The 57,671-nt window shown below is 43.7% G+C and carries 56 protein-coding genes and 1 pseudogene (1 of these 57 cut by a window edge); 16 read left to right on the top strand and 41 right to left on the bottom strand.

Annotation, left to right across the window (positions count from 1 at the left end):
• The first annotated feature begins 139 nt into the window (after window positions 1-139).
• Window positions 140-838, top strand: coding sequence for an ABC transporter ATP-binding protein (locus BLS23_RS04190; RefSeq protein WP_089651284.1), 699 nt, complete (start codon window positions 140-142; stop codon window positions 836-838).
• Window positions 835-2,205: an ABC transporter permease gene (locus BLS23_RS04185; RefSeq protein WP_089651283.1), complete on the top strand. Its 1,371-nt coding sequence runs from the start codon at window positions 835-837 to the stop codon at window positions 2,203-2,205. The genes BLS23_RS04190 and BLS23_RS04185 overlap by 4 nt, the downstream gene beginning before the upstream one ends.
• Window positions 2,206-2,311: 106 nt before the next feature.
• Here the strand turns inward: BLS23_RS04185 and BLS23_RS04180 are convergent, their stop codons facing one another.
• The 4 genes from BLS23_RS04180 to BLS23_RS04165 all read right to left on the bottom strand — a co-directional run bounded on the left by BLS23_RS04180 (window position 2,312) and on the right by BLS23_RS04165 (window position 7,056).
• Entirely contained in the window at window positions 2,312-3,349 is a 1,038-nt protein-coding gene (locus BLS23_RS04180; protein WP_089651282.1) for a LacI family DNA-binding transcriptional regulator, read from the bottom strand.
• A gap of 124 nt (window positions 3,350-3,473) precedes the next feature.
• Window positions 3,474-4,313, bottom strand: a complete 840-nt coding sequence (locus tag BLS23_RS04175; RefSeq protein WP_089651281.1) for a sugar ABC transporter permease — start codon at window positions 4,311-4,313, stop codon at window positions 3,474-3,476.
• 1 nt (window position 4,314) lies between these two features.
• Window positions 4,315-5,664 (bottom strand): carbohydrate ABC transporter permease, encoded by a 1,350-nt coding sequence (locus tag BLS23_RS04170; protein ID WP_089651280.1) that lies wholly within the window; start codon window positions 5,662-5,664, stop codon window positions 4,315-4,317.
• Window positions 5,665-5,754: 90 nt separating this feature from the next.
• Window positions 5,755-7,056, bottom strand: a complete 1,302-nt coding sequence (locus tag BLS23_RS04165) for an extracellular solute-binding protein (protein WP_089651279.1) — start codon at window positions 7,054-7,056, stop codon at window positions 5,755-5,757.
• A gap of 262 nt (window positions 7,057-7,318) precedes the next feature.
• Here BLS23_RS04165 and BLS23_RS04160 point away from each other — a divergent pair, with 262 nt between their 5' ends.
• Together BLS23_RS04160 and BLS23_RS04155 are read left to right on the top strand one after the other, a co-directional pair.
• Entirely contained in the window at window positions 7,319-9,055 is a 1,737-nt protein-coding gene (locus tag BLS23_RS04160; protein ID WP_089651278.1) for a glycoside hydrolase family 13 protein, read from the top strand.
• A 17-nt stretch (window positions 9,056-9,072) separates the two neighbouring features.
• On the top strand, window positions 9,073-10,443 hold the full coding sequence (locus tag BLS23_RS04155) for an MATE family efflux transporter (protein ID WP_089651277.1): 1,371 nt from the start codon (window positions 9,073-9,075) through the stop codon (window positions 10,441-10,443).
• 75 nt (window positions 10,444-10,518) lie between these two features.
• Here the strand turns inward: BLS23_RS04155 and BLS23_RS04150 are convergent, their stop codons facing one another.
• From BLS23_RS04150 to gvpQ, 17 genes and pseudogenes are all read right to left on the bottom strand, one after another.
• Window positions 10,519-11,463, bottom strand: a complete 945-nt coding sequence (locus BLS23_RS04150; protein ID WP_089651276.1) for an ArsA family ATPase — start codon at window positions 11,461-11,463, stop codon at window positions 10,519-10,521.
• 13 nt (window positions 11,464-11,476) lie between these two features.
• The gene (locus BLS23_RS04145) at window positions 11,477-11,740 is read right to left on the bottom strand and encodes a cory-CC-star protein (protein ID WP_089651275.1); all 264 of its coding nucleotides are present in this window, start codon (window positions 11,738-11,740) and stop codon (window positions 11,477-11,479) included.
• Window positions 11,719-12,084, bottom strand: coding sequence for a hypothetical protein (locus BLS23_RS04140; protein ID WP_143015218.1), 366 nt, complete (start codon window positions 12,082-12,084; stop codon window positions 11,719-11,721). Before BLS23_RS04140 ends, BLS23_RS04145 begins: the two co-directional genes overlap by 22 nt.
• Window positions 12,085-12,143: 59 nt before the next feature.
• A complete protein-coding gene (locus BLS23_RS04135) occupies window positions 12,144-13,880 on the bottom strand; it encodes a carbon starvation CstA family protein (protein WP_089651273.1) in 1,737 nt (578 codons plus the stop codon).
• 144 nt (window positions 13,881-14,024) lie between these two features.
• The gene (locus BLS23_RS04130; protein ID WP_244157074.1) at window positions 14,025-15,158 is read right to left on the bottom strand and encodes an acyltransferase; all 1,134 of its coding nucleotides are present in this window, start codon (window positions 15,156-15,158) and stop codon (window positions 14,025-14,027) included.
• A gap of 143 nt (window positions 15,159-15,301) precedes the next feature.
• Complete coding sequence (gene gvpU, locus BLS23_RS04125) at window positions 15,302-15,661, bottom strand: gas vesicle accessory protein GvpU (RefSeq protein ID WP_089651271.1); 360 nt, start codon at window positions 15,659-15,661, stop codon at window positions 15,302-15,304.
• A gap of 27 nt (window positions 15,662-15,688) precedes the next feature.
• A complete protein-coding gene (locus BLS23_RS04120) occupies window positions 15,689-16,354 on the bottom strand; it encodes a YtxH domain-containing protein (RefSeq protein WP_089651270.1) in 666 nt (221 codons plus the stop codon).
• A 15-nt stretch (window positions 16,355-16,369) separates the two neighbouring features.
• The gene (locus tag BLS23_RS04115) at window positions 16,370-16,684 is read right to left on the bottom strand and encodes a gas vesicle protein (RefSeq protein WP_089651269.1); all 315 of its coding nucleotides are present in this window, start codon (window positions 16,682-16,684) and stop codon (window positions 16,370-16,372) included.
• Between the two features lie 17 nt (window positions 16,685-16,701).
• Window positions 16,702-17,001, bottom strand: a complete 300-nt coding sequence (locus tag BLS23_RS04110) for a gas vesicle protein K (RefSeq protein WP_244157073.1) — start codon at window positions 16,999-17,001, stop codon at window positions 16,702-16,704.
• Window positions 16,988-17,236, bottom strand: a complete 249-nt coding sequence (locus tag BLS23_RS04105; RefSeq protein WP_089651267.1) for a gas vesicle protein — start codon at window positions 17,234-17,236, stop codon at window positions 16,988-16,990. The genes BLS23_RS04110 and BLS23_RS04105 overlap by 14 nt, the downstream gene beginning before the upstream one ends.
• Window positions 17,237-18,055, bottom strand: a complete 819-nt coding sequence (locus tag BLS23_RS04100; protein WP_089651266.1) for a GvpL/GvpF family gas vesicle protein — start codon at window positions 18,053-18,055, stop codon at window positions 17,237-17,239.
• Window positions 18,056-18,067: 12 nt separating this feature from the next.
• A complete protein-coding gene (locus tag BLS23_RS04095; RefSeq protein ID WP_089651265.1) occupies window positions 18,068-18,322 on the bottom strand; it encodes a gas vesicle protein GvpG in 255 nt (84 codons plus the stop codon).
• Entirely contained in the window at window positions 18,319-19,080 is a 762-nt protein-coding gene (locus tag BLS23_RS04090; protein WP_089651264.1) for a GvpL/GvpF family gas vesicle protein, read from the bottom strand. Before BLS23_RS04090 ends, BLS23_RS04095 begins: the two co-directional genes overlap by 4 nt.
• 14 nt (window positions 19,081-19,094) lie before the next feature.
• Window positions 19,095-20,000 (bottom strand): gas vesicle protein GvpN, encoded by a 906-nt coding sequence (gene gvpN, locus BLS23_RS04085; RefSeq protein ID WP_089651263.1) that lies wholly within the window; start codon window positions 19,998-20,000, stop codon window positions 19,095-19,097.
• Window positions 20,001-20,011: 11 nt separating this feature from the next.
• Window positions 20,012-20,281 (bottom strand): annotated as a pseudogene (gvpO, locus tag BLS23_RS04080) (gas vesicle protein GvpO); the annotation flags it as partial.
• A gap of 91 nt (window positions 20,282-20,372) precedes the next feature.
• A complete protein-coding gene (gene gvpA / locus BLS23_RS04075; protein WP_089651261.1) occupies window positions 20,373-20,666 on the bottom strand; it encodes a gas vesicle structural protein GvpA in 294 nt (97 codons plus the stop codon).
• Window positions 20,667-20,686: 20 nt separating this feature from the next.
• On the bottom strand, window positions 20,687-21,220 hold the full coding sequence (gvpQ, locus tag BLS23_RS04070) for a gas vesicle protein GvpQ (RefSeq protein ID WP_089651260.1): 534 nt from the start codon (window positions 21,218-21,220) through the stop codon (window positions 20,687-20,689).
• 442 nt (window positions 21,221-21,662) lie between these two features.
• Between gvpQ and BLS23_RS04065 the strand changes: the two genes are divergently transcribed.
• Both BLS23_RS04065 and BLS23_RS04060 read left to right on the top strand, forming a co-directional pair.
• Complete coding sequence (locus tag BLS23_RS04065) at window positions 21,663-22,856, top strand: S8 family peptidase (RefSeq protein WP_089651259.1); 1,194 nt, start codon at window positions 21,663-21,665, stop codon at window positions 22,854-22,856.
• A gap of 826 nt (window positions 22,857-23,682) precedes the next feature.
• Window positions 23,683-24,648 carry a sodium:calcium antiporter gene (locus tag BLS23_RS04060; protein ID WP_089651258.1) on the top strand — a complete coding sequence of 322 codons (966 nt, stop codon included), beginning with the start codon at window positions 23,683-23,685 and terminating at the stop codon, window positions 24,646-24,648.
• A gap of 46 nt (window positions 24,649-24,694) precedes the next feature.
• On the opposite strand, the gene BLS23_RS04055 is transcribed toward BLS23_RS04060, so the two are convergent.
• The 3 genes from BLS23_RS04055 to BLS23_RS04045 form a co-directional block, all read right to left on the bottom strand.
• Complete coding sequence (locus BLS23_RS04055; RefSeq protein WP_089651257.1) at window positions 24,695-25,417, bottom strand: amino acid ABC transporter ATP-binding protein; 723 nt, start codon at window positions 25,415-25,417, stop codon at window positions 24,695-24,697.
• Window positions 25,417-26,073 (bottom strand): amino acid ABC transporter permease, encoded by a 657-nt coding sequence (locus BLS23_RS04050; protein ID WP_089651256.1) that lies wholly within the window; start codon window positions 26,071-26,073, stop codon window positions 25,417-25,419. Before BLS23_RS04050 ends, BLS23_RS04055 begins: the two co-directional genes overlap by 1 nt.
• Before the next feature lie 117 nt (window positions 26,074-26,190).
• The gene (locus BLS23_RS04045) at window positions 26,191-26,997 is read right to left on the bottom strand and encodes a glutamine ABC transporter substrate-binding protein (RefSeq protein ID WP_089651255.1); all 807 of its coding nucleotides are present in this window, start codon (window positions 26,995-26,997) and stop codon (window positions 26,191-26,193) included.
• Between the two features lie 270 nt (window positions 26,998-27,267).
• Between BLS23_RS04045 and BLS23_RS04040 the strand changes: the two genes are divergently transcribed.
• Complete coding sequence (locus BLS23_RS04040; protein WP_089651254.1) at window positions 27,268-28,125, top strand: STAS domain-containing protein; 858 nt, start codon at window positions 27,268-27,270, stop codon at window positions 28,123-28,125.
• A gap of 94 nt (window positions 28,126-28,219) precedes the next feature.
• Here the strand turns inward: BLS23_RS04040 and BLS23_RS04035 are convergent, their stop codons facing one another.
• The 4 genes from BLS23_RS04035 to BLS23_RS04020 all read right to left on the bottom strand — a co-directional run bounded on the left by BLS23_RS04035 (window position 28,220) and on the right by BLS23_RS04020 (window position 31,408).
• Window positions 28,220-28,741 (bottom strand): PepSY domain-containing protein, encoded by a 522-nt coding sequence (locus tag BLS23_RS04035; protein ID WP_167356003.1) that lies wholly within the window; start codon window positions 28,739-28,741, stop codon window positions 28,220-28,222.
• Between the two features lie 88 nt (window positions 28,742-28,829).
• Window positions 28,830-29,348, bottom strand: coding sequence for a PepSY domain-containing protein (locus BLS23_RS04030; RefSeq protein WP_089651252.1), 519 nt, complete (start codon window positions 29,346-29,348; stop codon window positions 28,830-28,832).
• A 21-nt stretch (window positions 29,349-29,369) separates the two neighbouring features.
• Entirely contained in the window at window positions 29,370-30,734 is a 1,365-nt protein-coding gene (locus BLS23_RS04025; RefSeq protein ID WP_089651251.1) for a sensor histidine kinase, read from the bottom strand.
• Window positions 30,731-31,408: a response regulator transcription factor gene (locus BLS23_RS04020; protein ID WP_089651250.1), complete on the bottom strand. Its 678-nt coding sequence runs from the start codon at window positions 31,406-31,408 to the stop codon at window positions 30,731-30,733. Before BLS23_RS04020 ends, BLS23_RS04025 begins: the two co-directional genes overlap by 4 nt.
• 121 nt (window positions 31,409-31,529) lie before the next feature.
• Here BLS23_RS04020 and BLS23_RS04015 point away from each other — a divergent pair, with 121 nt between their 5' ends.
• Window positions 31,530-32,480 (top strand): nuclease-related domain-containing protein, encoded by a 951-nt coding sequence (locus BLS23_RS04015; RefSeq protein ID WP_167356002.1) that lies wholly within the window; start codon window positions 31,530-31,532, stop codon window positions 32,478-32,480.
• 149 nt (window positions 32,481-32,629) lie between these two features.
• Here the strand turns inward: BLS23_RS04015 and BLS23_RS04010 are convergent, their stop codons facing one another.
• The 10 genes from BLS23_RS04010 to BLS23_RS03965 all read right to left on the bottom strand — a co-directional run bounded on the left by BLS23_RS04010 (window position 32,630) and on the right by BLS23_RS03965 (window position 44,459).
• Window positions 32,630-33,907: a (Fe-S)-binding protein gene (locus BLS23_RS04010; protein WP_089651248.1), complete on the bottom strand. Its 1,278-nt coding sequence runs from the start codon at window positions 33,905-33,907 to the stop codon at window positions 32,630-32,632.
• Window positions 33,900-35,303, bottom strand: a complete 1,404-nt coding sequence (locus tag BLS23_RS04005; protein WP_089651247.1) for an FAD-binding oxidoreductase — start codon at window positions 35,301-35,303, stop codon at window positions 33,900-33,902. The genes BLS23_RS04010 and BLS23_RS04005 overlap by 8 nt, the downstream gene beginning before the upstream one ends.
• A gap of 14 nt (window positions 35,304-35,317) precedes the next feature.
• Complete coding sequence (locus BLS23_RS04000) at window positions 35,318-36,196, bottom strand: MurR/RpiR family transcriptional regulator (protein WP_089651420.1); 879 nt, start codon at window positions 36,194-36,196, stop codon at window positions 35,318-35,320.
• Window positions 36,197-36,210: 14 nt separating this feature from the next.
• Complete coding sequence (locus BLS23_RS03995) at window positions 36,211-37,047, bottom strand: carbohydrate ABC transporter permease (RefSeq protein ID WP_089651246.1); 837 nt, start codon at window positions 37,045-37,047, stop codon at window positions 36,211-36,213.
• 19 nt (window positions 37,048-37,066) lie between these two features.
• A complete protein-coding gene (locus BLS23_RS03990; protein WP_089651245.1) occupies window positions 37,067-37,960 on the bottom strand; it encodes a carbohydrate ABC transporter permease in 894 nt (297 codons plus the stop codon).
• A 145-nt stretch (window positions 37,961-38,105) separates the two neighbouring features.
• On the bottom strand, window positions 38,106-39,488 hold the full coding sequence (locus BLS23_RS03985) for an ABC transporter substrate-binding protein (protein ID WP_089651244.1): 1,383 nt from the start codon (window positions 39,486-39,488) through the stop codon (window positions 38,106-38,108).
• A 60-nt stretch (window positions 39,489-39,548) separates the two neighbouring features.
• The gene (gene murQ / locus BLS23_RS03980) at window positions 39,549-40,451 is read right to left on the bottom strand and encodes an N-acetylmuramic acid 6-phosphate etherase (RefSeq protein ID WP_089651243.1); all 903 of its coding nucleotides are present in this window, start codon (window positions 40,449-40,451) and stop codon (window positions 39,549-39,551) included.
• Window positions 40,452-40,469: 18 nt separating this feature from the next.
• Window positions 40,470-41,414: an N-acetylglucosamine kinase gene (locus BLS23_RS03975; RefSeq protein ID WP_089651242.1), complete on the bottom strand. Its 945-nt coding sequence runs from the start codon at window positions 41,412-41,414 to the stop codon at window positions 40,470-40,472.
• 185 nt (window positions 41,415-41,599) lie between these two features.
• A complete protein-coding gene (locus BLS23_RS03970; protein WP_089651241.1) occupies window positions 41,600-43,249 on the bottom strand; it encodes a glycoside hydrolase family 13 protein in 1,650 nt (549 codons plus the stop codon).
• Between the two features lie 133 nt (window positions 43,250-43,382).
• Window positions 43,383-44,459 carry a YkvI family membrane protein gene (locus BLS23_RS03965; RefSeq protein WP_089651240.1) on the bottom strand — a complete coding sequence of 359 codons (1,077 nt, stop codon included), beginning with the start codon at window positions 44,457-44,459 and terminating at the stop codon, window positions 43,383-43,385.
• 234 nt (window positions 44,460-44,693) lie between these two features.
• On the opposite strand from BLS23_RS03965, the gene BLS23_RS03960 reads away from it, so the two are divergent.
• The 5 genes from BLS23_RS03960 to BLS23_RS03940 all read left to right on the top strand — a co-directional run bounded on the left by BLS23_RS03960 (window position 44,694) and on the right by BLS23_RS03940 (window position 51,457).
• Window positions 44,694-45,944: a PucR family transcriptional regulator gene (locus BLS23_RS03960; RefSeq protein WP_089651239.1), complete on the top strand. Its 1,251-nt coding sequence runs from the start codon at window positions 44,694-44,696 to the stop codon at window positions 45,942-45,944.
• 105 nt (window positions 45,945-46,049) lie between these two features.
• Window positions 46,050-47,180: an alanine dehydrogenase gene (gene ald, locus BLS23_RS03955; protein WP_089651238.1), complete on the top strand. Its 1,131-nt coding sequence runs from the start codon at window positions 46,050-46,052 to the stop codon at window positions 47,178-47,180.
• Between the two features lie 304 nt (window positions 47,181-47,484).
• A complete protein-coding gene (locus BLS23_RS03950) occupies window positions 47,485-49,185 on the top strand; it encodes a M4 family metallopeptidase (protein ID WP_089651237.1) in 1,701 nt (566 codons plus the stop codon).
• 13 nt (window positions 49,186-49,198) lie between these two features.
• Complete coding sequence (locus BLS23_RS03945) at window positions 49,199-50,398, top strand: M14 family zinc carboxypeptidase (protein ID WP_089651236.1); 1,200 nt, start codon at window positions 49,199-49,201, stop codon at window positions 50,396-50,398.
• A gap of 114 nt (window positions 50,399-50,512) precedes the next feature.
• Window positions 50,513-51,457, top strand: a complete 945-nt coding sequence (locus BLS23_RS03940; RefSeq protein WP_089651235.1) for a nuclease-related domain-containing protein — start codon at window positions 50,513-50,515, stop codon at window positions 51,455-51,457.
• 90 nt (window positions 51,458-51,547) lie between these two features.
• Here BLS23_RS03940 and BLS23_RS21280 read toward each other — a convergent pair whose 3' ends face one another.
• Complete coding sequence (locus BLS23_RS21280) at window positions 51,548-51,742, bottom strand: hypothetical protein (RefSeq protein WP_143015216.1); 195 nt, start codon at window positions 51,740-51,742, stop codon at window positions 51,548-51,550.
• Between the two features lie 35 nt (window positions 51,743-51,777).
• Between BLS23_RS21280 and BLS23_RS03935 the strand changes: the two genes are divergently transcribed.
• The 3 genes from BLS23_RS03935 to BLS23_RS03925 all read left to right on the top strand — a co-directional run bounded on the left by BLS23_RS03935 (window position 51,778) and on the right by BLS23_RS03925 (window position 55,441).
• Window positions 51,778-52,824 (top strand): CdaR family transcriptional regulator, encoded by a 1,047-nt coding sequence (locus BLS23_RS03935; RefSeq protein WP_089651234.1) that lies wholly within the window; start codon window positions 51,778-51,780, stop codon window positions 52,822-52,824.
• A gap of 119 nt (window positions 52,825-52,943) precedes the next feature.
• Window positions 52,944-54,065, top strand: coding sequence for a glycerate kinase (locus BLS23_RS03930; RefSeq protein WP_089651233.1), 1,122 nt, complete (start codon window positions 52,944-52,946; stop codon window positions 54,063-54,065).
• Between the two features lie 17 nt (window positions 54,066-54,082).
• Window positions 54,083-55,441 (top strand): GntP family permease, encoded by a 1,359-nt coding sequence (locus BLS23_RS03925; protein ID WP_089651232.1) that lies wholly within the window; start codon window positions 54,083-54,085, stop codon window positions 55,439-55,441.
• Between the two features lie 770 nt (window positions 55,442-56,211).
• Here BLS23_RS03925 and BLS23_RS03915 read toward each other — a convergent pair.
• Window positions 56,212-57,114: an AEC family transporter gene (locus tag BLS23_RS03915; protein WP_089651230.1), complete on the bottom strand. Its 903-nt coding sequence runs from the start codon at window positions 57,112-57,114 to the stop codon at window positions 56,212-56,214.
• Between the two features lie 57 nt (window positions 57,115-57,171).
• A protein-coding gene (locus BLS23_RS03910) for an aldehyde dehydrogenase family protein (protein ID WP_089651229.1) crosses the window boundary here: on the bottom strand, window positions 57,172-57,671 show its 3' portion. It continues 934 nt past the right edge of the window; the window shows 500 of its 1,434 coding nt (coding positions 935-1,434); its start codon lies off the right edge, out of view; it ends in the stop codon at window positions 57,172-57,174.

Raw genomic sequence — 57,671 nt, 5'->3', positions numbered from 1 at the left:
CATGTTAAATATTGTTAGACCTGGTCACCAAAACTTGGATGATCAGGTCTTACATTTTTCACCATTAAAAAAGATGAAATGTTTTAGGTGTTTCTTTCGTCTTGTATGTAGAAGGTTTACATGAAGGAGGAAATGACCATTGATTAAAGTGGAGAAGTTGTCTCATTCGTTTTTTGTAGGGAAAAAGAATAATAGACAGGAAGTTTCGGTTTTAAAAGATATCAACCTCGAAGTTGGGAAGGGCGAAATTGTTTCAATCATAGGCCGGAGCGGTTCTGGTAAATCCACGTTGTTAAATTTAATGAGCGGCTATATTAAACCGACCGAAGGGGATATTTTTATAGCTGGTGAAAGAGTGACAGATTATAAGGAATCTGTTTGGGCGGAGTTTCGTTCAGATCACTTAGGGTTCATTTTCCAAAGTTTTCAGTTGATTCCAAGTATGACTGCCTACCAAAACATTGAACTGCCGCTAGTGATGAAAGGGGTCCCTGAAAAAGAGCGGGAGTCACGAGTCAATGCAATGCTTGATAAAGTCGGGCTGAACGAATTTCGCGAACACTATCCCTCGGAACTAAGCGGCGGACAGCAGCAGCGTGTATCCGTTGCCCGAGCACTCATCGTTCAGCCGCCGATCATTCTAGCAGATGAACCTACAGGCAGCCTGGATCAGGAAACAGAAAAGGAACTTCTTGGTTTCATTCAAGAGTTGAATAAAGAAGAAAACATTACCTTCGTCATCATCACTCATGACGAGGAAGTAGCACGTATGGCAGACCGGACCATTCGCCTTGAAGATGGCCGGCTGGCAGCTGATCGAGAGGTGGCAGCTCGATGAAGTGGAAGGATCGGTTCAAGTTTATCAGGCAGAATATGAAGAAAAATAAGTCCCGAGTGTTTATGACGATCCTAGCTACATCGATCGGTTGTGCTTTTCTTATTGTCCTTGCGTCCGTCGGTTTTGGCGCCCAAAGGTTTATCGTCAATGACATCATGCAGGACCGCGCGATTACGGAAGTATCGGTTTATGGGAAGCAGTCGATGGAAGAAGGAGAAAGCCCTGAAATTACCAAGGCCGACATTGAAACGTTTCAATCGATGGAAAACGTCAAAGCTGTTTCTCACAAAATTCAGCTGCGGACGGAAGCGGATATTCTCTACGATAACTATTCAGGCGGATCAACAGTGAGCGTTGTAGATTTTCAGGCAGAAAAACAAGCAGGGTTGAACTTATCATCAGGTCGAATGCCTCAAGAAGAAAATGAGATCTTAATCGGCTACCACCTCCATCAACTTTTATATAAAGAAAAGGACGAAGAAGCAGGGGAGCAAATTTTTGACCAAAATGGTCTGGTAAAAGATGAGTACCAAATGAATGAGGGGTTATTGAATAAAACGATAAAAATTGAAGTGGAGCAGTACAAAAATAAGGAATGGGTAACCGAAACTTTCCCTGTGGAAGTGGTAGGAATTATGGAAGAACCTGCAAGAGACTGGCAGGTGAGTAATGATGTGTTCATTTCAGATGCTGTACTGGCAGAGGTGGAGGCTTTTACAGGAACGGCATATGGCGCTACCATCCACCCGGATATGAAAGAAGATGAGGTTGCAACCTTACAATCTGAGAGTCAGGAACGCGTGTATAACGACGTCCAAGTAATTGCCGGGAACATGGAACAGGTGGAGAACCTTTCCCGGCATTTAAAAGATGAAGGCTACCATATTTATTCCGTGACAGAAGAGCTTGATCAGATCAATATTGTCTTTGCTGTCGTTAAAACAGGATTGATTATCGTTGGGACCATTGCATTATTGATTGCTTCAATTGGCATTTACAATACAATGTCCATGGCGGTCACGGAACGGACTCAGGATATCGGCATCATGAAAGCAATTGGAGGCCATCCTAAGATGATTCGCAGCATCTTCTTAATGGAAAGTGGCTATATCGGATTGATGGGTGCATTTGTCGGAGTGGTCGTTGCTTATCTGGTAAGTGTAGGAATTAATATGCTGCTTCCTATTGTCATTCAGCAAGTCTTTGATCAAACATTAGAGGAAGCCATTCAGTTGTCCTATATCCCACCCTATTTAGCTTTGATTTGTGTAGCACTTAGTATCGGAGTAGCGATGCTTTCAGGACTCAAACCAGCCAAAAAAGCGACACGGATCGATGTACTAAGAGCTTTAAGAAGAGATGTTTAATAACGGATGCAGCATTAAACTACTGCAAGACCAGGTCTTACATTTTATTACAGCACCTTACACCTTTTCACTTTCCCACAAAAGAAATCAAACCACAGCCTGAGGGTTAGCCTTCGAGCTGTGGTTTGATTTCTTTTGTCGAGGAGCGATATTTGATATCGAAGGGGACGATGATCCGTTTCGCTGGTTCCTCTTTGTTTTTCACTTTTTCAATCAGACATTTGGCCGCCTGACTGCCGAGTCCATGAATATGGATATCGACGGTCGTCAAAGGCGGGCGGGTAATTTCTGATAAATATACATTGTTGAAACTGACAATCGAGATATCGTCAGGCACGCGCTTCCCGAATTCTTCAAGCATGTTCACAACACCAATACTCATCAGATCATCGGCAATTACAATGCCTGTCGGTGGTTTAGGAAGGGCAAACAACTCATGAACCGCCTGACGACCTCCAGACTTCAAGAACTCTGTATGAATCCGGTACTCATCCAAGTACGGCAATCCAGCCTCTTCAAGAGCCAGCTCATATCCGCGCATACGATCAATGGTTACAATGCGGTCTTCGGAACCACCGATGAATGCAATACATTCGTGTCCAATATCAATCAGGTGATTGGTAATTTCTTTGCCGGCCCGGATATTATCGTTATCCACATGCGTGATTTCATCCACACGTGTCGCCGGTTTACCAACGATGACAAAAGGGAAATTCTGTTCCAGCAAAAATTCCATAATCGGATCATCCACCTGTGAATAAAGAAGTATGATGCCATCTGTTCGATTACTGAACACCATGCGCTTGACGGCCTCAAGCATTTCTTCATCTGTCTCTCCTGTACATAAGAGCATCGAGTAATCAAGCTCATGAGCGACCGCACTGATTCCACGCAAAACCTCTGGGAAGAACGGGTTTTGGAGTGCTTTGTCTGCACTGGAAGGCATGACGACACCGAGCGATTGCGTCGACCGGTTCGCCAGGTTCCTTGCATTGGCATTCGGATGATACCCCATCTCTTTCATGGCTTTTTTTACTCGTTTTTTCGTGGCTGGGCTGATTCTAGGATGGTCTGCAATGACACGGGACACGGTTGAAGGGGCTACCCCTGCCGCTTTGGCCACTTCTTTAATGGTTACCGCCATAACTTTCACCTTCTATTTGCATACTATGTTCATTATATCATGAGGACGCTTTCATCTTATCTTTATTAAAAAAGGAGAACCGGAGGGCTGCTCCGCTTCTCCTTCCATACATATGTCTTCAAGGTTATCCCTTCGTCCCCCCTGCTGTCAATCCAGAAACGAAATATTTCTGCAGTGACAAGAAAAGCAAAGAGATCGGGACTGCTATTAATACAGAACCCGCAGCGAACAATGTGAACTCATTTCCGAACTGATCGGCAATCATTTCATAAAGTCCTACCGCAAGTGTGAATTTATCTTCCGAACGTAGCAAGATACGAGCCAGGATAAAGTCTGTGAACGGGGTAATAAAAGTAAACAGGCAAATGACCGCAATCATCGGTTTCGCAAGCGGCATAACAATCTGCCAGAAAATACGCAAGTTCCCTGCACCGTCCATACGAGCGGATTCGTCCAACTCTTTCGGAATGGTATCCAAGTAACCTTTCATCAAGTACGTGTTCATCGGAATCGCTCCACCTGTGTAAACAAGGATCAAGGCAAGGTGGGTATCAAGCAATCCTGTTAAGTTCGCCAGCGCATAGATCGCAATCAAAGCAGCGAAGTTTGGAATCATCTGCAGAATCAAAAAGGTCATCAAACCATTTTTACGACCGACAAAACGGAACCTTGAGAAAGAATAGGCGGTCATACACACGAGCGCAACAGAAAGCAGCATCGTCAGAACACAAATTTTAATCGTATTCCAATACCAGATCAGATAGTCGCTCTGTGCTGGATCGAACAACTCTTTATAGTGTTTCAATGTTGCGTCTTTAGGGATGATTGAGGAGCCTGATAAACTGTTCCCCGGGTTAAAAGAAGATCCGACAATCCATAGAATCGGGTATAGGATAATCGCGATCATAGCCAAAATCACAATGTACGAAAACGTCAGCTGTAGTACACGTTGTCTATTTTTCATATTACATCATATCCTCTTCTTGGAATGATTTCGTTCTTCTGAACTGCCACAAGGCCACGGTAATGACGATTAAGGACAGGATCATCGTAATCGCTGCCGCCTTTCCGTATTGGGCAGATGTCATCGTCAAGTTGTAGATCCAGGATATTAAGATATCTGTTCCCCCTGCATTCTGTTCAGGAACAGCCGGACCTCCTCCATTGAAGAGGAAAATAACATTAAAGTTGTTGAAGTTGAACGTATACTGGGTAATCATAATTGGTGCTGTCGCATACAAAACGAGCGGCAGCGTAATGCTTCTGAATTTCTGAAAAATGGAAGCACCATCGACATCTGCTGCTTCATACAGTTCATTCGGAATGGACTGTAAAACACCCGTAACCATGGCAAAAATGAATGGGAATCCAAGCCACGTCTGAATCATGATCAACGCGATTTTCGTGTATGTCGGGTTCGTCAGCCATGGAATATCGCCAAGACCAAAGACAGCCAGGATATCCCGATTAATGGTACCGAATGTTTCATTGAACATGCCTGCAAAAACAAGAATCGATACGAATGCAGGAACGGCCCAAGGCAAAATGAAAATAGTACGGATCGTCTTTTGGAATATGATCCCTTTCTGGTTCATCAATACAGCAAGGAAAATTCCCAAAGCGATCTGTAACGTTGTTGCCCCGAACGTCCAAATAACCGTCCAGGCAAGGACACTGAAGAAGGTTTCTCTCCAAATAGGGATATTAAAGATATCAATGAAGTTTTGGAAACCTACCCAATCCACTAGATTAGCTGGTGGGGAATGGTATAAATCATAGTTTGTAAAAGATAGCAGGATGACAAATAAAATTGGAAAAATAACCACAAACACAAGCAGTAAAAACCCTGGTGTCATCATTAAGTAAGGAAACCCACCGCCTACGAGGTTTTGATACTGCTGTCTGATCGAGTTAGGTTCTTCGTTAAGGTCTCTTTGTTTTCCCACTTTAAAAGCATCTCTTAAATTGAACGCATAAACACCTAATCCTAGTATCGTAACGATCAACGTCAAGATTCCTTCTACAAGCAGAACGATGGAATGATCATAATTGGGATCGGTTCCAAGCGTAACAAGACCCCAAAATCCGAATTGAAGCAAGTCGGAAAAGGCAATGAAAAAAGAGGCCATTAAAATGAGAAAAGCAGAACCTTTAAAAATCTGTTTATTATAGAATTGACCAAATCCAGGTAGGATCGACAGCCCTAAAGCAATCTTTCGGTGGTTCGTCGTTGTTTGCGTCTTTTTCTTCTTTTGATGCTTTGGCTGGCGCTTCTTTTGTTCCTCATCGTTTATCTTCTGTTGACGTTCCCCCATGTTCAATCTCCTTTCTTACTATCCAACACGTAACCCTTTTTTTAAAAAAACAGAGCCGACCCGACAGACGGGTTCGGCTCTGCCCGATAATTAATTGCCTCCGTGATTGGATTCAATTTGTTGTTCAATCGTACTTTGTGCTTCATTTAGTGCATCTTCAGGCTCAGACTTACCAGTTGCGACAACTTGCAAGGCCTGTGCCATCGGCTCCCAAACTTCTCCCATTTCAGGGATGTTCGGCATTGGAACCGCACGCTCAGATTGAACAGCTACTGCACGTGCTTTTTCGTTATCTGCAATAATTGGATCTTCAATCAATGTTTTCACTGGAGGAATTTCATTAGTTTCTTCATAACGGATTTTTGCGTTTTCTTCGTTCGTGATCCACTTGATCAACTCTGTCGCCCACTCTTTATTTTCAGAAGCAGAAGACAAGTGCCAGCCTTTCACACCAACGAATGTTTGTGGATATTCACCATTTGGAAGCTTCGGAAGTGGTGCAACACCATAATCGATTCCTGCTTCGTTCAATGCCTGATATGCCCATGGTCCGTCCATCATTGAAGCAACATTACCTTCTTGGAAAAGGCCGTCTTTCGCTGATCCGCCGCTTTCACCGATGATTCCGGATGGGAATACTTCCTCATACCATTTCTGGATGTACTGGGCACCTTCAACAGCACCTTCATTACTCAAACCAAGGTCTTGTGGATTCAATGCTCCACCTTCTTCACCGAATACATATCCACCGTAACCAGCCATGATGGAGTTTCCGAAGTAGAAGTTATCCCATAGGGCCAAAAAGCCGTATTGATCACCATTATTGAACTCTTTGGTGAACTCAAACAGTTCATCGAAGTTTTCAGGTACTTCTGTCATATGTTCTTTGTTATAAATGAAAACCGGAGTTTCGGTAGACTTTGGAAGTCCGTAAAGGTTTCCATCGTATGTTTGTGCCTGGATGGAAGCTTCTGTATAAAGATCTGTCACAGAGTCGTCTACTTCAATTGGAGAAAGCAGACCTTCAATGGCGAACTGACCGATTTGGTCATGTGGCAGTGTTAAAACGTCAGGGCCTGTCCCAGCCGGTCCGTCCAGACGAAGCTGTTCTCCCATTTTCGTCGCCATATCCAACTCTTTGAATTCTACTTCAATGCCATGTTCCTCTTCGAAACTAGCAATCGCAGGCTCAAGGCCGACACCTTTTTCTTTATCTTCCCAAACGACCAGCTTTTCAGGTTTTTCAGGCATGCCGTCTTCTGAGGATTCAGAAGATGTATCATCACTACTAGAATCTCCTCCACTCGCTTCCTCTTCACGATCCGGTGCACACGCAGCCAGCATCGCAACCGTAAGAAAAGCGATAAACAATAAGCTCAACCACTTTTTCATACTTAACTCCCCCTAATAGTTTCCTAATGGATATGTAACGCAATCTAGTGAAACCGATTGCACACATCTTGATTCTAATTATACAAACTAAAAATAGATTTGCAAGCGTTTTCTTATAAAATATTAAAATTATGTTTCATTATCTATAACCTTACGTTAACGCTTTCACATTATCATTGACTTCCCTTTATATATTCTATAGTTTTATTTAGTAGATACGTATAATAATGTGCAAACGATTGTTCAGAAAGGATGACTATTGATGTTAAGAGAAGCCGTGTATCACAGACCGAAGAATAACTATGCTTACGCGTATGATGAGAAAACGATCCACATTCGTTTACGAACCAAAAAAGAGGATATCGATGCGGTACAGATCGTTCACGGAGATCCTTACAACTGGGCGGATGGACATTGGCAGACGGAACAAAAGCCAATGCGAAAATCCGGCTCTGACGAACTTTTCGACTATTGGTTTGCAACCTTAGAGCCCCCCTTCCGCAGACTGCGATACTCCTTTTTACTGCAGGATGGAGAAGAACAAACGGTTTTCACCGTAAAAGGATTTTATGATGAGGTGCCATTAGATGATACGGCCTACCACTTCTGCTTCCCGTTCCTGAACAGCATCGATGTTTTTCAGGCGCCGGAGTGGGTGAAGGATACGGTATGGTATCAAATTTTCCCTGAACGGTTTGCCAACGGAGATTCCTCTCTGAACCCTGAAGGGACTTTGCCATGGGGAAGCACAGAACCAACACCAACGAACTTTTTTGGAGGGGACTTTCAAGGGGTGATCAACCACCTCGATCACTTAGAAAAGTTGGGGATTAACGGCATCTATTTCACGCCGATTTTCAAGGCTCATTCCAACCATAAATACGACACGATCGACTATATGGAAATCGATCCACAATTCGGTGATAAAGAAACCTTCCGCAAGCTCGTGAAAGAATGTCATAAACGAGGCATTCGGGTCATGTTGGATGCCGTTTTTAATCATAGCGGTTACTACTTCGAACCTTTTCAAGATGTATTGAAAAATGGAATCGATTCCGAATATGCAGACTGGTTCCATTTAAGAGAAGACAAAGTCGTCACAGAGCCTGTCCCGAACTACGATGCTTTCGCTTATGTGTCCAGCATGCCAAAGCTCAATACAGAGAACCCTGAGGTCAAAAATTATCTTCTGGAAGTCGCACGCTACTGGATTGAGGAGTTCGATATTGATGGATGGCGACTGGATGTAGCAAACGAAGTGGACCATGCCTTCTGGAGAGAGTTCCGTCAAACGGTCAAGGAAGCAAAAGCCGACGCCTATATTCTAGGTGAAATTTGGCATGACTCGATGCCATGGCTCCAGGGCGACCAATTCGATGCTGTGATGAATTACCCTTTCACAAATGCGGTCATCGACTTTTTTGCTAAGAAAAATATATCACTGGAACAATTCAAGAATCAGTTGTCCCATGTGCAGCATATGTATCCTGTATCAGTAAATGAAGTCGCGTTCAACCTCCTGGACAGCCACGATACCCCGAGAGTTCTGACCTATGCGGATGGAGATAAACGTGCCGCCAAATTGATGTACCTTTTCCAGCTTTCGTATGAAGGAACTCCTTGCATTTATTACGGAGATGAAATTGGAATGACGGGTGGGGAAGACCCTGGATGCCGAAAATGTATGGTTTGGGAGGAAGAAAAACAAGATCAGGAATTGTTTTCCTTTATACAAAAGCTGATCAGCCTTCGTAAATCAGAGCCAGCGTTTGGAAATCAAGGTCGATTCTCATTCGTCGATTACGGGGAGCAGGTCCTTGCCTATGAGAAAAAGTCAGACGAGCAGTCCCTGCTATTCTTGATCAACCTTACATCCGATTCCATTTCTATTGAAGATGCTTCACCATCGAGAATCGTGGGTGGTGATCAAAACTCTACAGTAAAAGGAAAAAAAGCTACCTTAAGTCCATCAGGATATTTAATTTTGGAGAAAAAGTAATGTAGAGGAGTCTTTCCATGACTCAAGCTAAAAAAATGACGCTGTTCGCCCTCACTTGGCCAATCTTTATTGAAGTTCTGCTTCACATGTTAATGGGTAACGCCGATACACTCATGCTCAGTCAATACTCCGACGATGCCGTGGCGGCCGTCGGAGTTTCCAATCAAATCCTTTCCGTTGTCATCGTCATGTTCGGATTCGTAGCGACGGGGGCAGCGATCTTAGTTGCACAAAACCTTGGTGCCGAACAAAAGAAAGAGGCAGGGAGCATAACCGTCACGTCACTCAGTGTCAACTTGTGGTTTTCACTTCTTCTCAGCTTCGGACTCTTTGTATTCAGCGAACAGATCCTGAATGTGATGGATCTGCCTCCCTCATTGATGGCAGACGCCACAGACTACATGAACATTGTTGGCGGACTTATTTTTGTCCAGGCGATGCTGATGACGATCGGAGCGCTTTTAAGGAGCTATGGTCAAACGAAAGATCCCATGTATGTCACGATCGGCATGAACATCTTGAACGTCATCGGCAACTACTTTGTTATTTTCGGTCCGTTCGGTTTTCCCGTCTTTGGAGTTGAAGGTGTCGCTTATGTGACAGCAATTTCTAGAGCTTTCGGCTTCTTCGTTCTCCTATTATTGCTCATCAAACGTGTGTCCGGGGATCTGCCCTGGCGATCTTTTTACCACTATGAAAAAGAGCACATTAAAAATCTACTTCATATCGGTGTTCCGTCTGCCGGAGAGCAGCTTTCCTACAATGCGAGTCAGATGGCCATCACCTATTTCGTAGCTCAAATGGGAGCAACAGCGATTACGACCAAAGTCTATGCCCAAAACCTGATGATGTTCATTTTTCTATGCTCCATCGCCATTGGGCAAGGTACGCAAATATTGATCGGTCATCATATAGGCGCAAAAGAAACGGAGAAAGCTTACCGGCAATGTATTCGGAGCTTACAGTTAGCCAATGTTATCTCTTTATCCGTTGCCGTTGTTTTCTATTTTTCCAGCGACTTTTTGCTGGGACTCTTTACTGATGATCAAACCATTTTAACCACGGGAGGAACCTTATTACTGTTGACGGTTCTACTGGAGCCGGGACGTGCCTTCAACCTCGTAGTCATCAATTCGCTAAGAGCCGCCGGCGACGTGCGTTTCCCAGTCATTGTCGGAATCCTATCGATGTGGGGAGTTCAGGTGACCATCGCCTGGATATTCGGTCTTCATTTTGCTTATGGACTGATCGGCATCTGGATCGGCTTCATCGTGGATGAATGGCTGCGCGGTGTACTTATGCTGCGAAGATGGAAATCGAGAATATGGCTGAAGAAATCTTTTGTCACTCAAAATGAAAAAGCGCACAGTCAAGCGAATACAAGCTGACTGTGCGCTTTCTTCTATTCTAATGGATATATTTGGTGTACCAGGTCATACATAAAATGGAAATTAAAGTCATCATCATGCCTTTACCCCTTCACTCAAGTTGCTTGAGAAGGTTTTTAGTTTGTTCATATCGGAAACGTCTTCTTCAAATAACGGGATTTGAATTAGCTGCTGTTCTTTGAATTTCCCTCTAATTTCCTCAAGGTACGTTTCTTCTTGTTTTCGTCTTTTTGCAAGAAATTCACCGTCTGCATAATCGGGCAGGACTTTATTAACGATCAGAGTTTTAACTATCAAGTCATGCTGTTTCAATTTCCGAATCGCCTGCTCTGTTTCGAGAATCGGAAGCCGCTCTGGTATTAAAACAAATACAAATCCTGTTTGAGCAGGATCAAGGATTACTTTCCTTACTGCAGCAAACTTCTCTTTCCTTCGCTGCAACACATCGTAAATCGGATCGTCGACAGGATCGCCGTCATTCAACAGCTGTGTGTAATTGTCATTTATTTTCTTCCTACGTTCGAGCATCCCGTCAATCCATACACTCATTAGCTCCGGCAACGTCAGTAGACGAATCGTGTGTCCTGTCGGTGCCGTATCAAACACGATTTTGTCAAAGTGCTCGGATTCTTCCAGAATAATCGAGATGAGACGGTCGAATAAGGCGGCTTCATCCGCTCCGGGAGATGCACTAGCCATATCGATCTGCCTATGAACCTCTTCGACCATTTTCGATTTCACAAGGCCTTCCAAATTATCTTTCACACCTGCAATGTACCGCTTAGATTCATGAAAGGGATCGATTTCAATCCCCCAGAGATTCTCCATCAGTGCCGTCTTCTCATGATTGACTTTTTCATGAAAAATATCTCCAAGGTTATGGGCAGGATCTGTAGATACGACAAGAGTTCGATGCCCCTCTTTCGCAAACGCAACAGCAAGTGCAGCGGAGGATGTTGACTTCCCTACTCCTCCTTTTCCACCCACGAAAATAACTTTATTCTTATGCAAACCTTCCATGCTACTTCCTCCTCTAACAACAACGAATGCCATCGAGTGGAGACTTTTCCATCCCCATCCGCAAGTGCCAATCGTGGAACTTTTCAATGATGTGCGGGTATAACTCTAACGTATAATAAAAAGCCGGATTCGGTATCCCTAACATATCTGAATACACAAGAAGTAAAAAGAGGTCATCTTCATCCCTCAGTTCCCTGGCAATTTCCTGTTTGTGAGGGAGGCTTAACACTTCATCATAAAACTCAAATAACCGTTTTAACGAAAACTTCTTCTCCACGCCTCTCCCTCCTTATTTTCTATCCATCTACCATTAATGAACAAGCTATTGTATCGCATTCGAAAAAAAATCGACCGTAACGCACTCCAAATGGATATATGTCCTGCCTTTACGTGCTTGATAAAATAAACAAGAATGGCAAGTAGATTCCTTGGGTCAACATAATCAACATGAACTCCTTCCCTCTGGTTGTCTCTATACCACTCCCCTAGTTTTTCCCGATCCTGGTCGTGGTGCTTAAACTCTTCTTGCATGTTAATGAAGCCATCGTCATCGCTGCATATTCCTCCACAGCATCCCATTCCTATTTCTTTCTCAGGGCGAATGATCATGATTTCTTTCATGGTGTCGATGCTCCTTTCAAGGAAAAAGAAAGCCGACAAATGACGGCTTCCTTTTATGGTTACGCACTTTTCTCAATAGAATCGTCGCGATTCCCTGCAATCGCAGAAAACGCTGTAATGAGAATCCAGAAAGTAAACACAAGAATGATTGCTCCGAAAGAAAACAGCATCCAGTCGCTTCCATCATTCCATGGCGCCCACTCGGTCACCACCTGATCAATCATGGCCCACAACGTCATAAACATGAGGAAGACCATCGGAATGATCGTCGGCAGATAGTTTCGTCCTTGACGTTTCAACCAAATGGAAACGAGTAACAGACTAATACCTGCCAGGAGCTGGTTCGAGGTTCCAAATAAAGGCCAAAGCAAGTATCCACCAGAACCGAAGCCTTTAGGACCTTGAGGAATTAACGTAAGAGCCGCACTGGATACCACCGCAACCGTTGTTGCCACATGGGTTTTCGTTAATGGCGTCACTTTATATTCCGTTCCTAGTTCTGCAATAATATAACGCATCAAACGGACAGAAGAGTCCAACGTCGTTGCGGCAAAACTGACGACGATGACGGAAACAATCGTTGCTGCAACAGATGCAGGAATACCAAGTCCAGAAGCAAGCTGTCCTGCACCTTGGATAAAGACGCCAAGTCCCGCACCACTCGCCGCTGTAAATCCGCTATACGTCGCTGTAAATTCACCTGCTGTTGGGAAAAAAGTGACAACAGCGATAATCGCAACAAGAGCCAAAGCCCCTTCACCGACAGAGCCTAAATAACCGACAAAACGAGCGTCTGTTTCTTTATTCAACTGTTTCGAAGATGTTCCCGATGATACAAGACCGTGGAAACCAGAAATCGCTCCACAGGCAATCGTAATGAACAATAGCGGGAACCAGGATGTATCCGCAGAAGCGTTTGTCACTGGTGCCGTAATTTCAGGGTTTGTGAAAAGCAGTCCCAAATACAGAAGACCAAGTCCAACAATCAATTGGTGAGAGTTGATATAGTCTCTTGGCTGTAACAGCTTCCAAACCGGCAAGGTGGAGGCGATATACACATACACCATCAACACGACAATCCATACGAAGAAGGCCATGGACGTCGCATTCAAACCAAATATTGTTGAAGCGCCTTCGCCACCGAAATAGCGGACAAGGTCGATTTGCAAAGCAGGTACATAGCTAGCCACAATCGCCGCTATGTACATGACCGCAAGCGCTACAATGGATGGAAGCAGCATGTTCCCCTGCTTTTTATACACACTATAGCCGATCCAAATGGCCAGTGGTATTTGAATGAAAACAGAAAGTACGCTTGCCGGGAATGAAATGAATAGATTCGCAATGACCCAGGCGAAGACAGCGTTTACCATTAGAACAAGCAGTAAAATGATGAATAAAAACAGCACTTTCGCTTTTTGACCGATCAACTTACTGGCTAGCGTACCGATGGATTGTCCTTTATTTCTTACCGACAAAACAAGTGTACCGAAATCATGGACACCGGCAGCAAAGACAGTTCCTAATAATACCCATAGCACAGCGGGCAGCCAGCCCCAATACACGGCAATCGCCGGTCCAACAATCGGCGCCGCCCCTGCAACGGACGTGAAATGGTGACCCCACAAAACGAATTTATTCGTCGGGACAAAATCGACACCATCCTTATACTGATGGGCGGGGGTGACATAGTTCGGATCGAGACGATAGATTTTTTCGGCGATAAACTTCGAATAATACCGATAACCTAGAAAAAAGATGAGACCTCCAACAACAGCTAACCATATCCCACTCACAAAAACCCTCCTCAATCTACAAAAGTATGTATGCGTTTACATTTAAATGTATTATATATTACTTTCCTTTCTTAATTCAATGCGATATACAGATTTTTCTGAAAATATTAGATATAAAATAAGAGAGAAGCTACTGCTTCCCTCTTATTGAGCGGATGTCCTTACCTCTTCATATTTTTTGACAGAACGTGTCATTCCTAAAAAGGCAGGCTTACCATTTGGCAATTTACCGAAAATCAAGCTTGCAAAAGGAAAATAGCGGTGAGCGAGCCATATGATGACGTAACAGAAAAATAAGGTCAGGACGAACCTTGTGGAAATTCCAATATGAAACCAGAAGTTATTAGGTGTTGGAATAACTTGAGCTACTGCTTTTAATACAATAGGATGTAGCAAATAAAATCCAAAAGAATAAACCGCTACGTTTTTAACGTATGGCAGAATGGGCTGCCATTTTCGAGCAATGATTTCCATTAGACGGAACATGGTATAGCTTCCAGCCATCATATAAATCAGATTCAAAACTAAATACGTCCACCCTGGTAAATAAAAGGAAGAAACGGTATAGAGATGGTAGTAGAGCTGGACAGTTGCAATGCCAGCGGCAACCGCAACAAAAACCCATGCAAAGGTAGATTTGTTATAAATTCTTTGTTTTTGTTCTTTAAAGTTAATTCCAATCCAGGCACCTAATAGATACGGCCCCATACTGCTCAAAAAGAAAGTAAAAGGAATAAGTTGATACTCGCGGTTGAAAAAATGGTACCCAACGGCAATCAGCATTCCAAAAAGCCATAGATACTTTCTAAAAAATGTTACTTTCTTTACTACAAATAATATAGCTGGGAAAAATAAATAAAATTGCACAATCAAGAATATGAAATGGAGCTGATAGAAAGATTCCCCTTTTAAAATGCGCATACCAATTTCACTAAGATCAAAAGGTACAGCTCCTATATAAATAGAGTAAGCTTCATAGAATAACGCCCAGACAAGATAAGGAACAACAATATATAAAGCCCTCTTTTTATAGAAAGCCTTTAACTCATCCCAATCCATTCTCTGTCCAATATATTTATAGAAGAACACCATAGCGGTGATCATAATGAAAATTCCTGCTTCTATTCTTATAATTCTATTAAGGAAATGATATTTAGCAAAGGCATCCCCATCTGCTGGTAGTATGGAGGCATACGTTCCTGTAACGTGAACCAGAACCACCATGACCATGGCAAAGAGCCTTAATAGAAAAATCGACTCAATTTTTTCTCTAGCCATTTTTATCATCCTCTTTTGTAATCATGATTTAAACACACGTCATCTTACCATGGTCCAGCTCTATTTTTGGGGTTGTTGCCATTTTATAATCTCTTTTTTAATTAAGGTAATATTTAAGGTAGAATTTGGACATTTGGCAACGATTAATTAGCATCAATTTTTCCAAGGAAGAAACCATCCACTTCATCAAGCTTTCCACGCCAGTAAAAACTTCCTTCAGAAGGCGTGGGCTTGGAGTCCCCATTGTACACTTGCGCTTCTTCTAAATGGATATAGCTGATTTCCTCATGCGCATAGTTGACCTCACTAGCACGCGACAATTTCTCACTCAGTTCCTGAGAAATTTCATTTCCATTTTCAAACGTCCGGCTCAGCGATTGCATATATTTCTTCGCAGATACGGTCGTTCCTGTAACCAAAGCACCATTGACGTTCAATGTAAGATCAAGGGAAAAATCTCCCTGGTTCGCCGCTTTTACGAAGTTTCGTAGAATATTATCCATTTATTTTCTTCCCTTCTATAGTCATTTTTACTTTGTGGTATCATCATTAAAGGTTAATGTCGTCTTCCCTGTCTTCACTGTTTCTTGATTTTCATCTTCTTCATTGTTCATAGGTTCTTCACTATTTTGTTCAACATCATTTTCTTCGTTGTTCACTGGTTCTTGTTCCGCATCATCTTCTTCATTGGCCACTGGTTCTTCATTTTCCTGTTCCCCATCATCATTCTCAGATCTTTCACCTTCCATTTCTTCATGGTTTTCTTCCTCATTGGCTTCATTAACCATTTCTTCATCCTCAACCTGATCGGTTTCCTCCGTAGCAGCCGCTTCATCAGGTGATTCCAGTTGTTTTTGAGAAAGGTCCGCACCATTCAGGGAACGTGTTTCTTCTTTTTCTTCCTCTTCATTAGATCTATTTTTCACTTTGTCTTTCACACGACCGACCATTTCGCTTGTTTTATCTTTCGTTTGGTCTTTCAAATCTTTCAGCTGTCCTCCGGCTTTCCCTGCTTTTTCCTTCATATTCTCTTTATGTTCTTCTGCGCGATTCGGTTTTAAGAAATAGCCTGCCGCTGCACCAAGAACTCCGCCTACAATGGCTTTGGTCACGCGATGACTGCTTTTACTTTCCGTTTCCTGCTGTTTGTTCTCTTCATTCGTCGGGTTGGTCAACTGTGTTTTAGATTCGCTCATGGTTCATCTCTCCTTTTATTTTTGATAGACTTTCTGCATGTTTTTCTCCAATTGTTCAATGCGTTTTTGCAGTTCTTCATTTTCTTTTTCCAATGCTTCCGTGTTCGATTGAGCGGCTTTCGAATTCAAATATGGGTCGGTTTCCCACCAGTCCATGCCGATTTCTTTTGCTTTATCTACAGAGGCGACGATGAGGCGGATTTTGATTGTCAAAAGCTCCACATCTGCAAGTCCCACCCTGATATCACCGGCGATAACCACCCCTTTATCCAGAACGGTTTCTAACACATCCACAATACTGTTTGACTGAGTCGGGTGTTCAATGGACATCTATGATGCCTCCTTTTTTATAACAAATTGCCTAAAGGTCCTAGATCGATATTGAGATCTTCATCATTCAGGTCAAAAATTTCTTTCAGTTCATCCATTTTCACTTCGAGGTTCATGAGGGCCACACCCAGCTGCTCGATCTGCTCTTCGGACAACGTTCCACCATCCACCCGGCGGATCGCTTGTTTTTCCACGAGTTGACGAAGCAGTTCAATGACGGTCAAGACGAGTTGCGCAAGTCCTTGCTCCGCTCCGTCCGGGTCTAAGTTGAGTCGGCCGCTTTTAAACGGTTGCTCTTGTAAATTATTTTGTGACACGTTCCAACGCCTCCTTTTCACTATCCAGCGTTTTAGAGTTGAGGGAGTCATCCAAGCTGGATTGGACCAGAGTTTCTACAGAAGAAATCAATACTTTCAAATCCACATAGACAAGGTCAATCCCGGCAATGGATATGATGATATCCCCCTTGATGGCCACCCCTTTATCCAGAACGGTATCTAAGATATCAATAAGGGCAATATCCTGATTTTCGTAATTTTCTCTGTAGGACACTCAGTCCACCTCACTTTTAGAGAGTGACGAAAAGTGATAAGGAGGCCATGGACCTGTCACTTCAATCACCCAGCCTGCCTTTTCCCCTTGCTCATTCGCGTTTGTTATATTCTTTAAAAAAGTTTCTACTTTATCGACCTCGATCAAGTAGGCACCATTCCAACACATATCCGCATCTTTTCCGGTCACATTTTTATTCCAGACTTTTTTCTCAGCGGTGTCTTCACATAGTGCCTCCCACTCACTATGTAACTGCCTCACGTATTTCTGCTGCTCCTGCAATACTTGCTGCTCAATGGACTGGTCGAGTTTTTTCCTTTGCAAGTACTGCATACCTTTAGACATCTGTGAAATTTCTTCTTTTTTCTTTTGAATCTCAGGATGATGGTCTGCTACTTGCTCCTTTAAGAGGTCCGAATGGTTGAAGACTTTGATGTTCCATTCTTCTTTTCCCTTTAACTTCTCTAAAAGGGTCATCCATTCTTTTTCATGGGCATCCATCTTCTTTTTCAGACTTTCTTCATGCTGAAAAATCGTACAAAATTTCATCGGAATCAAGGTGAGGGCATTCTTCAAGCTCATTAATATTTCATGATGCAGATAAGCCTTTTCCTGCACCCATTCCATTTGCTGTGTGTTCGTTTCCAATGCCTCTTCTCCGAACTCCCCTTCGTCGACAGGGCTGACGATTGCTGAACACCAGCCATAATCCAGCACTTCAAGACCAGCCTTTCCATCGATCCCCTTAAGGTCAGAGATGCTTTGAGAAGCGGCTTCCTCTTTAAGAGTGATTCCATACAAATACAGTAGCCTTTCCATCTTGAAAACTCCTTACTTCCTTTTCGTCATGTTCTCCCATTGCTCCATCTCCAGCTTTTTGGCGACCTCATAGCGTATAAGCAGCTCTTCTTCCTGCTCCTCATAATGCTCTTCTGAAATCTCTTCCAATTCATACATCATTTGCAGCTGGATCAATTTCTTTTGAATGTGCTCGAGATCGTACATTTCCTTATCCACTTCTTCTTTCACATGCTCTCCGACTTTTTTTATTAAATGAATGGGCGAAGTGAATAGTTTTTGAATCATGAGGCTTCTACTTTCAACTTGATGTTGATGAAATTATACGCAGGCCATGGTCCTGTATATTTGAAATCAACATATTCCTTCCACCGCTCATGCAGCTCATTGACTTTTTTATCGAACGCCTCTTCCTTTTCCCGATCGATTAAATATGCTCCATTCAAAAGCATTTTTTCGCCAATCGTATCGTTCACCTGGGAAGCCTCCGCTAATTGATCCAACGGCCCATGGATGGTAGTTTCGATTTCTTTCTGAATCTGTGTAAAAAAGTCACGAGCCATCTCACCAAGTTGAATCCGGTCGAAATAGCCGGCCGCTTCAGATTTGTTCGCTACCGTTTCCTTTTTCTTTTTCACCCGGTCGTTCTGGTTGATCTGCTCTTCCAGCCATTCTCTTTTACCAATGATTTTCAAACCAATTTCGATTTTATTCCGAACTTCGACAAACAACTTCTCCAGTTGAGGATAAAGGTTTTCGATGAGCACTTGAGTATCTTCTTTCGTATTAAAAACATTCCCAAAGCTGATGGGAACGACAGAACTCTCTGTTTCCATGACTCTCGAAATCACTTGCTGGTGAGTCATGAGTGCTTTTTTCTTCGGGTGATAGATTTTAATCGGTGCTTCTACAGCTACCATGGCCGCATCTTTATGATGGACCGTGAAAACTTCCTTTTCTTCGCCTTCAAATTCAACCGTACCGAAACTTTTCTCCTCTGTTGTTTGAATACAACAAAAAACATAGATTCCCATTTGTTCACTCATAAACAGACTACCTCCTAAACCTTTTTGCAATGATCAAGAATGATTTTCCTTGCTTTCTCTTCATCCTTCGTCATCGATAATACGGAAAAATAAGTCATATCCAGACACAGGTTCTGGAATGCTTCATCCTTTCCATCCACACGCACGCTTGTTTTTTCAGCAATATCAGCAATCATGATCGAGGCACGCAAACTTAGAAAATCTTCCTTCTCATCCATCGATTTTTTCACTTCTCTTACAAAGCGGACGATGGCTTCGGCTTTCTTCTGCTTCATTTTCGTCCTCTCCATCACAACTGCCACCTCAGCTTCCAAACTCATGGCATTCAACGGGATGGAAATCATCCGATCCATTAACGCATCCTGCGTGTCGTAAACTCCGATGTATTCAGCCGGATTACTCGTGAAAATGACCCTGAAATCAGGATGAACCCTCACGTGTGAATCCTTACTTTTCGATCCATATAAAGGAAGGATTTTTTCTTCTAGAACAGATAAAAACAAATTGTTCGTTTCCGGACTCGATCTTGTGAACTCGTCATACACCAAGGTATGTCCATGTTTCACCGCTTCATAAAGATGTCCGCTCACCCAATCTTCCGTGACATTTTCTTCAATCTTTTGAACGGTCCTTACAAAATTATCATTCAGCTTTTTACGGCTGTACCCTTTGTAAGCGCCAATCAAGTCGTCATTGGTCAAATCCTTATTCCCTGAAAGGAGCGTTACAGGCTTGTTTCTTTGCTTCGCCACATGGATAGCAAGTGTCGTTTTCCCGATGCCTGATGGACCTGTATAGTGAACAGGATAACCAGCTGATAAATAGTTTGAAGAACGCCGGATTAGGCTTTTAAAGAAGGGTTGATCATAAACGTGTTGGTTTGTAGAAGGATGGTTGCTGCTTTGTTTAAGTACACTCATCATCCCTCCTCCTACTGCTCGACCTGTTCTTCAATGTCGGTGCGATATCTGAGGCTTAAACGTGAAAAGCCTGTTACTTCAATGTTCTCATCAAGAAAAACTTCATATAACCCGACCATTTGATCCCTGGCATACTTTTTCATATATTCCTTTTCTTCAATCACTTCGACCAACACCCGCCACTCCTGGTCTTTCTTTCTAGCAGAAATGATTTTATGTGGCGGTGCAATATTCTCATTGAAAAATTCGGTTACTTCATTCAAGACCTTCATAGCGGTGCATCCCTCTCTTTTCCTATCAAACTGTTTCTTTTATAGATGAGAAACAAGATGGAATTACGAAAATTCCACCCTATTCCTTTCACCAATTCTTTTATATACTAAATTCTCCTCTTTCATTTGAAGAACGGGAGGATGACGACTGTTCCTCTTCACCTAGGCGGCCTCCGAGTCCTTCCTCTTCAACCTCATCCCGCAGTAGGCCGACAGCTTCTGCATATCTGAGCCATGTATCCACACTGGCAATGACTACTCTCGCTTCAACCGTAATCAATTCAATTCCCACAACGGAAACGCGGGCAAACGCATCGATCACAATTCCTTTATCCAAAATACGGTCAACCACTTCTGCAAGACTGGAACTATCTGTTGATTTTTGAATCGCCATTTTAAATCTCCTCTCCTTATTTACGAATGATAAGTTTTGATACTTGATAATCCTTTGATATCTTTTGGACCTTTAATAGAAGCGGAACTCTTTATATGAGAGACCCCTTTAATATCGTTGGCGCCTTTGATCCTTCCGCTCGAAGAACTGTTCTCACTTATAGAATCCTGAATCTGCTCACCTGATTCTTTGACAGAACCGAGCTTTTCTTTGAATTCAAGGAGATGCTCCTGAACCTTCTGCTTTACTTCTTCTGCCTTCGAATGAACATGATCGGCATTCGCTGAAGTTTTCTCCTGAAGCTCTTCTTTCATGTCCTCGATTTTAGACTGCATCTGCCTTTCAAATTGCTCCCGGAAAAAATCTCCCGCTTGGTCACTCATTTCATCCTTGGCATGTTCAGTCGCCTCTTGTGGGTCATCTGCCTTCCGGATAATTTTAGATACCGGATTCGGCATCTTATCCTTAATGACATGCGCGGATTTTTTCAACCCTCCTTCCACTTGATCAACAATTGTATTCTTTTTTTCCTCATCGTTTTGTGAATGTGTCATCAAAACACCACCCTAATATTTTGCATCTATAATTTTTGGCTGGTTTCTACTCTTACTTCCCACGAATGGCTATCTAAAACCCTTCGCTTGATAAAAAGAATTAAAAATGGTAATAATTACATCCTATTTTACGAAGATCCTGAATCTATAAGACTAGGAAACAGTACTCTTAGACATTCCTTTACAAAAATGACATTTCTATTAATGTTCACAGCAAAACCTGAACGGTAAGTTTCCAGCCAATATTATTTCATGATATTTTCTATCATCTTCCATTTCCATGAACCGCAAGACCTTTTTGAACATAAAAACTTGGGAATACCCACCTGCAAAACCCCTTTTAAAGACCTTCCCCCATAACAACTATCCCAACCCGTATTTTGAAGGAAAACGGCGAAATTCTTAGAATTACTAGAGTATAAACTTTTAAGGAGGAATAGTTTTGAAGTTCAAAAAACTAGCAACACTATCACTCGCAGCCACACTGGCCATTCTGCCGACAACCGGGCAGGCGTTCGCTGATTCCGCACCGGAGTCATTGAACAAAGTCAACGTACAGGAAGATAAAGGAGAATTCGTAAAAGGCGAAGTTGTCGTTAAGTTCAAAAACGGCAAATCTTTGAATGATCAACAACTGGAGAAATTCGGAGCAAAAGAAGTGACAGAAGAGCGCTCTTTCGTAGATTCGAAAGTAAAAGTACTTAAAGTCGGAAACGTAGAAGCTGTAGCAAAAGCACTCAGCAATAATCCAAACGTGGAATATGCTGAACCAAACTACGTTTTCGAAGCAACATGGGCGCCAAATGATACTTACTATAGTGGATACCAGTATGGTCCACAGAACACAGACACAGAAGCTGCATGGGATATTACCCGCGGAAGCAGCAGCCAGGAAATTGCCATTGTCGACTCTGGGGTCGACTACAATCATCCGGATCTTGATGGTAAAACAATCAAAGGCTATGATTTCGTAGATAACGATTATGATCCAATGGACTTGAATAATCACGGAACACACGTGGCAGGAACAGCAGCTGCAGAAACGAATAACGGAGCAGGTGTTGCAGGTATGGCTCCAAACACGAAAATTCTTGCCGTACGTGCACTTGATGCAAACGGCAGCGGTTCTTTGTATGACATCGCGGATGCAATCCGTTATTCTGCTGACGTAGGAGCGGAGGTCATCAACCTTTCCCTTGGTTGTAACTGTGACACGCAAACGCTTGAAGATGCAGTCAACTACGCTTGGAATAAAGGTTCAGTCGTCATCGCCGCTGCAGGTAACGATGGAGTATCCACAACATTCGAACCGGCTTCCTATGACAATGCCATCGCCGTTGGTGCAGTCGATAGCAACAACAACAAGGCGTCCTTCTCCAACTATGGCACATGGGTAGATGTGACAGCTCCTGGTGTCGACATCGCTTCTACTGTTCCTAACAGAGGATATGCCTACATGTCCGGGACATCCATGGCTTCCCCTCATGTCGCTGGACTAGCTGGATTGCTTGCGTCTCAAGGACGCTCCAACAGCAACATCCGTGCAGCCATCGAACAAACAGCTGATCCAATCTACGGTACCGGCTACTACTTCGAACACGGGGTCATCAACTCGTATGATGCGGTAAACTATTAATCTAAAAAAGCGGCCACCCGGCCGCTTTTTTATGTTTTACAATAGCTCCCTATTGTGGAAGACTCAGTTTCGAGATAATCGGGGTTCGTTTGCCGTATTTGGAGTCAGGGGTTGTTGGGAAGCCACTCGCTTTCCTGTGGGGGAGCGCCGAGCTTCCTCAGGCTATCGCCTTGCGGGATCTCGCCTGTCTCCTTCTCCCACGGGAGTCTCGCAGCTTCCCAACAACCCCATTCGATGCATGTGAGAAACGAACCCCTTTACCACAATGGGGCGTCTCCCATCCCCACTTAGAAGTAGGCATAAAGCGCTCTATATCAAGCTTTTACATTCGGATTCACACTGGGAGAGTATTATATTATCCACTTCGCTTGAGCATACCAGCAGAGTTTCTGAGAAGTGGTTTCGAGACACTCCCATGGTAAAGGGGCGGAGGGGAATGGCGAGACTCCTGCGGGAAAAGAGTGCTAGATGAGACCCCGCAGGACGGAGTCCGAAGAGGCTCAGGCGCGCTCCCGCGGAAAGCGAGTCATTCCCCGCAGCCCCCATCCACTCAACAAACATCTCGAAACTGAGCCTTACACAATCCTGCCAGATAGTTGAAGATCATCTTGATGGGTAGCAGACTATATTGTTGACCATTTCGTTGGAATTCGCTATATTAATAGTAACAAGGGGAGTAGCGACCGTATAAAGCGGTTGGTGAATCGTCACTTCAGTGTGCAAACACTCGGTTCACCAAACTATGACCATAGTACGCAAGACCTTGGCCTGCACGAAAATAGGGCCAAGGTCTTTTTTTATTGGCTCAACCTGGAGGAGGAAAACGATGAACTTTTTAATTTTCGCCATCTCAGCCGTTGTGGTCGTACTAGCTGCCGTTCAGCTGAACCGCTACGGGGATGTCATCAGTCAAAAATCTAAATTGAGCGGGGCTGTCGTGGGTACATTCCTTATAGCGGGGGCTACATCTTTACCGGAACTTACGACAAGTTTAACAGCTGTGTATATTGACAACCCAGACATTGCTGTAGGAAATATGCTCGGTAGTAACGTATTTAATGTATTGATTTTAGCTGTGGTTGATCTCATTTATCGGAAGCAGAAAATGTTCAACAGGCTCGACCAAAAACAGCACCTGCCTTCCGCCATAGCAGGTATCGTCTTTACGTTAGTTGTGGTCGCATCCCTAGTGATGAGTTCTACCCTTTCTCTATTTAATATCGGAATCGAAATGTTCATTCTTGTCGGGTTGTACATCCTGACCGTCCGCTTTTTTGAAAATGAGGAAGCAGAAGAGATGGATGAAGCGGCAGCTACAGGGAAGGATGTTTCCTTAAAAGCGGCAAGCATTGGCTTTGCAATCAGCGCGATTGTTGTCTTCGCTGCCGGAAGCGCCCTTTCGATATCAGGGGACCAACTGGCCCAGCAAACAGGGATGAGTTCGAGCTTCGTCGGGAGCTTCTTGATCGCCGCTTCCACCTCACTACCAGAACTCGTCACCGTCCTTGTGGCGTTCAAAATGGGGAATTATGATATGGCTGTAGGCTCCATTTTAGGAAGTAACTTGTTTAACTTGCAGCTTCTTGCCATCACCGACCTCTTTTATCAAAACGGGCCGATATTAAGTGCAACATCAGGAGGAAACCTTCCCATTGCTTTATTGTTCATTGGTATGATGGTACTGACGATTTTCATGATGGTAAGGAAAAAAGTTGAGAGCTTCTCTCGCTACGCAGCTCCTTCTCTTTTTATCGTAGTCATGTACTTTGTCTCATCTTATTTCCTTTTCTAATTTAAAAATCCGCAGACATCGCCGTCTGCGGATTTTTTCTATAAATCTATAACACTTTACTTAAGAACTCCTGCGTTCTAGGATTTTGAGGATTTCCGAATAGATTATCTGGTACGTCTTCTTCCATAATAATCCCTTCATCCATAAACAGAACCCGATCACCGACTTCGCGGGCAAAACCCATCTCGTGTGTGACAACCACCATCGTCATTCCTTCCTCTGCCAAGTCCTTCATAACGGCTAACACATCCCCGACAAGTTCTGGGTCAAGCGCTGAGGTCGGTTCGTCAAACAACATGATGCTCGGTTCCATCGCTAAGGAACGGGCGATCGCTACACGTTGTTTCTGCCCGCCGGAAAGACTTTCAGGATAAGCGTCCGATTTGTCACTCAGTCCGACTTTCTCAAGCAGCGGACGGGCGACTTTTTCGGCTTCTGCTTTCTTCATTTTCTTCACTTTGATTGGACCAATCGTAATGTTATCAAGGACCGTCTTGTGCGGGAAAAGGTTAAAGTGCTGAAACACCATTCCGACACGGGAGCGGACATCGTTAATATTGATTTTAGGGTCGGTCAAATTGTCCCCTTGAATGATGACTTCTCCAGAAGTGACTTCCTCAAGCAAGTTCAAGCACCTTAAAAAAGTACTTTTCCCAGAACCTGATGGTCCGATGACACAAACCACTTCTTTTTCTTTAATTTCTGCATTGATTCCTTTTAACACTTCGTTGGAACCGAATGATTTATGCAAATCTTTGACGGTTATCATTACACATCCAGTCTCCTTTCAACTCGTCTCAAGTAAACCGCTGTCGGCACCGTGATGATCAAGTACATCACACAAACCATCGTCAACGCCTGGAAAGCCTGGAACGTCATTCCATAATACTGTTGACCCATGTAAAGCAATTCCCCTACAGCAATGACAGAGAAAAGGGAAGTATCTTTCAAGCTGATGACGAATTGGTTACCTAGCGGTGGAATCATTCTTCTGAAAGCTTGTGGCCAAATGATGTAACGCATTGTCTGGTTACGAGTAAGTCCAATGGAACGCCCAGCTTCTTCCTGTCCTTTATCAATCGAGTAAACCGCTCCCCTTACGATTTCCGCTATGTAAGCACCGGCATTAATGGCAATTGCTATAATGGAGGCCGTAATCTTATCAATGTTGATTCCGGTTAGATCAGACAGACCAAAATAAATGAATAGGATTTGGGCGAGAATAGGTGTCCCACGGACAGCTTCAACATAAACGGTTGCAATCCCGTAAATGATTTTATTTTTCGACAAGCGCGCAAAACCAAAGACCGCTCCGAGAACAAACCCGATAATCAAACCGACGAAAGTGATGAGAAGTGTCCATACCAATCCTTCCAGCAAAAACGGCATGACACGATAATAGTGCGATTCCGTAATGAACTCCATATATGTATTCGCTCCTTGTGTTTTGAATTGTGTAATGGATCATGCCAAGTATTCAATTCATGAAAAAAGCGTAACAAGCCAATCACTTGCTACGCTTCTCTGATCAGCTTCTCTCTATTACTCCGAAGATTCTGTGCCGTATTTACGCTCACCGAACCATTCTTCGTAGATGTCATCGTACGTACCATTATCAATCAATGTTTGCAATGCTTCATTCACATCACTCACAAGTTCAGAATCCTTAGGAAAAGCGATTCCATATTGTTCACCCTGCAAAATGTCTCCAGCTGTTTTCAAGCCTTCAGAGTCATTGGCTACGTAATACTGGACGTTAGGAACGTCATACATTACCGCATCTAGACGACCAGACTCAAGGTCCATATACGCTTCGACGATTCCAGGGAATGTAATCAACTCAGCATCCGGGTGGTTTTCTCTGATGTACGTTTCACTTGTCGTACCAGAGCGGGTTCCCACCTTTTTACCTGCAAGATCATCTTCAGATTGAATTTCATCATTATCTGCGCTGACCGCAAGCATCAAACCAGCATCATAATAAGGATCAGAAAAATCGATGGTTTCTTTACGCTCTTCTGTAATAGTCATACCAGCAATCCCGATATCATAACGACCGGATTGCATACCAGCGACAACACCGTCAAACTTCATGGATTCAATTTCAATATTGAACCCTGCTTCATCAGCAATTGCTTTGATCAAATCAATATCGAAACCTTCCATTTCTCCCGTTTCCTCGTTCATGAACTCGAAAGGGACAAAGTTGTTATCCGTCGCTACTGTGTACGTTTCTCCTCCAGAATCACCAGAGTCTCCTGATGAGCCTGCTTCACTATCACTGCCACACGCAGCAAGAAGCAAACTTAAAGCCATAACCATAATGAATAAGTACCATTTTGCTTTCATCCATTTTTCCCCCTTTTATTATGTGACTTCTATTATCTCAAATTTTACTACTCTTGCAAATTTTCTGAATACTACTTTTGAACGTCTTTTAAGCTGAAATTTGCTATTCTATTAAATTTTTCTATTGATTGCTCATTATTTCTTTATTTTTTATCAATTAACTAACGATTACGACACATTTTTTTAAATTAAGGGATTAAATCTCAGTTTCAAAGGGAAATAGGGTATAATAGGGTATAGCTCCTAATTTTGTGAAAAGGAAGGTTTTTCATGTCGGAAGAACAATTGATGGACTCAGAAGGATATTATTCTTTAAAATCAGCCGCTCAGAAAATATTTGAAGTGGTGACACAAAGATTGGATGTCCAGACCGCTTACGTCACAATGAGAGGTAAGCACGCAATGACCGTCCTGAGTTCTTTAAATAAGAATGAAGAAATTGTCCCTGAGGGTTTTACCATAGATTATGAAGAAAGCCACTGTCGACTAATTATTAATGACCAGGACCATGTACTTAGTACAAGCAACTTAATGGACGACAAACTCACTCGCGAAATGAAAGCTTCAGCCCAACTGCAGGTCAAGGGATACCTCGGTGTCACTTTAAAAGATTTAAAAGGGAATGTGTTCGGAACTCTCTGTGTGATGGACAAAGAAGAAAAACAATTTAACGAAGAAGACATAGAATTCTTACAAACGATTGCAGCCGTCCTTTCTCACATGATTGACCTTGATCAAACCCAATACAACATGGGATTGATGAATGTACCGATCATCCCGATCACAGAAGGTGTTTCTGTTGTCCCTATCCAAGGGATCGTAGATGAAGAACGTGCAGACAAACTTATGAGTGATGTTCTTCGATATGGAAAAGAACAAGATATTGACCATTTCGTCCTTGATCTATCTGGATTGGTTGTCCGCGACCAATTTTTCTCGGAAATGCTTCCAAAGCTCATTCACGCTTTGCAGGTGATGGGAATCGATACAATCTTAACAGGGATTACTCCGGAAGTAGCTCATAAAGAAATCGAAACGAATGTGCTATCGACTCATAAACCGAAAACCGTTTCTAATTTGAAGACAGCTCTTTCAACAATTGGATTTAAATTAGTAGAAAGTCATTAAAGCTCGCCTCGTTGGCGAGTTTTTTTATCGGTCATGCTCTCCCCCTATAGAAAAAGCCCCATCTTTAATCGATGGAGCACAATAATTTCCGGAGCTATTTTTCTAGTTTATCTTTTTCAAACTCAATAACTTCTCCAGTCTGACCGTCAACGGTGACCTCATATTCAATGGCATCATCTTGAAATTTAAACTCATAATGACCATCATCAATTTCCATTTCTTTCATTTCACTGCCTGACGCTTTATCTTTAGCGGTTTTCTCAGCTTCTTCTTTTTTTACTTTCAAATCTTCAGCTGAAGTTTCATCGGAATCGTCTTCGTTATGCTCGACTTGTACGACTTCTCCGGTGTTTGCGTCCACTTCCACTTCCGCTTCTTTGCCATCTTCTGTCTGACCCTCAATCTCATAGATGGAAATACCGTCCTCTTTATCTTTTTCTACCTTTTCAATTTTCAAACCATCGACTTCCTCTTTAGCTGCAGCTTCTGCCTCTTTCTGGGAAAAATCCACTGCACTTTCAGCGAATTGATCATTACCTGAAACAGCACTCACACCGAAAGCGCCTCCCAGCACGACAACACTTACAATACCGCCAATAATCCATTTTTTCTTCATAATACATCCTCCTCTTATTTGTTCTACTCTCACTATATCCACCCATGATGAGAACAAAGAAAGAGGAAAATGAGAATTTGATGAGAAATCAATCGTCCCATGTGACGGACATAATTTCACCTGAGAGGGCATGGATTTGGACTGTTGCTTCTTCTCCACCCGGCCGCTCAATTTCTACAAGGTAAAAGGCTGGATCGCCTTCAGATTCAAAGTCAATATCATCCACTTCCCCTTCAATTTCATTCAGAGCCACAGCCTTTGCCTTTTCTTCTGTAATTGGCTGCGTTTTTGTATTCTCGGACTGGCTACCGGAGGTGGAGTCGTTGTTCTGAAATTTTTTAATCGGCTTGATATCAGAAATACGGCCATCCTTTTTTAAGACCGCCACTTCATAAACACCTTCCTCTAATTCTATGGTTGCCAAGTAATGACCTTCCGTGGAAGTTACATCAGTAATCTCACCATTGTATTGGGTTTGTACTTTTTCGCGAATATCTGACTCCGTTAACGGCTCAGCGCTTAGTCTCTCGTTAACCCACTGCCACCCTAGAACGATCAAAAGAGCGAGCAGACTTATGGAAATCAATAGCTTGAAATGGTTAGCCATAAAACTCCCTCCTCCGTATCATCATACTCCCTGAAGATGAGAATCCTCTGAGCGCGGCAAAAGAATCGTGGCCGTCGTCCCCGACCCTTTCTCACTGGAAAGCTGAAGGTCAGCTCTAAGAGCGTGAGCCAGCTCTTTAGCTAGCGAGAGGCCTAATCCATATCCTTCGGTCCTGGATTCATCCACTTGGTAGAAGCGATCGAACACTTTTTCAAGATCTTTTTGTGACATACCAATCCCTCGGTCCATGACACGGATGGCCACATGATTTTCTTTCCTCTCGACGTTCACCTCAATCGCCTCTTCACTGTACTTTCGGGCATTATCCATGAAAATATAAAGCAATTGCTTTAATTTTTGCTCATCGGTTGTTAAATGAATTTCTTGGGTACAGCGCAGTTCAACTTTTCGTTGGTAAGCTTTTTCAAAAGAAGCGACGGTTGTCTGCAGTAACCGGGACAGTTCGATGGATTCAAATTGAACATCCCAGTGTTCCTCTTTTCTTGCAAGAAGAAGCAGCTGTTCCGTTAGTTCGCGCATTCGTTTCGCTTCCGAATGAATGGCTTCCACAGATTCTTGAAAAAGTTCTTCCTCCTGTTTTCCTCTTCTCTTCAAAAGACTTGCATAGGACTCGATCACGGTTAAAGGGGTTTTCAACTCATGAGAAGCATTTGAAACAAACTGCTCCTGCTTTTGATAGTTATCTTCAAGCTGATCGATCATTGTGTTGAAGGTATCCGCCATCTGAACTAACTCATCTTTGGACTTCCCTTCATAAGAAATCTTTTTAAACTGGCCACTACCCCTGATTTGCTGCATCGTATGGATCAGGGAGTGGATCGGAGTGACAATTAACCGGCTTAATAGTCTTGAAGAAAGGAAAAATGGAATCATCGCTAGAACGGCAACAGTCACCAACACAATTCTAAGAATACTTAAATTCTGTGCAGTCGCCTCCAGACTTCTCGTCAGCTGAAAAGAAACGACCTCACCATTTGTCCACACAATCGGGATGGAAACAAAAGCATAAGGAACACCTTCGAACGACCGCACTTCTGCTTTTTCCCCTGCTTCATATGGATAGGCTTGTTCAATAAGATTCTCCTGATTCCCGCCCGTCAAGCTGACTTCCGAAGTGCCATCTGGAAGGACCAGCCTTATCATGCCATTGGCAGGAACATAAGCCCTCAGGACGTCTGCGGAGAGGGAATCACCAGAACGCTCATTGATACCAGACACAATGCGCTCCACTTCCACTCTTGTTTGATCCACATCACTGTCATAGACAATTTTACTGAAAGAAAAATAAACCGCCGCGCTGATCATCACAAGAAGAATAATGAACAGTCCTGTTGTGTAAACTTGGATTCGATTCCCTAGCTTCATCGTGGATCCTTCAAGACGTAGCCGACGCCTCTGACAGTATGAATCAGCTTTGGATCGTATCCTTTATCCATTTTGTTACGCAAATAACGGATATACACATCGACGATATTCGTATCTCCGTAATAATCAAAGCCCCATACTCCTTCCAGAAGCTGGTCACGGTTCAGTACTTGACGCTTGTTTTTCATTAAATAAACGAGAAGGGAGAACTCCTTCGCCGTCAGTTCTATAGAGTTTTCACCCCGGTACACTTCATGGGTATTTACGTTGACGGTCAGGTCTTCAATCCTCATGACTTGTTGGTCAGACTTTGTCCGTAAAGCTGCTCGTATCCTTGCAAGCAGCTCCTCGATCTCAAAGGGCTTCGTTACATAATCGTTCGCTCCAAGATCGAGCCCTGTTACCTTGTCACTCACTGCATCCTTCGCCGTGAGCATAATGACCGGCGTCTCCTCATCCCCAGAACGTATCCTCTTGAGAAGGTCCGTGCCACTTAAGCCTGGGAGCATGACATCAAGAAGAAGCAAGTCCCATTGTTTTTCGCGATAAAGTCGTAATCCTTCCATGCCATCATAAGCTTTCGTTACTTGATAACCTTCATATTCGAGTTCCAGCTCCAATACGCGAGCTATTTTGGTTTCATCTTCAACGACTAAAATGTTAGGTTTGCTCACTGCTCATCCCTCATTTGTTTTGTTGCATTCATTCTAGCATATGGGGAGGGGGTGGGTTGAAATATTTGATAGGCTTGCTTCCACCTTTTGTCGTATTATAAAAATAGAAAGGACGGATGTCATGATTATTAAAAAGCGAACATTCCCAAGGGACATTGAACAACTGCAAGCGATTGAACGACGGCTTCATGATAACCACCCCCAATTACCAAAGGTGAAAGAACACCTCAAAACCCGCCTCTCCGGCCACAAAGGCGAACTCGCCCTCAACTTCCCACTCTCCTATCTCCCAGAACACTACCGTATTTTCCATCACCTACGTCTCTATGACGGCACCCACTATTTCCAAATCGATTGCCTGATTTTGACCAATCAATGGATATTGATTGTTGAAGCCAAAAATATTGGCGGAGAGTTGTTTTACAATCAAAGGTTTAACTTCCTGTCCAGAACATGGGATGAAGGGCCACAAACGTTTTCTGACCCTGTTCTTCAAGTCCGCCGTCATCGAAGACAGTTACAGCAATGGGTTCATATAAAAAGTTTCCCCGACATTCCTATATACTGCCTCGTTGCCAACAGTCACCCAGGAACTTCTATAAATACAGATGATCCTTCCCTCGACATCGTTATCCGCACGGAAGCTCTACCGGAAAAAGTAGTGGAGATTAGCTCTGAGCACGACGAGTTACAGAAATTAAGCACCTCTTCTCTTCATTTACTATCTAGCGAATTACTATCTGACCATACAGAAAATGAATTTGATTATATAAAATATTTCTCTCTTTCTATAAAAGACTTTAAACGAGGGGTATTTTGCACGAATTGTAACGCTCTCCCTATGAAAAGAAAACGAGGAACTTGGCAGTGCGGTATTTGTCTCCATAAAGACCCAAGAGCGCACATCCCTGCACTGGGGGATTACTCATTACTTGTTGGACACAGAATTAATAACCTTCAAGCAAGAAGTTTTTTGCTCATCAACTCCCCTTCCGCTATGCAAAATATACTAAGAGATATGAATTTAAGATCAAAAGGAGAAAATAAAGGAAGAGTGTACTTTTTATTATAATTTAATTGATATATTGCTATCTCAGCCGATATATCTTGATTTCAATTGATATATTCCATTTTTAATTGATATAATCAAAATTCAGCCGATATCCAACGACCACCACACTCCCCAAACCACAAAAAAGACGACCTCATCAAGAGATCGCCTCACCACTTCGGCCTAGGATCAGCCTCCATCAATAAATCTACCAAATGCACAGCTTCCATCTCCAAGCCTTCCCGCGCCACACCAAGTTTCATCTGCAGCTGACACCCTGGATTAGAAGTCACAACACCACCTGCTCCTGTGCCACACACGTCCTGCATTTTCACGTCCAGAATATCCATCGCATCTTCATAATTCACGATATTATAAACGCCTGCAGACCCGCAGCAAAACTCCGGCCGCTCCAACTCGCGCAGTTCGACCCCGGGAATCATCCGAATCAAGTCCAGCGGTTCACTCGTCACCTTCTGTACATTGCGCAAGTGACAGGAAGGCTGGTAGGTAACCGTCTTCAACAACTCTTTTTCAAAAACAAGTCCGTCCAACTCAGCAAGGACTTCCGAAATATCCTTCACCCGCGACACAAATCGTACTGCACGCTCATGCCACTCTGTGCCTTCATCAAACAAATGGGCATACTCGACTAACCGCGCGCCACAGCCTCCAGCATTGTTCACGATATAATCAAAGCCCTCCTCCTCGAAGGCTTCAATATTCTGCTTTGCAAGTTCCACCGAGTGATCAACTTTCCCCGTATGAGCATGAAGAGCACCACAACACGTCTGCGCTTCAGGAAAAACAACTTCCGCGCCACTCCGAAGCAAAAGCTCCACCGTATTTTGATTCGTTTCAAAAAAGACGCTGTCCATCACGCATCCTTTAAAAAATCCAACCTTTGCTGAAGCCGGACGCTTCCGCACATACCGGTCCGCACGATTACGTCGCGCCTTCGGTCCAGGCATCGCCGGTAAAGCCGTTTCAAATTCATGAATCTGAAGCGGGGCTCTTCTCGTCAACCCAAACCGCTGGGAAACCTTCTGCAATCCACTCTTCTGATAAAGCCAAGTCGCATTCCCTAGCGTGTTCATCCATTTTGAAGAAGGAAAGAACGACTGAAACAAGAAGTCCTCCACAAGCCGGCGCGGTCTTTCCTCATCGATCACGCGCTTCGCTCCCTCAAAGATCTCTCCATACTGGACATTCGTCGGGCAAACGGTCGTACAGGCCATGCAGCCGAGACATTTTTCAATCGGTTCCTTCAAATCTTCAACTGAAGCCTTCCCTTCAGCAACCATCTTCACAAGATTGATCCGCCCTCTCGGTGAATGGGTTTCTTTTTCCATCGTTTCATACGTCGGACAGGCAGGAAGACAGTAGCCGCACTGGACACAGTCGAACGTCTTGTCATAGTTCAAGCGCTCCTTCAGTGAACTAGTCATGGTGCAGCACCAACTTCTGTCCTTTTTCAGGAAAAACTTTGCCCGGGTTCAAGATCCCGTTCGGGTCCCAGCTGTCTTTGATGCGCTTCATCATATCAAGTCCTACTTCTCCGAGTTCAAGCTCCATGAACGGCGCCTTCATCGTACCGATCCCGTGCTCACCGGAAAGCGTTCCACCAAGATCAAGGGCAGCCTGGAACATGTCCTCCACCGCTTTTTCAACAAGCTTCATTTCTTCCACATTTCGCTTATCGCATAAAATGTTCGGGTGCAGATTACCGTCTCCCGCATGACCAAAGGCGACCACTTCCAGACCGTACTTCTCTTTAATGAGCTCTAACCGGTCCATAAAGTCCGGGATTTTGCTTCTCGGAACCGTCGCGTCTTCGGATACCTTCGTAGGCTTAATCTTCGCAATCGCAGGCGACACCTGCTTGCGCGCATGCCAGAGCTTGGCCGCTTCCTCATCACTTTTCGGGATGATGACTTCTTTAGCGCCCATCTCTTCCATAATCCCCTCAATCAACCCCCGCTCCACACGAAGCGTTTCCGGATGTCCATCGAGTTCAATAATAATAACAGCAGCCGCATCAACAGGCAGACCAACCGGCTGGAAGTTTTCGACGGCTATGATACAGGCTTGATCCATAAATTCCATCTTCGCAGGTAAAATTCCTGATGTCAGCGTCTGGGAGATCGCTTCCCCCGCTTTTCGCACTTCGTCAAAAGCAACCATAATCGTCTGTACAGCAGGTGGCTTCGGCATCAGCTTTAATGTTGCTCCAACGATGACTCCCAGTGTTCCTTCCGACCCGACGATCAGTTTCGTCAAGTCAATCCCCGTTACATTCTTGATCGTCTGACCACCCGTCTTAATGACTTCACCTTCAGGGGTCACGACCTCCAACCCTAGCACATGGTCCTTCGTCACTCCATACTTCAGTCCCCGGGGGCCGCCGGAGTTTTCCGCAAGATTGCCGCCAATCGTTGCTACATGCGCACTGCTTGGATCGGGCGCGTACATCAGCCCGTGTTTCTCTGCGGCTTTATTGATGTTTCCAGTCAATACACTCGGTGTCACTTTTACCGTCAAATCGCGTGGACTGAGGTCGATGATCGCTGGGAATTGAGACATATCCAAAACAATCCCGCCGTGCACAGGGAGTGGACCGCCGCTCAGGCAAGTGCCGGAACCGCGCGGATGAACCGGTACTTTGTAACGATTGGCAAGCTTCAAGACATCAGCTACTTCCTGTTTTTCTTTCACCTGCACCACAGCATCCGGCAGGTGTTCCCCAAAAGAAGCATCAAAACTGTAACTGTGACGATCGGCCAAGGATGTTAACACATGCCCTTCCGGAAGCAAAGATTGCAGCTCTTCCAACCACTTTTCCATACGATGATTCCTCCTTATCCTTTCGTTTTCTTCCCTTTCAACAAATCCATAACGTCGGTAATTTCATGAAAGTACTCGGAGGCCTTGTCCCACTGTTCGGTGACGACATTGACAAAAAGAATGTCGATCATATGTAACTGGGCAAGACGGGAAGATGTCGCTCCACTTCGAAATGGTGCAGGGATCTCCCTTGAGGCAGAAATGTACAGCGAAACATCGGTATGTTCTGTAACGGGAGACTGTCCATAACGCGTCAAACTGATCGTCCGAGCTCCTTTTTTCTTCGCAATTTCCATGATTTTTGCTGTTTCATAGGTTTCCCCTGAGAAAGAGATGCCGAAGACGACATCGTTCTCCGTCACGTTGGCAATGTTCATCGCAGCATTATGCATATCTGTAAAGGCCGAGGTCGGCTTGTTCATCCGTAAAAATTTCTGCTGGGCATCCTGAGCGATAATTCCCGACGCTCCTACGCCAAAAAAGTGGATGGATCCCGCTTCATTCAACAGCCTCACCGCTTCCGATAACGTCCGGTAATCCACCATTTCCGTTGTTTCACGGATCGCCTGCAAACTGTTGCTCGTTATTTTTTCTACAATTGAATCGGAAGGCTCGCCCGGCTGAATATCCCGGTACCTGGCCTCCGGTTTCTTTTGCAAATCACCGGATATCCTTAACTTCAATTCCTGGAGACCCTTCAGGCCAAGAGACTTGCACAACCGAATGACGGCCGCGCTGCTCGTCGAGCTTAATTCGCCAAGCTGTGTCGCCGTACAATGGATCGCTTCATGAGGTTGATCCAAAATAAATTCGGCGATCTTTTTTTCAGAAGGCGGCAGCTTATCTTTCATTTCATTCAGAATGACAAGCCCGCCGGTTAGAGAATTCTTCATTTGTTTCACCACACTTATCCTTTAATGGCTCCTTCAGTCATTCCTTTAACAATCCGTCGTTGGAAAATCGCATACAAAACGATGACAGGTACAATGGCAATGACAAGGCTCGCAAACAGCGTCCCCCATGCATTCGTATATTGTGTTTCATTACTAATATAATCAATCGCAAGAGCGAGCGTATAGTTTTCCTCCGTCTGAAGAAAAATGAGCGCCATAAAATATTCATTCCAAAACTGGATCATATTCATTATCGTAACGGTAATGATCCCTGTTGTCGAAAGCGGCGTAATGATTTTCCACAGGATGCCATACGGTGACATCCCATCGATCGCAGCTGCTTCCTCCAGTGATTTTGGAATCGTTGCCATGAAACTCGTCAAAACGAAAATGCTGAACGGCAATTGGCTGACCGCATAAACGATACTGAGTCCGAAAATGTTATCCAGTAGATTCAGCTGCATTAATAGGAAGAACAAAGGAATCCATCCGAGTACCATCGGAATCATCATCGCTGAAATATAAAGCGTGAACAACAATCGGTTTCCGCGGAAACGCATGCGCTCTAACGCATAAGAAGTCGGAATCGCCATCGCAAGGGTCAGGGTCGCGCCAAGACCGGTAACAATGAAACTATTAAACACACTCGCATCGATATTGTAATTGCTCCATGCATCGACGAAATTACTGAAACTGAACGATTCCGGCAGCCCCCATGGATTGGCGTAGATTTCGGCATTGGATTTGAATGCACCCAACACCATCCAGAAAATCGGATATAAGACGGCCAGTGACCAGATGATCAATGGAATACGTACAATCGTTCTTGAAAAAATACTCCCTTTTTGCACTCTATTCCCCTCCTGTCTGTTAATACTCCACTTTCTCTCTTCTCATCAGGAATTGCATAATCAAAACGGTCACGAGAGACAAAACCAGAATCATAACCCCGATCGTCGCGCCGTATCCGAAGTTATATTTAACGAAAGCCTGTTCATATAAATAGGAACCCATCACATGTGTCGAGTTGTTCGGTCCACCTTTGGTCATGACCTGGACGATAATGAAGGATCCGTTCAAGGTCGTAATGATGATGTATAAAATGGAGATCTTGATTTGCGGCCAGATTAGCGGCAATGTCACTTTCCAAAACTGCTGCCACTCCGTAGCCCCGTCGATTTCTGCTGCTTCATAATAACTTTTGGATATGTTGGAAATACCGCCCATAAGCATGAGCATAAACAACCCGATTCCCGCCCAGACAGAAGGTAATACTAGACTTGGCAAAGCCCAATCTTCACTTCCGAGCCAGGGTTGGGTCCAACTCTCAAGACCAATCAATTCCAGACCTGAGTTCACAAGCCCGAGACTGGGATTATAGATGAACATCCACAGAATCCCGATGACGACAACGGACATGATGTTCGGGAAAAAGAAAACGATCCGGTAAAAAGGCGCTTCTTTAATTTTCATTTGTGTTAAAGCGACGGCAAAAAAGGTCGACAGAATCATGATGCCGATAACCTTTGTAATAACAAGAAAATAGTCGTGCCAAATCGTACTTGGGATGATCTCATCACTGAACAATCTGCGATAATTTTCAAAACCTACAAATTCCGCGAGTGAAGAGGCTCCCGACCATTTGAAAAAGGAATAATAAAGACCATTGAATAGGGGATACAACGTGAACACGGCAAACAAAATAAATGTCGGAACAAGACAGAAGGCAAGGAACAAGTTCCGCTGTCGACTGGACTGGACCATTTACAACCACCTCTTTTTCTAGTGTGAATAAGTTTTTGGCTAGCATAAGTCAAGCAACAGCAGGAAAACATTCCCGCCGTTGATTGGCTTATGCCTTTAAGAAAAATGGAATGTGAAGACGTCCGCCTCCACATTCCACTGTCCTTTACTCCAAACTGCTGCGGTATTCCGCTGCCGCTTGTTCAGCTTCCTCAACGAACTCTTCTGCCGTAATGTTACCAAGCATCAAAGATACGAGTGAGTTGCTGATCGGCGTCTCAAGCTCTGAACTCATCGGGTGAGGCTTTTGATAAATCTGGACTTGTTCAGGATCGTTAATCATCTCGTTGGCATCAATCAAGAATGAAGGAACTTCCTCACTGGAAGCAAGGTCGACCCCTTGCAAGTTCATGATCGCTCCCGTATGTTCAGAGAAACTCTTCGCATATTCTTTTGTGAAAACGAACTCGACGAAAGCTTTCGCTGCTTCTGGGTTTTCTGCTTTTTCTGCAATGGCAAGTGGACGTAGATCCGGCACAATTGCAGCTGGTTCGCCTTCATCCTGCATCGGAGAAGGAATGAATCCATATTCGAAGTCTTCCGGCGTATCATTCGCCATTTCATTCGGCAGCCAGAAACCGACCGGAATAAATGCATTGTCATGAAGCAGGAAGTTCATCTGGGACTGCGTATGGTTCAACGCACCAAACCCGGAATCAATCATGCCTTCTTGCTGCATCTGCTCCACTTTTTTCATGACATTAAGGACAGGTTCACTCGTCCAAGCGCCTTCTGCACCTGTAATGACATCATTAAGTAACTCGTCTCCACCCGCTGCACCAAAGGCAGGGTAAAGCATACCACGTAGGAAATAGTATGGATATTGTCCTGTCGTTACGAAAGGCTCAATGCCTTCATCTTCCTTAATTTGACTCATAGTATCCATGAAACTAGGAAAGTCTTTCGGTACATCCCAATTGTTTTCTTCAAACCAGGCATTGTCATACCATGTGCCCCACGTATCGAAGACAAGTGGCAAGCTGTAAATATCTCCATCGTACGTAGCTGGATCAACAATGAAACTTTCACCTAGAGCTGAGCCATCCTCAAGCTCGACGCTGCTCAACCAATCCGTCAAGTTCATCAGCTGGCCATCTTCAACCATCTGCGTTTCACTGGAGCCGGCACCATCAATATAAACGACATCAGGTGGATCATCGGATACCCAGCGTGAACGCATTTCTTCATTAATATTAGGTCCTGCATGTTCCGTTATCGAGACATCCGGATATTCTTCCTGGAAATCGGCAATAACTTCTTTCCACCAAGAATCGCCATAACCACCGACAAAGTACTGAATTTCAAGTTCCCCGGAAACTTCACCGGATTCACCAGACTCCGAAGACCCTTCAGAAGTGGATTCTTCTTCTGTGCCCTCGCTATCTGTTTCTTCTGTCCCGGCTCCTGGTGCACAACCGACCAACAACAAGAAAGCGAACAAAACCGCCAACATCAACCAAGCAGATGTTTTCCGCCACATGCTCAACATAAGCTCCCCCTTTTTGATTGAAAAATTTATTTGAAACCATGCAAAATGGTCTTCAAATCATTAAGATTCATTCATGGCCTTTCGCAAATTGCCCTCATTCTCCTGAAGCATTTTTTTCGCTTGTTCATAAGAAACGCTTCGCTTCAGCATGATAATCGCCGGCTTCACTTGGAGCTTTGCTTTTTTCAACGTTTCCTCAGCTTCCTCATAAGTCGCTGAGGTACACTCCATCAAAATGCTTTTCGCACGTTCTCTCAATTTGTGGTTGCTTGCATGAACATCCACCATCAAATTCTCATAAACCTTCCCGAGTTTGACCATGGCTGTCGTGCTCATCATATTCAACACCATTTTGTGGGCTGTCGCTGCTTTCAAGCGCGTCGAACCTGTCAAAACTTCCGGCCCGACCACAACCTCAATCGGGCACTCAGCATAATCACTGATTTCAGAATGATGGTTGCAAGATAAAGAGATGGTGTAGGCTCCGACCGAATGCGCGTGTTTGAGAGCTCCAATTGGATAAGGCGTCCGACCGCTGGCGGTAATTCCGACCACGACATCGTCTGAAGTTAATTGTTTTGCCTTTAAATCGGTTTCGCCTTGAGCGGCATCATCTTCTGAATTCTCTTTCGCCTTTGTAAAGGCGTTCCCGCCCCCGGCCATGACCGCTTGAACCATATCCGGATCCACGAGAAAGGTCGGCGGACATTCGGAGGCATCCAAAATGCCCAGCCTGCCGCTCGTTCCTGCTCCTACATAAAAGAGTCGGCCTCCCTTTTTCAAAGAAGCGGAAATATGATCGACAGCTTTCGTAATGGCCGGTAAAACCTGTTTGACGGCTTCTGCAACTTTGCGATCTTCTTCATTCATGACTTTCAGGATTTCAGCAGTCGTCATTTCATCCATGTTTTTCGTTCGTTCATTTCGTTGCTCTGTTGTTAGGAACGTCAAGGAATTCGTCACCTTTGGCACCACCTTTGATTAATTTTCCGGGATTGCTAACATCGCTGCTCCAAACTCAGGTGGAGCATAGGGCTCTCGATATACACCTAACCCTTTTGTTTCAATCTGTTGGATGAAATGCTGTTTCAAAACTTTTGAATGCTTGAAAATAGACCCTGCCGCTGTAATAGCTGTATCTCTTTCAAAACCGCGTCGAGCGATACTTTCTACATGTAAAACGAGTTCATACGCCGCTTCTTGCAATATCATTACCGCGACTTCATCCTGTCGTTCCGATGCTTCAATCACGCATGTCGCAAGCTTCGCTATTTCGTGTTTTTCGTGTGTCCTCCCATATATGTAACGGACAAGGTCTTCAGGGTTATAGAGATTTAATTTTTCCAACACAAGCCGAGTAAGAAGTGTTTCTTCCCCACGTCCATCCGCTGCTTTCGCTATACATGATAACGCTTTCAAAGAAAGGTGATAACCACTGCCTTCATCCCCGATCAGATGTCCCCAACCACCACATTTATGAGTGGATCCATCACGATTAACGCCAACAGCATTCGATCCTGTCCCAGAGATGACGAGGATGCCGACCTCCTTTTGGGGAGAAAGCGCTCCTTTCAGTGCGGCTAAACTATCAGACCCAATGAACGAATTGCAATTTTCTGAAAATGATAAACCTAAAAAAATATCCTGCACAATCTTATTCATTTCTTGTTCGTCTTCTGGTCTACCTATACCAGCAAGTCCGAAGCCAACGCCAATGATTTGTGCAGAATCTAAGTTGAATGTTTGTAATCCTTTTTCAATAAGAGCCTTCAAACGCTTACCCGCTTCATCAAAACCGATTTGATGAGGGTTGGTCCCCGGCCCCTGGACAACTTTTGGTTGTTCTGGGTATGTATAGTGATCTGCTTCAAGGAACAGGCACGTCGTTTTCGTCCCGCCTCCGTCTATTCCAATCACGTAGTTCATCGACTTCCTCCAAATCTTTGTTGGCTTTATTATAAATTTTTTGAATTTTTATGTCAACATGTGTTTTAAAAAACTGTAATGTTATTTCAAATGAGGTTTATTCAAATGAAATGACTCAATACCAATTAAAAAAACCACACCAGGTCATCCAATATTTGGATGACCTGGTGTGGTTATTATTTCCATTAAAGTCTATATACTGTTCCTTCAAAAGGAGCCAATCCACGGCGATGTGTTGATTCCGTTTCGTTCGTAATAACAACAGGCTTGCCTTCGATTTCTTTTACAATACCATCATCTAATGTCACTTCTTCTGAAGAAAAGTTACAAACAACCAGAAGACTTCCTTCATCCCCAACACGCTTATAAGCAAAAACGTTCGGATCTTCTCTCATCAACAGCTCAAATCGTCCGTCTGTAATCATATCCATCTCTTTTCTCAAACGGATTAACTGTTGATAGAAATAAAACACAGAGTTTTTATCTTCCAGTGCGCGCTCCGCATTAATCTCTCTATAATTCGGATTCACCTGGAGCCATGGGGTTCCATTCGTAAAACCACCATTCTCCTTATCGTTCCACTGCATCGGTGTCCGGGCATTATCCCGGCCTTTCACATAGATGGCTTTCATGAGATCTTCGTGGGACCACCCTTTTTCCTTCTTCTCTTTATACATGTTCAAAAGCTCGATATCCCGGTACTCTTCGAGCGTTTCAAAGTTAACGTTGGTCATCCCAAGCTCTTCCCCTTGGTAAATGTAAGGAGTCCCCTGCATCATGTGCAGACAAATGGCGAGCATTTTTGCTGATTTCACACGGTACTCCCCGTCATCACCGAAACGTGAAACAATACGCGGCTGGTCATGGTTGTTCCAGTATAAGCTGTTCCAACCAACACCATGTAGCGACGTCTGCCACTTTTCAAAATTCTCCTTCAAGTCTACAAGGTTTAAATCCGTCCAATTCCACTTATCCCCGTTCGAATCCAAGTCCATATGCTCGAATGTAAAAATCATATTCAATTCTTCATTCTCTGGATCTGTGTAACGCTTCGCATCTTCAGGAGAAGCCCCAGGCATTTCGCCGACTGTCATGACATCATAATTTGATAAAACTTCCTGATTCATTTCCTGCAAAAATTCATGGACACGCGGGCCGTTCATAAAATACGGGCTCCCATCCCCGTTCTCTCCATCCTGATATTCCGGATCCTTAGAGATAAAGTTGATGACATCCATACGGAACCCGTCCATTCCTTTATCAAGCCAAAACTTCATCATGTCGTACACATCTTCCCTCAAATTCGGATTTTCCCAATTCAAGTCAGGCTGCTTTTTCGCAAAGATGTGCAAATAATATTGACCTGTCGTTTCATCATATTCCCAGGCCGGACCACCGAAAACAGAGTTCCAGTTTGTCGGTGGCTCCCCGTTCTCTTTCCCATCTTTCCATATGTAGTAGTCACGATACGGGTTGTCCTTGCTTTTCGAAGACTCTACAAACCATGGGTGTTCATCAGACGTGTGATTCACAACGAGGTCCATGACCAACTTCAAATCTCTTTTATGAGCTTCTTCCAAAAGCCGCTCCAAATCTTCCATATTTCCAAAAAGATCATCCACTTGGCGGTAGTTGCGGATATCATAGCCATTATCTTCTTGTGGAGAATCATAGACCGGGGACAGCCAAAGGACGTCCACCCCAAGCTCTTTCAAGTAATCCAGCTTCTCAATAATTCCAGGGATATCACCAATTCCATCCCCATTCGTATCATTAAAACTCTTCGGATAAATTTGATAGACGACACTCTTCTTCCACCACTCTTGATTATTCATATCTACCACTCCCTTATGAGAACCTTCTCATATAACCATAACGCAAAAGCGCAGGTGACTTCCATTATTTGTTGTACCAGGTCATACAGATATTGGAAAAGACCACCTCTTGCGAGGTGGTCTTCTTTTAAATTTATGCAGATAAGCGTTCTGTTTTTTTGTGTTCTTTTTTGAGTCGGAAAGGTGCTGTGACCAGAGCTAGAATTAAGAACAGTCCCATATACCCGATCAATGGGTAGAAGAACGCGACAAGTTCTGTAAACCCTACGAAACTAAGCCCGAAAGCGACGACTCCTGTAATGAGAACGAATTTCTTATGCTGGCTTGTCCCGACTTCTGTATAACGAGCAGCAAAGGAGAAGAACATGCTGACTGCTGTATTGAAGACCATCCCGAACAAAACGATTGAGTAGAACGTTCCTAATACTGGAGAGAGGTTATCAACAAGTGCCAGAAGCGGCATATCATAAGACGCGACAGCATCTATTTTAGAGAAGATGGCCAGGTGACTGATTACAATCATAATCCCGAGCCCTAATCCACCGAACAATCCACCGAGCGCAGACGTTCGTTCATCCTTCTCATTTCCTCCCATCAATAAGGACATCGAAGCCCCTACGGCCACGTTAAAGGATACGTAATTGATGGCTGAAATAAACCAGTTGGATAAAGCGGAGGGTTGCTCCACAGCCACTGCATTCAAATTACTGAAAGGCTGTTCCATGGTAAACAAGCTGTATCCGGATATGATTAAGACCGTGATAATTAAAAACGGTGTAATACTGCCGATGACGTTGACGACTTTGTCCACATTCATCATGATTGTTGCCATAACGATCACACTCATGAAAATGATACCGACGAGCGGCGGCAGCCCGAATTGTTGACTTGGAATCGAACCCGCTCCTGCAATCATGACGACTCCCACTCCAAACAGGGTCAGAATGATGACATAATCAACAATCCGTCCAAGCCACTTGTTTCCACTCACTTTATATACCGCTTCCTTATGAGAAGTAGCCTGCGTCCTTGTTCCAAGTTTCACAAGCATCATACCCATATAAGCGAACAGAGCTGTTGAGATAATCGTACCGATCGTACCTAAATAGCCGAAACTCGTAAAGTATTGAAGTATTTCCTGTCCCGATGCAAATCCCGCACCGACGATGATTCCTATAAAAGCGCTCGCAATTTTGAATATTTTTTTCACGATAAATCCTCCTATATTCATAAATGTCTGGTCGTCGATCGTTTAAGTTAAACGCTTTCATATCAAATGTGTAGAATCAGCTTACCATGAAGGCGCTTTCGGTTATTTGGTGAAATCAACAAATCCCCTCTCCTATATTCGTTCAATTCAACAAATACTTCAATAGGAAAATGGATGTTTCTATACGAGAATCAATGATAATATAAAGGTATTCACACCATAAGGAGTACCGCTATGAAACATTCATCAAACTTGAACTATTCATATAAAGATTACATCGATTCCCCAGAGGGGCTTGCCGACAGCATTGCGGAAACCTTAGGATGTCCGGTCACCATTGAGGATGCCAATCACCGCATCGTCTCTTACAGCAAACATGAGAAAAATGTGGACGAAGCAAGAACCGCAACCATTATGAGACGGAAAGTACCTGAACATGTGATCAATGGTTTATGGAAACAAGGAATCATGGCCAAGCTTTTCGAAAGCGACCAGCCACTCATTGTGAAAAAAATTGATGCGATCGGCCTCGGTCACAGATTAGCGATTTCCGTTCGCAAAAATAACGAAATCCTGGGCTTCATCTGGGCACAAACGAACGACCTCTCCGTAACAGCAGAACATTTGGAAGAGATGAAGGAAGCCGCTCAATGGGTCAGCCACCACCTACTGAGACAACAGGCGAAAAAGAAAAAAACAGAGGAAAATCGAAAAGAATTTTTCTGGCAGCTGCTGACAGGCTCTCTCCAAAACCAGGCGGATATCAAACGCTTGGCCAAGAGATTTCATATGAATTTGCAGGGGCAGCTTTGTGTAGCTGTATTCGAGTTCACAGAAGAAATGAGTCAGGCGGTGGAGCGCCATGCCTATTACTTAACAGAAACCCTCCACCAAACCCGTGTTGTGAACCGGATCTTTGATGATCAACAGCTCATTCTCCTTGTTCGAACAGATAATAAAGAAGATGCGAACGAAATGAACCAGGCTTTTATTCGTGAATTCACACAAAAGATGAAAGAACGCCTTAACTTTGAGGATTTAAAAGGGGCTTTCGGGCTGATTTATGACTCGCCGACATTGATCAGTGACAGTTACAAGCAGGCTTTAAAAGTTCTAGACTTGAAAGAACAGTATTCCACAGGGCTGCAGCATGTCGATAACTACCAGGACCTTGGTGTCTATCAATTCCTTAATGAACTGTCTGCCCTTCAAAAACGGGAAAACTACAAAAACGATGCCTTGACCAATATCAAAGCATACGATGAACGGAACAACTCCATGTTGCTTGAGACATTAAAGGTTTTTCTTGAGAAAAACAGTAATGTCCATCAGGCCGCAGCCCATATGCATATTCATACCAATACATTGAACTACCGGCTGAAGCGGATCAAAGACATCGGCAGCATCGACTTCAAGGATATGAATCAGAAGACAATGCTTTACCTTGATTTACTGATTTATGAGAACGAACAGGAGGATTTGTGATTTTACACAAATCCTCCTGTTTATTTTTTCATTTTCAACTAAACAAAAAGTCAGGCTTGAGAGCTATACTTTGGTTACATTCAATTTGAAAGGTGGACGTTCCCCATGATTATCGGAATTCCAAGAGAAATTAAAAATAATGAAAACCGCGTAGCGATTACGCCTTCAGGTGTCATCAATCTCATGAAAGCCGGACACACGATCCGCATCGAAACCCAGGCCGGAACAGGCAGTAATTTTACAGACCAAGAATATCGTGATGCTGGCGCTGAGATTGTTGAAACCGCTTCCGATATTTGGTCGAATTCAGAAATGGTCATGAAAGTAAAAGAACCGCTTCCATCTGAATATGGATACTTCCGTAAAGGACTTATTTTGTTCACATACCTTCACCTTGCAGCGGAACCTGAACTGACAAAAGCGTTAGTAGAAAACGAAGTGACGGCGATTGCCTATGAAACAGTAGCGGTCGATAACAAACTTCCACTTCTTACTCCAATGAGTGAAGTAGCCGGACGAATGGCGACACAAGTTGGAGCTCAATACCTTGAAAAATCCTTCGGTGGAAAAGGAATCCTGCTTAGTGGAGTTCCTGGAGTGTCCCGCGGAAAAGTCGTCATCATCGGTGGAGGCATCGTTGGTACGAACGCAGCGAAGATTGCTATCGGCCTTGGTGCACACGTAACTGTTTTAGACTTGAATCCAAATCGCCTTCGCGAACTGGATGATCAGTTTGGTTCAGATATCCAAACGATGATGTCCAATCCATTCAACATTGCAGAAGCCGTTAAAGACGCGGACTTGGTCGTTGGAGCTGTTCTTATTCCAGGAGCGAAAGCACCGAAACTTGTGACGGAGGACATGGTTAAAGAAATGAAAGACGGCTCTGTTATCGTGGATGTCGCCATCGACCAGGGCGGAAACTTCGAAACCGTCGATCACATTACAACACATGATGATCCGATTTATGAAAAGCACGGTGTTCTTCATTATGCAGTGGCAAACATCCCTGGAGCGGTGCCGCGCACATCGACGATCGCTCTTACAAACGTAACGATTCCATACGCTTTGCAAATCGCATCAAAAGGCGTAAACAAAGCTGTAGAAGATAACAAAGCGATTGAAGCAGGTGTAAACACAGCGAATGGTCACTTGACTTATGAAGCCGTAGCCCGTGATCTTGGTTATGATTACAAGCCAGTAAAAGAAGCCCTTCAAACTTTAGCTCACGTGTAATACGACAAGCTCCTCCACAATTGTGGAGGAGCTTTTTTATGTAGAAAGACTTCCATATATTTACGTACCAGGTCATACAAATAATTCCATTTAAAAATTCACTTTGATTTAGTTCTATAGTTGGAATTTATTTCGTCACTCGAAATGTTCGTGTGACGGTGATTGTGTCTAAAAACCATGATTAAAGTCTTATACCAAACTTCTATTCGACATTATTTTCAGAAAATACAAACAGTTCAATCTACTCTGTATAATAAAGCCTCTATTACCTATAATTGGATACATTCTTGCTAGGAGGTTGGTTATGAAGAAAAAACACGTGATTCCAATGGCCGTATTGTCATCTGCACTTTTAATGGGAACGGTGGCACCGACACAGTCACATGCGATCAGTGAGAACGCAAGTCCAAAAGCTCACGCACAGATCCAGCAAAAAAGTGTACATAAGGATAAAGACAATCGTCCATTCTTTGTACAGCAAAAACAGAGTGAAAAATACACAAAGGCTAATGAAAACTCCGCGAAAGCACACTTGAAAAAGAATAAAGAGAAATTCAAAATGGCTGATCCTGACCATAGTTTAGGAAACGCCGAGATTACAAAAGATGACCTTGGTATGACCCACGTGAAACTTCAACAGGAAAAGAATGGCGTACCTGTAGAAGGACACCAAGTGGTTGTCCACTATGATAAGGAAAACCATGTCCAGACTGTAAACGGTCAGTTCAACGAAGGGATTGAACAAAGCGATATTTCTACCAACGCTTCCTTAAGCGAAGCAAAAGGGTTAGAAGTCGCCAAAGACGCTGTTGATGCTCCCGAACAATTCGTAGAATCTCCGTCATCCACTCTTGTCATCTATCCGTTTCAAGATGAAAATCATCTCGCTTATAAAGTCAATGTGAACTTCCTTGGGGAAGACCCAGGAAACTGGTTCGTTTATGTAGATGCCAATACTGGTAAAGTCATCGACAAATATAACGCCATCATGCATGCAGATGGCTATCAATCTTCCAAAGGATCAGGCACTGGTGTCCTTGGAGACCATCGCAACCTTCACATTTCCCACAGTAACGAGAAAGGTGTGGAAGCAAACGGAACAGATTTTTACCTTTATGACAAATCCCACGAAAACCTGGATGGTATCTACACCTACGATGGGCAGAACAGTTGGAACTATGCGGGCTTGCAAGATAAATTGTTCTCTTCCCGTGATGCGGCCTTTACAGATGATTATGAAAAACCAGCCGTCGATGCCCACTACAACTCTGAAAAAGTGTACGAGTATTATTTAGAAGAACATGACCGCAACTCCATCGATGGTGAAGGAATGGCCATCAAGTCTACGGTCCACTTTGGTAAAGATTATAACAATGCTTTCTGGAATGGTCAGCAAATGACATACGGAGACGGAGATGGCGAATTCTTCATCCCCCTCTCTGCAGGACTTGACGTAGCAGCCCACGAAATGGCCCATGGTGTCACAACAAATTCTGCCGGTCTCCTTTACCGCTTCCAATCCGGGGCTTTAAACGAAGCCTTCTCTGATATTTTCGGAGCACTCGTCGATGAGGAAGATTGGGAAATCGGTGAAGATATTATGGCAGAAGATGCTATTGCTTCCGGACGAACGTCTTTAAGAAGCTTGAGTAACCCTAGCAAATACCCTGTAGGCGAAGACTATGTTCCATACGGAGATGGTAACGGCATGTACCCTTCCCACATGGATGAATACTATGACCTGCCTATGGAATTGGATAATGGTGGTGTCCATATTAACTCATCCATCATCAACCATGCGGCTTACATCACGGGCGAACAGATCGGAAAAGAAAAACTCGGCCAAATCTATTACCGTGCTTTGACCGTCTACTTGCAGCCGGAATCTGACTTCAGTCATGCACGAGAATCGCTCATCCAATCAGCTGTCGACCTCTATGGTGAAAATAGTGAAGAAGCTCAAGCTACTGAAGATGGATTCAATCAAGTAGGAATTACAGAATAAGGAGGAACGGTCTATGAAAAAACAAGTATTTGCAGTCGCTAGTTCCATCGTATTGGCTTCAAGTGTAGCCATCCCTACGTTTGCGGCCGGTAATCATCCCGGTACCCCCGAGCAGCAAACTTACAACAGCTCGGGTTGGACAGACTATGGCCAATTGACGAAAAAATTAGAGCAGATTGAAAAATCCAGCCAAGGGACGGTGCAAGTCGATGTTGTCGGTCAATCCAATAACGGACTTGATATCTATCAAGCCCGTGTCGGTCACGGCGATAAAGTCATTCTTATCGAAAGTGAAATCCACGGCAATGAAAAAACAGGAACTGAAGCCATTCTGAATCTATTAAGCTATTTAGGTTCAAGTAACTCCCCTCACGCCCAAAAAATCAGAGAAGAGGTAACACTTGTTACCCTTCCAAAAATGAATCCAGATGCTTCGGAGCTCGACAGGCGCGGAAATGACATGTCCTGGTCAGAAGTCGTCGAAGACTTCCCTCAGCTGGCTGAGGCCGGTGGTCCGACATGGAATTACTATACCGCCCCAAACATTCAGGGGGACAATTACGCAGCTAATCCAGGATTTGATGTGAACCGTGACTTTAATCCTGATTTGGATTATGTGCCGGATGCAGAAGATGTGCCGGGTTCTTCTTCAGAGCCAGGCTGGTACATCACCCCGGAAGCGCAAACCGTCCGTGACGTCTATAAAAATCTGCAGGACGAATTCGGTAAAGTGGACGTTTTTGTAGACCTCCACCACCAAGGACTCTATTATGTGGATGGTACGAGTGATCCAGTCACATTGTCTCTATCAGGACAATTCGTACCTGATCCAAACTCAGAAGAAGGAGCGAAGTACTCCGAGTACGCTGACAACTATGATTACGATTATTCCCGACAGTTGAATGTCGCCGCCTATGATGCGCTGCAGGAAATGGGCAACTCGCCATTTGATAACATCACCCTTTACAGTCAGGGACTGGACCTTCCAGGCACAGCATTAGGTTCATTTGCCCTTAACGGCAGTGGCACGGTCCTTTTTGAAGTGACGGGTCAAACGCAGAGTCTCGGTCAGAAGAAAAAGGGTATGCTTGTGAAAGCTGTGGAAACAGGTCTTCAAGGAATTATTGACGGAGTAGCTGAAGACACAGTTGATGATTTGAACCCTGAAGATTACGAAGAGATTCCTGAAACGGCTTACCGTCCAAGTTTATAATTCAAAAGAGCGAGGCGTCTTGTTCAGACGTCTCGCTCTTATTATTTAAAGAATTTTAATAGATTTATCCACTTTATGCTAAACTAAAGACTGTGCAAAGAAAGGTGTGAAGTATTGATTATCAAACATTTGGAAGATCCAGTTGGAATTGAAGTTCTGAAAATGTTGTTGCGCCGATTACATCCACATCATCCCTCTATTCCTGAAATAAAAGAAAGACTGTTCAGGGAGCAGGCAGGCCACAAAGGAGAAAAAGCCCTCATTTATCCTCTTTCGCTACTTTCCGATGATCTCTTCATCTTTTACAACCTCCGTTTAAAGTCAGGGGACCACTTTTTCCAAAATGATGCGTTAATCCTTTCAAAGGAATGGATTCTACTAGTGGAAGCGAAATATATGGCCGGTCAGCTCAACATCGATGATAAACAATTAATTCAAACCACAGAAAAAGGGTTAATGGCTTATGATAGTCCCCTCACTCAGGTCCGCAGGCACAAATACCTCCTTCAAAAATGGGTGGACCAGCATGGTTTACCTCCCCTTCCCATTTATTGCGTTGTAGCAAACAGCCATCCAAAATCTATTATTACATGCGCCGATGCCGGATCAGATTTTGTGATACGATCGAACGCTCTTCACGAACTAATCATAAGTTTAAATAGGCAGAAGCCTGTTTTAAATGATTCCCATTTGCAAAAGTTCATTACGGCCCTTCTTAACTCTAACCACTCACTTTCTTTTAATTATCTATCTCATTTTAATATTTCACCCAAAGATCTCCAACCTGGCATCCATTGTACAGGATGTGAATATTTAGGTATGACCCGTCATCATGGGTCCTGGGTATGTAAGAAGTGTTCCTCTAAAGACAAAAATGCTCATACCCCCGCACTTAAAGATTATTATTTCATTTATGGACCACAAATCACCAACGCAGATTTGAGAGCATTTCTTATGATACGTTCCCCTGCAACAGCGAATCGTTTCCTCCATACACTCAATCTCCCATTCAAAGGAAAGAATCGAGGAAGAGTCTATTATCTTAACTTTTTTGAGTGATATCATCTAACCTTTGAGTGATATCCTTCACTTTGGTTGAAATCTCTTTTACTATGAACGATTTCAAACAGTATTTGATTGATTTCTCTTCTACTTTGAGCGATCCCACACAGACTCTGATCGATATCTTTCACTTTGATCGATTCCATCCAATCCTTGAGCGATTCTTCCTCCTCTTTGATCGATTCCTCTTACACTTTGATCGATTCCTCTTACACTTTGATCGATTCCTCTTACACTTTGATCGATTCCTCTTACACTTTGATCGATTTTATCAACCTTCAATCTGGTAGAATGTTAGAAAAAAGGAGTGGCTCAACATGGAACTTACTGATCAACTAGGACAAGAAATCATCCGTCGACTATCCCGATACATTGATGTCGCCATCAACCTCATGGATGCGACTGGAAAAATTGTAGCCAGCACAAATACCGCTCGTATCAATCAAATCCATGGCGGAGCTCAAAGAGTTATAGAAACGCTGGAAGCACAACAAATAACAAAAGAAATCTCAAACCAATATTCTAATACGAAGCCCGGGGTTAACCTCCCAATTTTTCATAGAGGTGAACTTGCAGGTGTGGTCGGTTTGACAGGAGATCCGGACCAAGTGTTCCAAGCAGCTGGAATGACTCAAGGATCTGTAGAGATAACTCTGGAACAACTCTATATTCAAAAACAGAGCTTTTATCAGGAAAGACAGTGGAATCACTGGTTTCATCAGCTTATTTCAAACAGGGAAACCGAAGACCTGGAAAAAGAAGCACGTTACTCATTACGGGCAGACCTTAAGAAGGCTTGGCAAGTCTTCGTTTTCCAGACACCCTACCCTTATAATTTCGCAGAGCGACTCCGCATACAGGCTGAACAGCTGAAACTAAACCCTCTCTTCATCCTGCCTTTTCAGGAAAATTCAGTGGTCATGCCTCTTCCATTCCAAGAGCATCTACCACCAATAAAAACAGATGGACCTGCCGCTGTTGGTGAACCAGGGTATAGTGCTAAAGGTATTTATACATCTTTCCAACAGGCAACGCAGACGTTAGATATTGCAGGAAAAGCCGGTAAAATTATTTACAGTGGGTCACTTAAGATGGAACGGCTACTTTCAAGCATTCCAAAGGACACGTACACAGAGATCACGGAGCCTTATGCCAATCGGCTGAACCAATTAGAAGCAGCATATTTAGAAACGCTCCATTCTTTCTTCAACAACGCCTTGAAAATGAACCGGACAGCTGATGATTTGCATGTCCATCGAAATACTCTTCATTACCGTCTCGATCAAGTCCATAAAAAAGTAGGATTGGATGCACGGAATTTCAAAGATGCGATTATCTTACAAGCCATTTTAGTTAACCGTTAATTTGTGCACTTGCACAAGAATACGCTTGCATTTTTCTGATATTTTGTATAACTCATCAATTGTTATCGTTTCTTATTTCCTGTTGAATAGAAAGTAACCAAATTAAAGGAGGGTGAATGATGAAGGTCGTTTTTGCCCCTGATTCCTACAAAGGAAGTTTGTCTTCCATTCAGGTCGCTGAAGTCATGAGAAAGGCTTTTCATTCGGTAAATCCAAATATTGAAACCATTATGAAGCCAATGGCTGATGGCGGAGAAGGAACATTAGAAGTATTTTCTACATCTGTAGCCCACGAAAAAGTCCACTTATCATGTAAGGGCCCGTTGGGAGAAAATCACGAGAGCTGGTATGTAAAAATGGACGATCAGCGTGCTGTAATTGAAGGAGCCGCGATTGCCGGCTTACCACTAGTACCAACAGAAGAACGTAATCCCGATCACACAACAAGCTATGGCATTGGGCAGGCAATCACGCATGCTTTAAACGAAGGGTGCACCAACTTAATTGTAGCCATTGGCGGAAGTTCAACAAACGACGGTGGCCTGGGAATGTTACAGGCACTTGGAATGAAAACCTACGATGAAAATGGCCAGGAGACAGGGATGTATGGAAAGGACCTCCATGCCGTAAAAAGAGTGGACTTTTCTGAACTGGACCCACGCCTCAAAGACGTCACGATTCGCGTTGCTTCTGATGTAGACAATCCACTGACTGGACCTCAAGGAGCAAGTCGCATCTATGGCCCACAAAAAGGAGCGACCGAGCAGCAAGTAAATGCTTATGATCATGCTTTAGACCACTATGGAAAAATCATTGAAGAAGTGTTTGATAAAAACATCAAGAACACCCCTGGTGCTGGTGCTGCTGGCGGCCTCGGATTCGCTTTTCTTACCATTGGTGCGCAACTTGAATCGGGCGCAAAGTTAGTTGGCGAAGCGATTCAACTCAAAGACTGCATCCGCGATGCTGATTATGTCATTACCGGAGAAGGACAAAGCGATGACCAGACGCTTTATGGAAAAGCGCCAGGGTATGTAGCTGAACTTGCAAAAGAAAACCATACACCAGTCCTTCTCATTTCAGGGAGCTTAGGAGCTAACTACGGCGCATTAAATGAAATATTCACAAGTTGTTTTTCCATAGCTCCAGGTCCTTCATCGCTAGAGGACTGCCTTAAGAATGCGGAAGAATATTTATTTGAAACAACGAGACAAATCGCAAGGTTAATCACCCAACAATAAAAAGGAGTGAATCGTCTATGGAAGGTTTCGGACTTGTACTTATTATTTTACTTGGTGTTTTATTCGTTATTGTTGCCACAGCGAAATTCAACCTCCACCCTTTCCTTTCCCTTTTGATTTCTGCTTTTGCTATCGGAATTTTAGCCGGTATGCCACTTGGAGACGTCGTAGAGGCCGTCAATGGCGGGTTCGGAGGATTGATGGGAGGCATCGGACTCGTCATCGTATTTGGTACGATCATCGGTGTCATATTAGAAAAATCGGGCGCTGCTTTACGCATGGCGGAAGTCGTTTTAAGAATCGTCGGGGAGAAAAGACCTCAGCTAGCGATGAGCGCAATCGGTAGTATTGTCAGTATCCCGGTGTTCTGTGATTCAGGGTATGTTATTTTATCCTCTTTAAAGAAAGCGCTTGCAAATAAAACGAAGGTTACCGTTGCCTCTATGGCGATTGCCTTATCTACAGGTCTGTTCGCCACGCACACTTTAGTGCCGCCGACACCTGGACCAATCGCAGCTGCAGGGAATATCGGTGCCCAAAATTATCTAGGAACGGTCATTTTATTTGGTGTCATCGTCGCGATTCCTGCTATCTTGGTGGGTTACCTTTGGGCTGTCAAAGCTGGCTCTAAAATTCACATTGATCAAAGTGAAGAGGATGCTCTCTATGATTACGATGAGGTCGTCAGCAGTTTTGGGGATATGCCTTCGGCCACTAAATCATTTGCTCCTATTTTAGTTCCGATTCTTCTAATTGGATTCAGCTCTGTCATCACTTTTGCTGGATGGGAAGGTCCTGTTTTTTCCTTTTTCCTATTCCTAGGTTCACCTGTTGTCGCTCTTCTGGTTGGCGTCTTATTCGCTTTCACTCTTCATCCAAAATATGATGAAGAAACACTTACCCAATGGGTAGGAATCGGAATTAAGGAAGCCGCTCCTATCCTATTGATTACAGGAGCAGGTGGAGCTTTCGGTTCTGTCATCAGCTCCACAAGCATTGCTGATCTCATTAAAGGAATTGCGGGAAATGAAGTAGCTGTCGGTGCTGTATTCATCTTCATTCCATTCATAATCGCTGCCGCATTGAAGAGTGCACAAGGATCGTCTACAGCGGCGATTGTTATCACGTCAACCTTGATCGCACCTCTTCTTCCGCAAATCGGTATTGAAGGAGCTGTCCCTCTGGCACTCGTCGTCATGGCCGTCGGTGCAGGTGCGATGGTGGTCTCTCACGTTAATGACAGCTATTTCTGGGTTGTAAAAGAGTTCAGTGGGATGTCCATCACACAAGCTTACAAAGCTCAAACGATGGGTACATTACTGCAAGGACTGACAGCCATTATTGTCACTTCGGTCCTCTGGTTTATATTAGTATAAAAAAAGGTGTTGATCCCTCATGGAGGGGTCAACACCTTTTTAAATCATATTCACGCTATGTTTAAATAATTCCTTCCTGACTTTGAGTGATATCTCTCACTTTGAGTGATTCTCTACTTAGTTTGAGTGATTTCCCACTCACATTGAGCGATTATCCACCTAGTCTGAGCGATATCCCTCACTTTGAGCGATTCTCCATCTAGTTTGAGCGATTTCTCCCTCACCTTGAGCGATTCTCCATCTAGTTTGAGCGATTCCTCCCTCGCTTTGAGCGATTATCCACCTAGTCTGAGCGATATCCCTCACTTTGAGCGATTCTCCATCTAGTCTGAGCGATTTCTCCCTCACTTTGAGCGATTCTCCATCTAGTCTGAGCGATTTCTCCCTCACTTTGAGCGATTCTCCACCTAGTTTGAGCGATTTCTCCCTCACTTTGAGCGATTCTCCACCTAGTTTGAGCGATTTCTCCCTCACTTTAAGCGATTCACTAACTAGTTTGAATGATACCTTCTTCAATTTCAGACATTTAACCTATCAAACTAGATAAACAACAACACCAATCATTCCCCAAATTGGCAGAGAGAGAAGACTGGCCCATAAAAGACCTTTAAAAAAGTTTCCCTCATATTGCTCCATACCATCACCTCTTTAGTTACAGTATGGACAACTCCATTCGCAATCTTACTCTAGAACGTTCTACAAAATCCGATCTATGTCCCAGACTGATTGAAGGAAAAAGACGCCTCCGCTTAAGCCGCCTCTTCTAAAAATTATGTGGCTAAAAAAATTACAACAGGAATAGTTACTAAACTGAGCACCGTCGTCGCTAAAGTCGCACTTGTGACCGTTTGGGGTTCTGTTTGGAACTGGATCGCATACATTGTCGTATTTGCAGCTGTAGGAGTGGCTGCCATGATGATCATAATCTGCTTCATCAATGGATCGACAGGCATTGCCCAAACGATGGCGGCTGCGATGGCTGGTGCAGCGACCAGTTTAATTATTAAGGCAATGGATACTTTTTTATATTCAAATCCTTTGACCTTGATGTTCGCAAGTTGCATGCCAAGGGTAAGCATGATTAAAGGAATCGCAGCACTAGCAATTAAATCTACGCCTTCTTTAAGCTCACCAATAGAGAGTCCGAACGTTTGAAAAAGGAACCCGGCGATAGCCCCGTAAACCATCGGCATCCGACGAACGGAACGAAGGGCAGCTTTCATTCCATCCCCCTTGTCTCCTCCCCCTTTGGCTGCATAGTAAACGCCTAATGTACTCATGAGCAGCTGTTGTAAAACCATAAGAACGATTGCGGTTTCCATTCCTGCCGTTCCGAATAAGAATAAGACTAGTGGTGTCCCGTAGTTTCCGTTATTGGTGAAGGCACAGGACAAAACCATCCCGCATCTTTCCTTTTCGGTATAATTTTGTACCTTGGAAAGAATAGAAACGATGCCAATAATAATAATGCAGAGTCCGAGCATATAGATAGAAATATAAACATAGGAAAAGGTGATCTTTTCCTCGTAAAACGTCTGGAAAACAAGGAACGGAACGAGAATATATAAAGCAAGTTTCGAAAAAGTAGAGGTATCAAATTGAAAGATCTTCTGAGCTCCATAACCAATACCAAACACTAAGAAAATCGGCAATAAAATAGTGATAAACTCCATGGGCTTTCTCCTATAAGTCAAATTAAGAAAAGGGAGCCGTATGGACTCCCTTCTTAGTTACAAGTTGAACACAACAATTTTTTCTTCTGTCATTTCCTCAATCGCATAGCGTGGACCTTCTTTTCCGGTTCCACTCTTCTTCACACCGCCATATGGCATATGATCGACTCTATAGCCGGAAGTATCATTCACAATCAATCCGCCAACGTGAATGTGATCCATTGCTTTCATAGCAAAGGCCAAGCTGTTCGTGAACAACCCTGCTTGAAGTCCATATTCAGAGTCATTGACGAAGGAAATGACTTCATCTTCATCAGCATAGGAATCAATGGCTACAACCGGTCCGAACACTTCTTGCTTACAAACTTTCATTTCCGAGTTCACGTTTGTAAGAACAGTAGGTTGGTAGAATACACCGTCACGCTTTCCTCCTGTTTCAATTGCAGCACCTTCTGCAACCGCTTCGTTGACCCATTCTTCCACTCGAGCCGCTTCTTCTTCTGCAATCATCGGCCCCATTTGCGTGGAAGGGTCCATCGGGTCTCCTAATTTGATTT

Origin of the sequence: Halobacillus aidingensis (genome assembly GCF_900104185.1) — a bacterium.
Classification (GTDB): domain Bacteria; phylum Bacillota; class Bacilli; order Bacillales; family Halobacillaceae; genus Halobacillus; species Halobacillus aidingensis.
The sequence above is the reverse complement of the archived record's forward strand: the minus strand, read 5'-3'. Positions and strand labels throughout refer to the sequence as shown.

What these genes read in the sequence shown, in the direction of transcription:
- BLS23_RS04185 (WP_089651283.1), top strand. Translation starts at nt 835, where the DNA reads ATGAAGTGGAAGGATCGGTTCAAGTTTATCAGGCAGAATATGAAGAAA.
- BLS23_RS04180 (WP_089651282.1), bottom strand. Translation starts at nt 3,349, where the DNA reads ATGGCGGTAACCATTAAAGAAGTGGCCAAAGCGGCAGGGGTAGCCCCT.
- BLS23_RS04175 (WP_089651281.1), bottom strand. Translation starts at nt 4,313, where the DNA reads ATGAAAAATAGACAACGTGTACTACAGCTGACGTTTTCGTACATTGTG.
- BLS23_RS04170 (WP_089651280.1), bottom strand. Translation starts at nt 5,664, where the DNA reads ATGGGGGAACGTCAACAGAAGATAAACGATGAGGAACAAAAGAAGCGC.
- BLS23_RS04165 (WP_089651279.1), bottom strand. Translation starts at nt 7,056, where the DNA reads ATGAAAAAGTGGTTGAGCTTATTGTTTATCGCTTTTCTTACGGTTGCG.
- BLS23_RS04160 (WP_089651278.1), top strand. Translation starts at nt 7,319, where the DNA reads ATGTTAAGAGAAGCCGTGTATCACAGACCGAAGAATAACTATGCTTAC.
- BLS23_RS04155 (WP_089651277.1), top strand. Translation starts at nt 9,073, where the DNA reads ATGACTCAAGCTAAAAAAATGACGCTGTTCGCCCTCACTTGGCCAATC.
- BLS23_RS04150 (WP_089651276.1), bottom strand. Translation starts at nt 11,463, where the DNA reads ATGGAAGGTTTGCATAAGAATAAAGTTATTTTCGTGGGTGGAAAAGGA.
- BLS23_RS04140 (WP_143015218.1), bottom strand. Translation starts at nt 12,084, where the DNA reads ATGAAAGAAATCATGATCATTCGCCCTGAGAAAGAAATAGGAATGGGA.
- BLS23_RS04130 (WP_244157074.1), bottom strand. Translation starts at nt 15,158, where the DNA reads ATGGCTAGAGAAAAAATTGAGTCGATTTTTCTATTAAGGCTCTTTGCC.
- gvpU (WP_089651271.1), bottom strand. Translation starts at nt 15,661, where the DNA reads ATGGATAATATTCTACGAAACTTCGTAAAAGCGGCGAACCAGGGAGAT.
- BLS23_RS04120 (WP_089651270.1), bottom strand. Translation starts at nt 16,354, where the DNA reads ATGAGCGAATCTAAAACACAGTTGACCAACCCGACGAATGAAGAGAAC.
- BLS23_RS04115 (WP_089651269.1), bottom strand. Translation starts at nt 16,684, where the DNA reads ATGTCCATTGAACACCCGACTCAGTCAAACAGTATTGTGGATGTGTTA.
- BLS23_RS04100 (WP_089651266.1), bottom strand. Translation starts at nt 18,055, where the DNA reads ATGGAAAGGCTACTGTATTTGTATGGAATCACTCTTAAAGAGGAAGCC.
- BLS23_RS04095 (WP_089651265.1), bottom strand. Translation starts at nt 18,322, where the DNA reads ATGATTCAAAAACTATTCACTTCGCCCATTCATTTAATAAAAAAAGTC.
- BLS23_RS04090 (WP_089651264.1), bottom strand. Translation starts at nt 19,080, where the DNA reads ATGAGTGAACAAATGGGAATCTATGTTTTTTGTTGTATTCAAACAACA.
- gvpN (WP_089651263.1), bottom strand. Translation starts at nt 20,000, where the DNA reads ATGAGTGTACTTAAACAAAGCAGCAACCATCCTTCTACAAACCAACAC.
- gvpA (WP_089651261.1), bottom strand. Translation starts at nt 20,666, where the DNA reads ATGGCGATTCAAAAATCAACAGATAGTTCCAGTCTTGCAGAAGTGGTT.
- gvpQ (WP_089651260.1), bottom strand. Translation starts at nt 21,220, where the DNA reads ATGACACATTCACAAAACGATGAGGAAAAAAAGAATACAATTGTTGAT.
- BLS23_RS04060 (WP_089651258.1), top strand. Translation starts at nt 23,683, where the DNA reads ATGAACTTTTTAATTTTCGCCATCTCAGCCGTTGTGGTCGTACTAGCT.
- BLS23_RS04055 (WP_089651257.1), bottom strand. Translation starts at nt 25,417, where the DNA reads ATGATAACCGTCAAAGATTTGCATAAATCATTCGGTTCCAACGAAGTG.
- BLS23_RS04050 (WP_089651256.1), bottom strand. Translation starts at nt 26,073, where the DNA reads ATGGAGTTCATTACGGAATCGCACTATTATCGTGTCATGCCGTTTTTG.
- BLS23_RS04045 (WP_089651255.1), bottom strand. Translation starts at nt 26,997, where the DNA reads ATGAAAGCAAAATGGTACTTATTCATTATGGTTATGGCTTTAAGTTTG.
- BLS23_RS04040 (WP_089651254.1), top strand. Translation starts at nt 27,268, where the DNA reads ATGTCGGAAGAACAATTGATGGACTCAGAAGGATATTATTCTTTAAAA.
- BLS23_RS04035 (WP_167356003.1), bottom strand. Translation starts at nt 28,741, where the DNA reads ATGAAGAAAAAATGGATTATTGGCGGTATTGTAAGTGTTGTCGTGCTG.
- BLS23_RS04030 (WP_089651252.1), bottom strand. Translation starts at nt 29,348, where the DNA reads ATGGCTAACCATTTCAAGCTATTGATTTCCATAAGTCTGCTCGCTCTT.
- BLS23_RS04025 (WP_089651251.1), bottom strand. Translation starts at nt 30,734, where the DNA reads ATGAAGCTAGGGAATCGAATCCAAGTTTACACAACAGGACTGTTCATT.
- BLS23_RS04015 (WP_167356002.1), top strand. Translation starts at nt 31,530, where the DNA reads ATGATTATTAAAAAGCGAACATTCCCAAGGGACATTGAACAACTGCAA.
- BLS23_RS04010 (WP_089651248.1), bottom strand. Translation starts at nt 33,907, where the DNA reads ATGACTAGTTCACTGAAGGAGCGCTTGAACTATGACAAGACGTTCGAC.
- BLS23_RS04005 (WP_089651247.1), bottom strand. Translation starts at nt 35,303, where the DNA reads ATGGAAAAGTGGTTGGAAGAGCTGCAATCTTTGCTTCCGGAAGGGCAT.
- BLS23_RS04000 (WP_089651420.1), bottom strand. Translation starts at nt 36,196, where the DNA reads ATGAAGAATTCTCTAACCGGCGGGCTTGTCATTCTGAATGAAATGAAA.
- BLS23_RS03990 (WP_089651245.1), bottom strand. Translation starts at nt 37,960, where the DNA reads ATGGTCCAGTCCAGTCGACAGCGGAACTTGTTCCTTGCCTTCTGTCTT.
- BLS23_RS03985 (WP_089651244.1), bottom strand. Translation starts at nt 39,488, where the DNA reads ATGTTGAGCATGTGGCGGAAAACATCTGCTTGGTTGATGTTGGCGGTT.
- BLS23_RS03975 (WP_089651242.1), bottom strand. Translation starts at nt 41,414, where the DNA reads ATGAACTACGTGATTGGAATAGACGGAGGCGGGACGAAAACGACGTGC.
- BLS23_RS03970 (WP_089651241.1), bottom strand. Translation starts at nt 43,249, where the DNA reads ATGAATAATCAAGAGTGGTGGAAGAAGAGTGTCGTCTATCAAATTTAT.
- BLS23_RS03960 (WP_089651239.1), top strand. Translation starts at nt 44,694, where the DNA reads ATGAAACATTCATCAAACTTGAACTATTCATATAAAGATTACATCGAT.
- ald (WP_089651238.1), top strand. Translation starts at nt 46,050, where the DNA reads ATGATTATCGGAATTCCAAGAGAAATTAAAAATAATGAAAACCGCGTA.
- BLS23_RS03950 (WP_089651237.1), top strand. Translation starts at nt 47,485, where the DNA reads ATGAAGAAAAAACACGTGATTCCAATGGCCGTATTGTCATCTGCACTT.
- BLS23_RS03945 (WP_089651236.1), top strand. Translation starts at nt 49,199, where the DNA reads ATGAAAAAACAAGTATTTGCAGTCGCTAGTTCCATCGTATTGGCTTCA.
- BLS23_RS03935 (WP_089651234.1), top strand. Translation starts at nt 51,778, where the DNA reads ATGGAACTTACTGATCAACTAGGACAAGAAATCATCCGTCGACTATCC.
- BLS23_RS03930 (WP_089651233.1), top strand. Translation starts at nt 52,944, where the DNA reads ATGAAGGTCGTTTTTGCCCCTGATTCCTACAAAGGAAGTTTGTCTTCC.
- BLS23_RS03925 (WP_089651232.1), top strand. Translation starts at nt 54,083, where the DNA reads ATGGAAGGTTTCGGACTTGTACTTATTATTTTACTTGGTGTTTTATTC.
- BLS23_RS03915 (WP_089651230.1), bottom strand. Translation starts at nt 57,114, where the DNA reads ATGGAGTTTATCACTATTTTATTGCCGATTTTCTTAGTGTTTGGTATT.